At 57.4% G+C, this 41,102-nt stretch carries 45 protein-coding genes and 1 tRNA gene (1 of these 46 cut by a window edge); 20 read left to right on the top strand and 26 right to left on the bottom strand.

Annotated features, from left to right (window positions below; translation table 11 throughout):
- Window positions 1–510: 510 nt before the first annotated feature.
- The 3 genes from COL8621_RS17135 to petA are packed head-to-tail and all read right to left on the bottom strand — an operon-like array spanning window position 511 to window position 3,232.
- Window positions 511–1,293: a cytochrome c1 gene (locus tag COL8621_RS17135; RefSeq protein ID WP_093968483.1), complete on the bottom strand. Its 783-nt coding sequence runs from the start codon at window positions 1,291–1,293 to the stop codon at window positions 511–513.
- 17 nt (window positions 1,294–1,310) lie between these two features.
- Entirely contained in the window at window positions 1,311–2,657 is a 1,347-nt protein-coding gene (gene petB, locus COL8621_RS17130; RefSeq protein WP_093968482.1) for a cytochrome b, read from the bottom strand.
- An 11-nt stretch (window positions 2,658–2,668) separates the two neighbouring features.
- The gene (gene petA, locus COL8621_RS17125; RefSeq protein ID WP_093968481.1) at window positions 2,669–3,232 is read right to left on the bottom strand and encodes a ubiquinol-cytochrome c reductase iron-sulfur subunit; all 564 of its coding nucleotides are present in this window, start codon (window positions 3,230–3,232) and stop codon (window positions 2,669–2,671) included.
- Window positions 3,233–3,505: 273 nt separating this feature from the next.
- Here petA and COL8621_RS17120 point away from each other — a divergent pair, with 273 nt between their 5' ends.
- Entirely contained in the window at window positions 3,506–4,156 is a 651-nt protein-coding gene (locus COL8621_RS17120; RefSeq protein WP_093968480.1) for an outer membrane protein, read from the top strand.
- Window positions 4,157–4,159: 3 nt separating this feature from the next.
- Here the strand turns inward: COL8621_RS17120 and COL8621_RS17115 are convergent, their stop codons facing one another.
- From COL8621_RS17115 to dapF, 5 genes are read right to left on the bottom strand one after another with little or no spacing between them, the layout of a single operon-like run.
- On the bottom strand, window positions 4,160–4,765 hold the full coding sequence (locus tag COL8621_RS17115; RefSeq protein ID WP_093968479.1) for a glutathione S-transferase: 606 nt from the start codon (window positions 4,763–4,765) through the stop codon (window positions 4,160–4,162).
- A 60-nt stretch (window positions 4,766–4,825) separates the two neighbouring features.
- A complete protein-coding gene (locus COL8621_RS17110; protein ID WP_093968478.1) occupies window positions 4,826–5,437 on the bottom strand; it encodes an FMN-binding negative transcriptional regulator in 612 nt (203 codons plus the stop codon).
- An 11-nt stretch (window positions 5,438–5,448) separates the two neighbouring features.
- Window positions 5,449–6,081, bottom strand: coding sequence for a glutathione S-transferase (locus COL8621_RS17105; protein WP_093968477.1), 633 nt, complete (start codon window positions 6,079–6,081; stop codon window positions 5,449–5,451).
- Window positions 6,082–6,110: 29 nt separating this feature from the next.
- On the bottom strand, window positions 6,111–7,373 hold the full coding sequence (gene mtaB, locus COL8621_RS17100) for a tRNA (N(6)-L-threonylcarbamoyladenosine(37)-C(2))-methylthiotransferase MtaB (protein ID WP_093968476.1): 1,263 nt from the start codon (window positions 7,371–7,373) through the stop codon (window positions 6,111–6,113).
- Window positions 7,370–8,209, bottom strand: a complete 840-nt coding sequence (gene dapF, locus COL8621_RS17095) for a diaminopimelate epimerase (protein WP_093968658.1) — start codon at window positions 8,207–8,209, stop codon at window positions 7,370–7,372. The genes mtaB and dapF overlap by 4 nt, the downstream gene beginning before the upstream one ends.
- A gap of 107 nt (window positions 8,210–8,316) precedes the next feature.
- Between dapF and COL8621_RS17090 the strand changes: the two genes are divergently transcribed.
- Window positions 8,317–8,392: transfer RNA gene (locus COL8621_RS17090), tRNA-Lys, on the top strand.
- Between the two features lie 423 nt (window positions 8,393–8,815).
- Window positions 8,816–10,012, top strand: coding sequence for an SMP-30/gluconolactonase/LRE family protein (locus tag COL8621_RS17085; protein ID WP_235823919.1), 1,197 nt, complete (start codon window positions 8,816–8,818; stop codon window positions 10,010–10,012).
- 94 nt (window positions 10,013–10,106) lie between these two features.
- Here COL8621_RS17085 and gyrB read toward each other — a convergent pair whose 3' ends face one another.
- The 9 genes from gyrB to mutM form a co-directional block, all read right to left on the bottom strand.
- Window positions 10,107–12,524, bottom strand: coding sequence for a DNA topoisomerase (ATP-hydrolyzing) subunit B (gene gyrB / locus COL8621_RS17080; protein ID WP_093968474.1), 2,418 nt, complete (start codon window positions 12,522–12,524; stop codon window positions 10,107–10,109).
- 78 nt (window positions 12,525–12,602) lie between these two features.
- Window positions 12,603–13,223: a LysE family translocator gene (locus COL8621_RS17075; RefSeq protein WP_093968473.1), complete on the bottom strand. Its 621-nt coding sequence runs from the start codon at window positions 13,221–13,223 to the stop codon at window positions 12,603–12,605.
- On the bottom strand, window positions 13,220–13,651 hold the full coding sequence (locus COL8621_RS17070; RefSeq protein ID WP_093968472.1) for a VOC family protein: 432 nt from the start codon (window positions 13,649–13,651) through the stop codon (window positions 13,220–13,222). Before COL8621_RS17070 ends, COL8621_RS17075 begins: the two co-directional genes overlap by 4 nt.
- Complete coding sequence (gene recF / locus COL8621_RS17065) at window positions 13,648–14,763, bottom strand: DNA replication/repair protein RecF (protein ID WP_093968471.1); 1,116 nt, start codon at window positions 14,761–14,763, stop codon at window positions 13,648–13,650. Before recF ends, COL8621_RS17070 begins: the two co-directional genes overlap by 4 nt.
- 49 nt (window positions 14,764–14,812) lie before the next feature.
- Window positions 14,813–15,931, bottom strand: a complete 1,119-nt coding sequence (gene dnaN / locus COL8621_RS17060) for a DNA polymerase III subunit beta (RefSeq protein ID WP_093968470.1) — start codon at window positions 15,929–15,931, stop codon at window positions 14,813–14,815.
- Window positions 15,932–16,052: 121 nt separating this feature from the next.
- The gene (gene dnaA / locus COL8621_RS17055) at window positions 16,053–17,417 is read right to left on the bottom strand and encodes a chromosomal replication initiator protein DnaA (RefSeq protein ID WP_093968469.1); all 1,365 of its coding nucleotides are present in this window, start codon (window positions 17,415–17,417) and stop codon (window positions 16,053–16,055) included.
- Window positions 17,418–18,072: 655 nt separating this feature from the next.
- Entirely contained in the window at window positions 18,073–18,339 is a 267-nt protein-coding gene (gene rpsT / locus COL8621_RS17050; protein ID WP_093968468.1) for a 30S ribosomal protein S20, read from the bottom strand.
- A gap of 186 nt (window positions 18,340–18,525) precedes the next feature.
- A complete protein-coding gene (locus COL8621_RS17045) occupies window positions 18,526–19,302 on the bottom strand; it encodes an enoyl-CoA hydratase (RefSeq protein WP_093968467.1) in 777 nt (258 codons plus the stop codon).
- Between the two features lie 64 nt (window positions 19,303–19,366).
- The gene (gene mutM, locus COL8621_RS17040; RefSeq protein WP_093968466.1) at window positions 19,367–20,218 is read right to left on the bottom strand and encodes a bifunctional DNA-formamidopyrimidine glycosylase/DNA-(apurinic or apyrimidinic site) lyase; all 852 of its coding nucleotides are present in this window, start codon (window positions 20,216–20,218) and stop codon (window positions 19,367–19,369) included.
- Between the two features lie 88 nt (window positions 20,219–20,306).
- Between mutM and ubiE the strand changes: the two genes are divergently transcribed.
- Window positions 20,307–21,059 (top strand): bifunctional demethylmenaquinone methyltransferase/2-methoxy-6-polyprenyl-1,4-benzoquinol methylase UbiE, encoded by a 753-nt coding sequence (gene ubiE, locus COL8621_RS17035; protein WP_093968465.1) that lies wholly within the window; start codon window positions 20,307–20,309, stop codon window positions 21,057–21,059.
- A complete protein-coding gene (gene ubiB / locus COL8621_RS17030; protein ID WP_093968464.1) occupies window positions 21,060–22,589 on the top strand; it encodes a 2-polyprenylphenol 6-hydroxylase in 1,530 nt (509 codons plus the stop codon).
- A 3-nt stretch (window positions 22,590–22,592) separates the two neighbouring features.
- On the opposite strand, the gene COL8621_RS17025 is transcribed toward ubiB, so the two are convergent.
- Entirely contained in the window at window positions 22,593–23,243 is a 651-nt protein-coding gene (locus COL8621_RS17025) for a flagellar hook capping FlgD N-terminal domain-containing protein (protein WP_093968463.1), read from the bottom strand.
- Between the two features lie 12 nt (window positions 23,244–23,255).
- Entirely contained in the window at window positions 23,256–24,134 is an 879-nt protein-coding gene (locus COL8621_RS17020; RefSeq protein WP_176438525.1) for a flagellar hook-length control protein FliK, read from the bottom strand.
- Window positions 24,135–24,283: 149 nt separating this feature from the next.
- On the opposite strand from COL8621_RS17020, the gene COL8621_RS17015 reads away from it, so the two are divergent.
- From COL8621_RS17015 to COL8621_RS16990, 6 genes are all read left to right on the top strand, one after another.
- Window positions 24,284–24,559 (top strand): rod-binding protein, encoded by a 276-nt coding sequence (locus tag COL8621_RS17015; RefSeq protein ID WP_093968461.1) that lies wholly within the window; start codon window positions 24,284–24,286, stop codon window positions 24,557–24,559.
- Window positions 24,552–24,890, top strand: coding sequence for a hypothetical protein (locus COL8621_RS17010; protein WP_093968460.1), 339 nt, complete (start codon window positions 24,552–24,554; stop codon window positions 24,888–24,890). The genes COL8621_RS17015 and COL8621_RS17010 overlap by 8 nt, the downstream gene beginning before the upstream one ends.
- Window positions 24,891–25,094: 204 nt before the next feature.
- The gene (locus COL8621_RS19415) at window positions 25,095–26,579 is read left to right on the top strand and encodes a flagellin N-terminal helical domain-containing protein (protein WP_093968459.1); all 1,485 of its coding nucleotides are present in this window, start codon (window positions 25,095–25,097) and stop codon (window positions 26,577–26,579) included.
- Between the two features lie 77 nt (window positions 26,580–26,656).
- Window positions 26,657–27,037 (top strand): flagellar biosynthesis regulator FlaF, encoded by a 381-nt coding sequence (gene flaF, locus COL8621_RS17000; RefSeq protein ID WP_093968458.1) that lies wholly within the window; start codon window positions 26,657–26,659, stop codon window positions 27,035–27,037.
- Window positions 27,034–27,438: a flagellar biosynthesis repressor FlbT gene (gene flbT, locus COL8621_RS16995; RefSeq protein ID WP_093968457.1), complete on the top strand. Its 405-nt coding sequence runs from the start codon at window positions 27,034–27,036 to the stop codon at window positions 27,436–27,438. Before flaF ends, flbT begins: the two co-directional genes overlap by 4 nt.
- Window positions 27,435–28,235 carry a DUF1217 domain-containing protein gene (locus tag COL8621_RS16990; RefSeq protein WP_093968456.1) on the top strand — a complete coding sequence of 267 codons (801 nt, stop codon included), beginning with the start codon at window positions 27,435–27,437 and terminating at the stop codon, window positions 28,233–28,235. Before flbT ends, COL8621_RS16990 begins: the two co-directional genes overlap by 4 nt.
- Here COL8621_RS16990 and COL8621_RS16985 read toward each other — a convergent pair.
- Window positions 28,232–29,569, bottom strand: a complete 1,338-nt coding sequence (locus COL8621_RS16985; protein ID WP_093968455.1) for a FliI/YscN family ATPase — start codon at window positions 29,567–29,569, stop codon at window positions 28,232–28,234. The two genes, COL8621_RS16990 and COL8621_RS16985, sit on opposite strands and share 4 nt — an antisense overlap.
- Window positions 29,570–29,651: 82 nt before the next feature.
- Between COL8621_RS16985 and COL8621_RS16980 the strand changes: the two genes are divergently transcribed.
- The 9 genes from COL8621_RS16980 to COL8621_RS16940 are packed head-to-tail and all read left to right on the top strand — an operon-like array spanning window position 29,652 to window position 34,202.
- Window positions 29,652–30,035, top strand: coding sequence for a FlgB family protein (locus tag COL8621_RS16980; RefSeq protein WP_093968657.1), 384 nt, complete (start codon window positions 29,652–29,654; stop codon window positions 30,033–30,035).
- Window positions 30,036–30,043: 8 nt separating this feature from the next.
- Window positions 30,044–30,436, top strand: coding sequence for a flagellar basal body rod protein FlgC (gene flgC / locus COL8621_RS16975; protein WP_093968454.1), 393 nt, complete (start codon window positions 30,044–30,046; stop codon window positions 30,434–30,436).
- Window positions 30,437–30,448: 12 nt separating this feature from the next.
- Window positions 30,449–30,742, top strand: coding sequence for a flagellar hook-basal body complex protein FliE (fliE, locus tag COL8621_RS16970; protein WP_093968453.1), 294 nt, complete (start codon window positions 30,449–30,451; stop codon window positions 30,740–30,742).
- Window positions 30,743–30,745: 3 nt separating this feature from the next.
- Window positions 30,746–31,012, top strand: a complete 267-nt coding sequence (locus COL8621_RS16965; RefSeq protein ID WP_093968452.1) for a flagellar biosynthetic protein FliQ — start codon at window positions 30,746–30,748, stop codon at window positions 31,010–31,012.
- Between the two features lie 3 nt (window positions 31,013–31,015).
- Window positions 31,016–31,732, top strand: coding sequence for a flagellar hook-basal body complex protein (locus tag COL8621_RS16960; protein WP_093968451.1), 717 nt, complete (start codon window positions 31,016–31,018; stop codon window positions 31,730–31,732).
- A gap of 18 nt (window positions 31,733–31,750) precedes the next feature.
- Window positions 31,751–32,536 carry a flagellar basal-body rod protein FlgG gene (gene flgG, locus COL8621_RS16955; protein ID WP_093968450.1) on the top strand — a complete coding sequence of 262 codons (786 nt, stop codon included), beginning with the start codon at window positions 31,751–31,753 and terminating at the stop codon, window positions 32,534–32,536.
- Window positions 32,536–32,964 carry a flagellar basal body P-ring formation chaperone FlgA gene (gene flgA / locus COL8621_RS16950; protein WP_093968449.1) on the top strand — a complete coding sequence of 143 codons (429 nt, stop codon included), beginning with the start codon at window positions 32,536–32,538 and terminating at the stop codon, window positions 32,962–32,964. The genes flgG and flgA overlap by 1 nt, the downstream gene beginning before the upstream one ends.
- Window positions 32,965–32,973: 9 nt before the next feature.
- The gene (flgH, locus tag COL8621_RS16945; protein WP_093968448.1) at window positions 32,974–33,708 is read left to right on the top strand and encodes a flagellar basal body L-ring protein FlgH; all 735 of its coding nucleotides are present in this window, start codon (window positions 32,974–32,976) and stop codon (window positions 33,706–33,708) included.
- Between the two features lie 11 nt (window positions 33,709–33,719).
- Window positions 33,720–34,202 carry a flagellar basal body-associated FliL family protein gene (locus COL8621_RS16940; RefSeq protein ID WP_306345728.1) on the top strand — a complete coding sequence of 161 codons (483 nt, stop codon included), beginning with the start codon at window positions 33,720–33,722 and terminating at the stop codon, window positions 34,200–34,202.
- Here the strand turns inward: COL8621_RS16940 and COL8621_RS16935 are convergent.
- From COL8621_RS16935 to COL8621_RS16910, 6 genes are all read right to left on the bottom strand, one after another.
- Complete coding sequence (locus COL8621_RS16935) at window positions 34,199–34,462, bottom strand: hypothetical protein (RefSeq protein WP_093968446.1); 264 nt, start codon at window positions 34,460–34,462, stop codon at window positions 34,199–34,201. The genes COL8621_RS16940 and COL8621_RS16935 overlap by 4 nt on opposite strands.
- An 83-nt stretch (window positions 34,463–34,545) precedes the next feature.
- Entirely contained in the window at window positions 34,546–35,628 is a 1,083-nt protein-coding gene (gene flhB / locus COL8621_RS16930; protein ID WP_093968445.1) for a flagellar type III secretion system protein FlhB, read from the bottom strand.
- Window positions 35,625–36,395, bottom strand: coding sequence for a flagellar biosynthetic protein FliR (locus tag COL8621_RS16925; RefSeq protein ID WP_093968444.1), 771 nt, complete (start codon window positions 36,393–36,395; stop codon window positions 35,625–35,627). The genes flhB and COL8621_RS16925 overlap by 4 nt, the downstream gene beginning before the upstream one ends.
- On the bottom strand, window positions 36,392–38,482 hold the full coding sequence (gene flhA, locus COL8621_RS16920; RefSeq protein WP_093968443.1) for a flagellar biosynthesis protein FlhA: 2,091 nt from the start codon (window positions 38,480–38,482) through the stop codon (window positions 36,392–36,394). The genes COL8621_RS16925 and flhA overlap by 4 nt, the downstream gene beginning before the upstream one ends.
- Window positions 38,482–39,222 (bottom strand): transglycosylase SLT domain-containing protein, encoded by a 741-nt coding sequence (locus COL8621_RS16915; protein WP_093968442.1) that lies wholly within the window; start codon window positions 39,220–39,222, stop codon window positions 38,482–38,484. The genes flhA and COL8621_RS16915 overlap by 1 nt, the downstream gene beginning before the upstream one ends.
- Before the next feature lie 79 nt (window positions 39,223–39,301).
- Window positions 39,302–41,102, bottom strand: the 3' portion of a protein-coding gene (locus COL8621_RS16910) for a hypothetical protein (protein ID WP_141137908.1). It continues 338 nt past the right edge of the window; only the last 1,801 of its 2,139 coding nucleotides appear in the window; the start codon falls outside the window, past its right edge — the gene reads right to left on this strand; its stop codon occupies window positions 39,302–39,304.

Below are 41,102 nucleotides of genomic sequence, written 5' to 3'. Positions count from 1 at the left end.
TCCATACGTTACTACTTTGAGCAAATTCCCAAAACACTTTGACTGAAGTAAGGCGTCGACGGGACTTTTTGAGGTTAAAACATAGATATCTTCCCGATGAGCGGAAAATTCGCCCCGGACAAAGACTTTTTGGCGAATAGACGCCCTATTTCAACTTTTTCAGCGCAAAACACGCGCCCGTCCACAATCATATCGAAGCATTACCGCAAAAATAGCACCCAATATCAATCGAGTAAACCCAGAGTTGTGGCTGGCGCGTAAAAAAGCAACCACAACCAACGCCTTAACCCCAACAGCCCAAACAGCGCACCAAAAACGCTAACCCACTGTTCCAGAGTCGCTTTTAAAAAACCCGCGCACTCCACGCCCACAGCAAAAAACGCAAAACCCTAAGAATCACGACTCACCAAAACCCAAAAACAACCAACAAACAAAATCACCCAATGGTTGAAAGAAAAAAGGCGGGCCAGAGGCCCGCCTTTTACGTTCAGAGTGATTCTGAAATCAGTCTTATTTCTTGCCTTTTACCGGCGCCCAGATGCGTTTGTTCGTCCAGTAGAGCAAGACGGACAGAAGCACCAAGAACAGCACGCCAGTGAAACCAGCCTGCTTGCGCGCCATCATCTTAGGCTCTGCAGCCCACATCAGGAACGCGGCAACATCTTCGGCTTCGTGGTGCAGGTCGTTCGAGTGGCCATCGGCGAACTCTACGTCCTCACCATAGAGGGGCGGCGCCATTGCGATCCAACCACCCGGGAAGGCGGTGTTTTCGTAATAGGTTGTGCCCGCTTCTGTCTTTTCCTCGCCGGTGTAACCAGCAAGAACCGAAACGATGTACTCTGGGCCACCGATGCCTTTGAACAACTGTGCCAAGCCAGTACCGGCCGGGCCGTGGAAACCGGCGCGCGACTTGGCCATCAGGCTAAGGTCAGGCGCTGTTTCCAAGCCGGATTCGGCAAAGTGATCTGTCGGCGTGCGTGGGCGATAGTCGTCCAGCTCTGCGTCGAAGATTTCGGTCTGTGCCGCATAAGCACGAACCTGATCTTCGGGCAGCGCAGGGCCGCCTTCGTCATGCAGCGTGCGCAGTGGCACAAACTTCAGACCGTGACAGGCCGCGCAGACTTCGGTGTAGACCTGAAGGCCGCGCTGAAGCTGGTTCTGGTCGAATTTGCCGAATGGCCCTTCGAACGAGAAGTCAACGTCATGTGTGTGGCCTTCGCTGCCCGCCGCAAATGCTGCGCCTGCGGTTAGGGCCAGGGCGGAGATCGCCGAAAGGGTGAGCTTCTTGATCATGTTTTTGATCCTCTCTCTCACTCGGCCGGGTTCGATTGCGCAGCTGCGCCATCGGTCCCGCCCTTGCCGTAGTGGGCGTTGAAGTCATCTTCGATTGTCGCAGGCTGGGCCGCAGGTTTCTCGATCACGCCAAGCAGCGGCAGGATGACCAGGAAGTATGCGAACCAATAGGTCGCGCCAATCAACGAAATCCAGTCGTGTGGGAAGTTCGTGTCACGTGCGCCAACCCACATCAGAACGATGAAGTCGACAGCCAGCAGTGCGAACCACCATTTGAACATTGGGCGGTAACGACCCGAACGTACCGACGATGTGTCCAGCCAAGGTGCCAGTGCCATCACGATGATCGCACCGAACATGGCAGCCACACCAAAGAACTTCGCATCAACGATGCCGAAGGTAACGAACTGAACAAGCTGCACAGCCCATACTTCGGACGTAAACGCACGCAGGATCGCGTAGAACGGCAAGAAGTACCATTCTGGAACGATGTGCGCAGGTGTCGCCAGTGCGTTCGCCTCGATGTAGTTATCGGGGTGACCAAGGTAGTTTGGCATGAAGCCGACGATCGCAAAGAACACAACCAAGATCACGGCCAGCGCGAACAGGTCTTTCATCACGAAGTAGGGCCAGAACGGCAGTGTGTCTTTCTGTGCTTCGGCTTTCGACGTGCGGCGAACATCAACACCCGTTGGGTTGTTGTTACCTGTCGAGTGGAACGCCCAGATGTGAACGATCACAAGACCCGCGATAACGAACGGCAACAGATAGTGCAGCGAGAAGAACCGGTTCAGCGTGGCGTTATCAACAGCAGGGCCGCCCAGCAGCCAAGTCTGAAGGCTTTCGCCGATGAACGGGATCGCGCCGAACAGGCCGGTAATAACCGTAGCGCCCCAGAACGACATCTGACCCCATGGCAGAACGTAACCCATGAACGCGGTGCCCATCATCATCAGATAGATCAGCATACCGATGATCCACGTGATCTCACGCGGGGCTTTGTAGGAACCGTAGTACAGGCCGCGGAAGATGTGCATGTAAACCGCAACGAAGAACAGCGATGCGCCGTTCGCGTGCAGATACCGCAGCATATAGCCGCCGTTTACGTCACGCATGATGTGTTCAACCGACGCGAAGGCCAGATCGACATGCGGGGTATAGTGCATGGCCAGCACGATGCCGGTCACGATTTGCAGGGCCAGACAGAAGGTCAGGATAATGCCCCAGATCCACATCCAGTTCAGGTTCTTGGGTGTGGGGATCATCAGGGTATCGTAAAGCAGGCCAACAACCGGCAGGCGGCTGTGGATCCATTTTTCGACACCGGTTTTGGGTTCGTAGTGGTCGTGTGGAATTCCAGACATCGGTCTCTCCCTTAACCCAGCTTGATCGTCGTATCGTCGACGAATTCGGCTACGGGGATATGCAGGTTCTCAGGCGCGGGGCCTTTGCGGATACGGCCGGCCGAGTCGTAGTGCGAACCGTGGCACGGGCAGAACCAGCCACCGAATTCACCAGCGCCGTCACCGATTGGCACACAGCCAAGGTGCGTACAAACGCCGATCATCACCAACCATTCGCCAGCTTCGTCCAACGAACGGTTCGCGTCCGTTGCGGAGGCGTCGCTTGGAAGATTCGGGTTTTCGGCGATCGGGTCGATCAGTTCCGAAAGTTCCACGGCGCGCGCCGCGTCAATCTCATCTTGGGTACGGCGGCGGATAAAAACCGGCTTGCCCAAATATTTCACAGTCAGCTGAGTGCCGACCTCTACGCCCGAAACATCCACACGGATGGAGCTGAGTGCCTGGACGTCTGCCGACGGATTCATCTGATTTACCAGCGGCCAAACGGCAGCCCCGGCAGTTACGGCGCCGGCAGCGCCGGTCGCGTAGTACAGAAAATCGCGGCGAGTACCATCGTGGTCTTCGGCTTGGGACACGAGTCTTCTCCCTTAAGTGGCCATTCCTGCGGCCAGCGGCAAACCTTACGGTCGCCGGGGGCCCGATGCGCGGTTGTGTAGACTCGTTCCGGCAAGCCGTCCAGCATGATTGAGGCCCCCTGCGGCAATTGGCTCGACCGTGTGGTTATTCCGTATTTTGAATGTGTTACTCACACGGGCGCGATGAATTGTGATATACTACAGCCTTACGCGGCCTATTTCGTGCCGCCATATCAAATTTCAGAAATCATTGGACGGAAGTGGATATTTCCCATGAAGACCTTGATCGCATCAATTTTGTTATTCCTTTTCGCCACAACCCCGCTTAGGGCCGAAACAGAGATCAGCCTCTATGGTGGCGTTCAATCCGCGCCCAGCAGCCGGGTAAGCGGGCACGACCCCGGCGGCGTTGGCAGCTTCAACTTCACCGCAAAATGGGAAGGCGAGTCGTTCGATGTGCCCCCCTATTACGGCGCGCGCGTCACGTGGTGGCGTAATGATCGGGTCGGGTATGGCGTTGAACTAAACCACGCCAAGGTTATCGCAACTGACGCATCGCGCGCGGCCAATGGGTTTTCCACACTGGAATTCAGCGATGGGATTAACATTGTCACGGCGAACGTCTTTTACCGCTGGCCGGATAATGCCCGCCGATGGACCCCATATGCGGGCGTCGGGTTTGGCATCGCAATTCCCCACGTCGAAGTGGCAACAGCGGGCGGCGAAACCAAAGAATACCAATTGGCTGGCCCTGCCGTGCAAGCCGTTGCAGGTGTCAGCTATGCCCTGAACGACCGCTGGTCGGTGTTCGGCGAATACAAAGCAACCTATTCCGAAAACAGGGTAGAGCTGGATAACAGCGGGTCACTGGAGACCAATATCATGACCAACGCCGTTAACCTTGGGGTCGCTGTGCGGTTCTAACGGTTAACCCGTGGGGACAGTTGACTGCATCGACGGGCGTTGCGCGAACGTGGTGTACCATTCCGCCAGTGCCGGGAAGGTCGTGGCCCAGTTTCGCGCACTGTGCCGAAAATCCAGATAGCCCAGCGCGCAGCCGACGGCGATCTGCCCCATATCAAGCGGGCCGGACAGATGGCTCATCCAACGGGTTTCAATTGCGGCCAAGGCACGCTCTACCTTGTCCCACTGCGCATCGACCCACTCTGCAGATCGCATATCCTCTGGTCGGCAGCGAGCTTCATAGATCATCAGCAGCGCCGCCTCCATGATACCATCGGCAGTGGCTTCAAGCGTCAGCGTTTCCCAGATGCGCGCTTCGGGATACAGATTCGCCTCTACCCGGTCATTCAGAAACCGGCAGATGACCCGGCTGTCGTAAATCGCAGGCCCATCATCGCGTAACAGCGATGGAATCTTTCCAAGCGGGTTATGGGCCGTCGGCATTTCAGCCTGTGCCGTTGGGTGACCAACCGCAAACAGGATTTCAACATCGTCGATCTGGCCCGTCTCATGCAGCAACACCTTCACCTTTCTGCAAAAGGGCGAGGCGGGGTTATCAAAAAGTTGCATTGCATCCTCCCGTGTTGGCCGGAGGTTAGGCGCCGCTTTGCTGCCTGTCTATGACTGCGTTCAGGTCGCGCCGCGCATAAGGTCCGCCAACCAATCCAGCTCCAACCCGATACCGTTTTGCGCCACCTCTTGTGCCGCTGACGTGCGAACGACGTCTGCCTTGTTCTGGTTCAGCTTCCACGTTCCCTGAATGGAATCGACCTGCAACCGAAACGGCACAATCGCGCGCATCATCTTAACCATCAGGTCATCCGGCATTTTATCCGAGGTCCACGGGGGCTTGGGCAAAAGCTGTGCTTCGAATAACGCCGACTGGCGGTCCAGCAGATCGTGCAGCATTTCTTGGGGGCGCAACTCTAACCGGCCGCGCAGATGTACGGCGATGTAGTTCCACGTCGGCACCTGATCGTCGATGCCGTACCAATCGGGCGAGATGTAAGAATAAGGCCCCGTCACCGCCATCACACCATCACGCGGCAGCGCGCGCGCCAATGGGTTTGAACGCACAAGATGCCCCTCTAACACAGTGCCATCATCGGACAATAGAAACGGCACATGCGCCAACAGCGGGCCAAGGTCACCGTTCGCCGCCAACGTCCCGAAGGCGCGCTTCTGCGCAAAGGCGATATTCCCCGCGTCAGTCGTTTTTCTGAAAACTGGATTGGGGTGCATTGGGCGACCTTTTAGGGCGTGGGAAAGAATATCGGCGCGTGTTCGGGCTCCCATTTGGGATATTTCGCCATGATGCCTACGAACCGATCAGACTCAACAAAATCCGTCAGCCAGCGTGACAGGTTGGGCCAAGCCTGCGCGTCGAACCATGCTTTATCGACATTCGCGAACTGGCGAACAAAGGTTACGGTCGCCATATCGGCAAGCGTTGGCGTGTCGCCGAACAGCCATGGGCCGTTCAGCATCCCATCCATCTTGCGCAAGGTAAGAGAGGCCTTTTCACGCTCCGCAGTCGTATCAACCCCGTCATAGCGCGTTTCGTATTTGTAACGGTCCAGCGCCGTCTTAAACGGCCCTTCAACCTCTGCGATCAGATCGAACCCCTGCTCTGGCATGGTCAGCCAGCCTTCGGGGTCGTTCTGGCGCAAAGCCCACAGCATGATGTCAAAGCTTTCCTCGATCACTTCGTCATCGGCAATCAACACAGGCACCGTACCCTTGGGCGAGGCCGCCAAAAGCGCGGCCGCTTTGTCGCGCAACAGAATTTCGCGCAGTTCACAGGTGATCCCGGCACTGACCAACGCAAGGCGCGTGCGCATTGCATAGGGGCAGCGGCGGAAGGAATAGAGGATGGGTTGCGACATAAGAAACCATGCCCTTTGCGCGGTAGTGGTTAGGCCGTCAGCTGTTGGCCGGAATGACCGCTGATCGTGGCCTGAACGATTTGCCCTTCGGCCTGATCAACACTGAACGACACCTCGGTAAACTGTTCCGTCCGGCCCATGCGCGGGTTTTCCATCAGGACGGCGTGAGTGCGGCCCATCTGGGCCGACAGGTGCCGCGCGACTTGCGCATCACCGGCGGCACGCAGGCGCGCGGCACGGTCTTTGATGGCCTTCCCATTCACGGCAGGCATCCGCGCGGCAGGGGTGCCTTCGCGGGCGGAATAGGGGAAGACGTGCAGCCACGTCAGGTCACACTGTTCCACCAGTTTCAGCGAGTTTTCGAACATCGCTTCAGTCTCGGTCGGGAAACCGGCGATGATGTCGGCGCCATAGGTCATATCGGGGCGCAGTTTGCGCGCGTCTTCGCAGAAACGGATGGCATCGTCGCGCAGGTGGCGGCGCTTCATCCGTTTCAGGATCATATCATCCCCGGCCTGAAGGCTAAGGTGCAGATGGGGCATCAGGCGCGGTTCGGTCGCGATGGCCTGCATCAGGTTTTCATCCACCTCAATCGAATCGATAGAGCTGATCCGAAGGCGCGGCAGATCGGGCACCAGTTTCAGGATGCGCATCACCAGATCGCCAAGTTTCGGCGTTGCAGGCAGGTCAGCACCCCACGAGGTCAGATCGACCCCGGTCAGCACAACCTCGTTATACCCGCGATCCACCAGCCGCTTGATCTGATCCACCACAACGCCCGCAGGCACACTGCGCGAATTACCGCGGCCATAGGGGATGATGCAGAACGTGCAGCGGTGGTCACACCCGTTCTGAACCTGCACATAAGCGCGAGAGCGGGTGCCAAACCCATCAATCAGGTGCCCTGCGGTTTCGGTGACAGACATGATGTCATCAACCTGCACCTTTTCCGTCTGCCCGATGAAATCAGGCCCCTTGGCCATATTTGCCCAAGTGTCGGCCTGCATCTTTTCGGTATTGCCGATCACCAGATCGACTTCGTCCATCGCCGAAAACGTCTGCGGTTCCGTCTGCGCAGCACATCCAGTGACGATCAGCGTCGCCTCTGGGTTGTCGCGGCGTAGCTTGCGGATTTCCTGACGGGCCTTGCGCACAGCTTCGGCCGTCACCGCGCAGGTATTCACAACCACGGCGTTTTCCACACCGGCGGCTACCGAAAGCTCTTTCATCGCTTCGGTTTCATACGCGTTCAGGCGGCAACCCAGCGTCGTGAACTTGGGCGCGGCTGTCATTTGACCGAATCCAAGAAGGATTGGGTAAATTCGCCGGTAAACACATGCGCTGTGGGGCCAGTCATCCAGACGCCATCGTCGCGCCAGTCAATCTCCAGCGTTCCACCATCCACGCGCACCGTTACCTTGCGCCCGGTCAGCCCACGCCGCGCAGCCGCCACCGCCGCCGCACAAGAACAAGAGCCAGAGGCAGAGGTGATTCCCGTACCACGCTCCCAGATCCGCAGGCGAATCTCGGAATCGGAAAGAATCTGCACCACCTCTACATTCGTGCGTTCGGGATACAGTGGGTGGTGTTCGTAACGCTGGCCGAACTGTTCCAAAGGAATCGCCTCGGCGTCATCCACGAAGAAGGTGCAGTGCGGGTTGCCCATCCCGGTGGCCACTGGCGCACCTTCGATCGGCAGCTCCAGCGTGTCCATCGCTTCGGCCAGCGGCACCTCTTGCCAATCCAGAAGCGGCGCCCCCATGTTAACCCGCGTCAGGCCATTCCCGGCATCCTCTGCCAACAGAAGCCCACGCTCTGTCACTAGTTTCAGCGCGTTTTGCCCGGTTTCATCCATAATAAACCGCGCAATACAGCGTGTGGCATTGCCACAAGCAGCGGAAAGCGAACCGTCAGAGTTATAGAACGTCAGCCGCGCATCGGCACCATCCTCAGCCTCGATCACGGCAAGCTGGTCGAATCCCACGCCCCAGTGGCGATCAGCAATGGCCGAAACAAGCGCCGCCGACAGCGGGGCAGAGCCTTTCCGCTGGTCGATGACCACGAAGTCATTGCCAAGCCCGTGCATTTTCATGAAGGGCAGGCCGCTGGTGTTTTCCGTCTTGCGCATAGGGCGCATATAACGCGCAGTTTGAGGTTAATCCAGATACCTACGAAAAAAGCGCATTTTATGCCTTGACCACCCCGGCTGCATTTTCTAGGTAGCGGGCCTCGAGTGGGCCGTTAGCTCAGTTGGTAGAGCAACTGACTTTTAATCAGTGGGTCGCAGGTTCGAATCCTGCACGGCTCACCACTGACACCAATACTAGGCGACATTTGCCTTGTCGGGTTCGACAGGGGTTGTCGACTGTAGCGGTGTTATCTTCCAAACAATCACGTACCTGTCTGCCTGGCGCTTTTGATCAGCAGAAGCCCAATCCGCTTGCAAATCAAGATGATCGATTCTGAATCGGAAAAACGTCTGTTTAGGCTGAGTTAGGGTCGATTCTGCGCAAAAAACGAATCGCAACGCCGCACGCACAGCGCTGATCTGCCAGCCTCTGAAACCGCGTTCAGGGCGCGACTCGGGCCCCGTTTTTGGCGGTGGATTTCATCAATTCCAAGGCTCCTTGATCAAGCGAATATCCGCCAACTCCGTATTCGCAACAAGAGTTTCCGCTGGCTGGGGTGGGTTCTCGCATAACGTGTGCGTACGGATTTTGAGGAGGATATGAAATTGAAACATCAAGATTTATCACGACGGCAGGCACTTGTTGCCATGGGTGCGGCGACGGCCACACTGGCCGCTGGCACAGCAAACGCACAAAGCAGCGCCGTAGAGCCACCCAGCACGATCACAACGCCGCGCCGCAACTTCGGACCCAAGGCGGACCCTAATGTTTATTTCTGGGATCCTGACGTAATCGCCGCCGATGATCGGTTTTGGGGCCTAATGCAGCCCAATGCGCCGATTCAGCGCCTTTGGACTGGGGCGCTTTGGGCAGAGGGGCCCGCATGGAATGCACAGGGTCGGTATTTGGTCTGGTCGGACATCCCCAACAATCGGCAACTGCGTTGGCTAGAGGAGGACGGCCACGTTTCCGAGTTCCGCGAACCAAGTAACAACTCTAACGGGAACAGCTTCGACTTTCAGGGGCGCCAGTTGACGGCCGAACATTTGACCCGTCGGGTCGTTCGGTATGAAAACGACGGCTCCACAACGATCTTGGCCGACCGGTTTGAGGGCAAGCGTTTCAACTCCCCCAATGACATCGTCGCGCATCCGGATGGCAGTTATTGGTTCACTGACCCGCCCTACGGTGGCCAGCTTTACGAAGGCGCGCCAGATGCGGCGGGTGGTCCGTCAAATCCGGACGGGCTTTTCAACAACCGACTGGGTCAACCGCCAGAAATTGGTGACGCCGTGCGCGAGATGGAGACCGCCTGCTATCGGGTAGACGCCGATGGCAACGTCACCCGTGTCGCCACAGAAGCCGATGCACCTGATCCCAACGGGCTTTGCTTTTCACCGGACTACAAGACGCTCTACGTGGCATCGACAGGCAAAGGGCCGGGGGATACCGGACCCGGCGGCGAAGGCATCATCATTGCCTTTGACGTCAATGACGACAACACGCTTAGCAACCGGCGGGTCTTTTCCGACTGTTTGGTGGATGACGTAAAATGCGGGCCCGATGGCGTGCGTTGCGACGTGGCGGGCAATGTGTGGGCGTCATCTAACGCCGGGCGCAATGTTGGGTATTCAGGCGTGACCGTCTGGACGCCTGACGGCACACTCCTTGGCCGCATTCGCATCCCTGAAATCTGTGGGAACATCTGCTTTGGCGGACCGAAACGTAACCGGCTGTTCATGGCGGCAAGCCAATCCATCTATTCGGTTTACGTCGGCACACAGGGCGCAGGGCCCGCATAAAAGACACCCGGCGCGCCAGTAAGGCGCGCCGGGCTAAAAGAATGGGGTGGCAGGCATCGATCACTGCAACAATCGATGCGCCACCTTCAGAGCCTTAGAAATCCAAGTTTGCCACGCTAAGAGCGTTCGTTTGAATGAACTCGCGGCGCGGTTCTACGACGTCGCCCATCAGCTTGGTAAAGATGTCGTCAGCCTCGGCCACGTCTTCGATCTTCACCTGCAACAATGTACGCGCTTCGGGGTCCAGCGTGGTTTCCCACAGCTGATCTGGGTTCATCTCTCCCAGACCCTTATAGCGTTGCAGCGACAGACCTTTTTCACCTTCGGTCAGAATCGATTCCAACAGCTCACTAGGGGCGTTGATCGGGATAACCTTGTCTTTGCGGATCAGCGTTGCGGGCTTGCTGTACACTTCTTGCAGCTTCTCGGTGAACCCACCAAGGCGGCGTGCCTCGCCGGACCGAAGGACTTGGCCGTCAAGCGTGCGCACCTCTTCGACGCCGCGCAACAGGCGGGCGAAACGAAGGCCGTGATCTTGGGTCAGGCGCCCTTCCCAACCGCGTTCGTATTCAAGCGCGACAAGGTCAAGGCGTTCGGCCACGCGGTCGGCTGTGCCTTGCAGGTCATCGTCAAGCTGGCCTGGAACGAACGCACCGGCAATGGCGGCCTGTTCAAGGATGTGTGCCGGGTAATGCGTTGGGAAAGCTTGCAAAATGCGGCGCATCTGGCGGGCTTCGTCAACGACGCGGCTTAGATCCTGACCGGTGATTTCTTCGCCCGAGCCAAGCCGAAGGACCGCACCGTCGATCCCCATTTGGATCAGGTAATCTTCCAACGCAGCTTGGTCTTTCAGGTACACTTCGGACTTGCCGCGCGCGACCTTATAAAGCGGTGGCTGCGCGATATAGAGGTATCCACCTTCGATGATTTCAGGCATCTGGCGGAAGAAGAACGTCAGCAACAAGGTTCGGATGTGCGCGCCATCCACATCAGCATCGGTCATGATGACGATCTTGTGGTAGCGCAGTTTCTTGATGTCGAACTCGTCCCGCCCAATGCCGGTGCCAAGCGCGGTGATCAGCGTGCCAATCTCTTGGCTGCCCAGCATCCGGTCAAAACGCGCGCGCTCAACGTTCAGAATTTTACCACGCAGCGGCAGAACCGCCTGATTTTTACGTGAACGGCCCTGTTTTGCAGAACCACCGGCCGAGTCGCCCTCCACCATGAAGATTTCGGACAGGGCAGGGTCTTTTTCCTGACAATCCGCCAACTTTCCGGGAAGCGAAGCAACATCCATCGCCGTTTTGCGCCGCGTCAATTCACGCGCCTTACGGGCGGCTTCGCGGGCCAAGGCGGCCTCGATGATCTTACCAACGATCTGGCGCGCCTGACCGGGGTTTTCTTCGAACCATTCGGCCAGCTTTTCGTTCACAAGGCTTTCCACTGCGGGGCGGACCTCGGAACTAACCAGCTTATCTTTGGTTTGCGAGCTGAACTTGGGGTCAGGTACTTTTACCGACAGCACGCAAGTCAGACCTTCGCGGGCGTCATCGCCGGTGAAGCTTACCTTTTCCTTCTTCGCGATACCGCTGGATTGGGCGTAGTTGTTGATCGTCCGGGTCAGCGCGCCCCGCAGGCCCGCCATATGCGTACCGCCATCGCGCTGAGGGATGTTGTTGGTAAAGGGCAGCACCGTTTCATGGTAGCTGTCGTTCCACCACATCGCGACCTCAACCCCGATGCCGTCTTTTTCGCCGGTCATAAAGATCGGGTCTTCCATCACGGCTGTCTTGTGCCGATCAAGGTAACGCACGAATTCTTTCACACCGCCGTCGTAATACAGCTCTGCCCGCAGAGGCTCTGCTGGGCGTTCATCTTCCAGAATGATACGCACGCCCGAGTTCAGGAATGCCAGTTCCCGCAGGCGGTTTTCCAGCGTCTTGAAGCTGTATTCAAGGTTCGAGAACGTGTCGGTCGATGCAAGGAAGCGCACCTCGGTCCCTTTGCGGCCATTCGCGTCGCCCACCACCTCTAGGTGCTTGGCAGTTTCACCGCGTTCAAACCGGGCGATATGCTCTTTGCCGTTGCGCCAGATGCGCAATTCAAGCCAGTCGGAAAGCGCGTTCACAACCGAAACGCCCACGCCGTGAAGACCGCCGGAAACCTTGTACGAATTGCTGTCGAACTTACCGCCCGCGTGCAGCTGGGTCATGATAACCTCGGCCGCGGAAACGCCTTCTTCGGCATGAATATCAACCGGAATGCCCCGGCCGTTATCGCCCACGGAAACGCTGTTATCGGCGTGAATTTTTACGGTCACATGGTCGGCGTGGCCAGCAAGTGCCTCGTCGATACCGTTATCCACGACCTCATACACCATATGGTGCAGACCCGAGCCATCGTCCGTATCGCCGATATACATACCGGGGCGTTTTCGGACAGCCTCCAACCCTTTGAGAACCTTGATAGAATCCGCGCCGTATTCTTCAGGGGTTTGCTCGTTCTCGGCCATACGCTTCTTCCTTCGTATTTTTGTGATTTTATACGAAGTTTTGGGGGGGTTGTCACGTGTCTGGCACAAGATTTGGTGTCACGCGAAGGGGATCACAAGCCCAACCAAGATCAGCAAACACCCCGCCACCAAATTCATCCGCCGGATCGCTTGCGCAGATGCCAAAAGCCGACGCGCACGATCAATCGAAAGCGCAAGAACAAGATTGCCAAGCAGCGGCACAGCGAATGACAAAGCAACGATTGCAGCGATGTCCGGGCCGGTCACCGCGGTCAGGTCAAAGAACCCAGGCAGCACGCCCATATAGAACAGGATGGCCTTGGGGTTTCCCAATATAACCGCGACGCCCGCCATAAACCCCGCCCACATGCCCGGCCTTGTCAGCCGTTTGTTCGACGTGATCGATTTGTCGGCGTTCTTGATCAGCAGGTACCCCATCAAAAGGAATATCGCGCACGCCAACAACCTTAGCAGCGCCATGAAACCATCGAAGACCGAAACGACCCAAGTGACTCCCAGAATGGCCAGCAGCGGCCATAACATGTCGCCCACCACAACACCAAGGGCCAACGGCCAAGCGGCGTGAAAGCCACCCGCCATCGCCCGCGCCAGAAGGGCAACCCAAACCGGCCCCGGTGTCAAAAACAGGACAAGCAGCGCACCTGCATAAAGCGCCAAGTCGCCAACGCTGACGGTCATTCAGGTGTCGGCAGGGTTAGGCTGCCATCGTCGTTCAGCGGCCAAAACGGGTTAAACGCAACTTCCCAGACATGCCCGTCTGGGTCGGAATAATAGCCCGAATAGCCGCCCCAAAACACCTCCTCGGGTGCCTTTAGCGGCGTTGCCCCGCACTTAACGGCCAGCGCGAAAGCGGCGTCCACTTCGTCTTTCGAGGCAAAGTTCTGGGCAAGTGACATGGCCCCTGTCCCAAGATTGGCGCCGGGCCGTCCTTGATCTTCGGCCAATGCGGATCGCCCGAACAGACCCAAAACCATGCCGTTGATCTGGTAAAAAACCACGCCTTCGGTTTGCTCGGTCGGAACCCAGCCAAGCGCCGCATAAAACGTTTTTGCGCGTTCAAGATCGTCCACACCTAGGGTGATCAACGTCACACGTTGAGGAGTCATTCCGTTGGCCTTTCAATAATCTGGCTAATACCGCCGTCTTCGACGACTTCAAAATACTGCGCCCGTTCGCCCAGCGAATCGAACAATTCGGCCCCCGTCCCTGTCATCCATGCCTGCGCCCCCAGAGCGCAGATTTCATCGTATAACGCCGCGCGGCGTCCGGCATCCAGATGGGCGGCGACCTCGTCCAGTAACAGCAAGGGTGGCGCGCCGAAATCTTCGGCCAGCGCACGGGCGTTGGCAAGGATCAACGAGATCAAAAGCGCCTTTTGCTCTCCGGTAGAACATTGCTTTGCGGGAACACCTTTGGCCGCGTAAACGGCCTCTAGGTCGGCGCGATGCGGCCCGACCAATGTCCGCCCAGCGTAAAGGTCTTGCCCGCGCCCCGCCGCGAAAGCGGATAACAATTCGCTCTCTTCGCTTGGAATTTCCGTACTGTCCGGCCCAAGCAACGCCAATGTCGCGGTGGGAAACGCCGTTTCGGCACCGTCTTGTGCGGCTGCGATACGATTTAGGGCGGCAATGCGGTTTTGCTGAATAACCGCGCCCGCCTTGGCCATCTGCGCCTCTAGCGCGCCATACCAAACCGCGTCACGTTGTTGATCCTTCAACAGGCGGTTCCGCTCTCGCATCGCTTTTTCATAGGTCAGGCTGGCCTCGGCATGGCCCGGCTCAAAGCTCAGCGTCAGGCGATCCAGAAACCGGCGGCGCCCTTCGGCCCCTTCGATCCATAGCCGGTCCATCGACGGCACCAACCACAGAACCCGCGCAATCCGGCCAAGGGCAACCTGCGCCGCGGCTTTTTCATCAATCCGCACGGTGCGCGAGGACCCACTTTCGGCCCAAGTCTCAACCTCGTGCATTTGGCGTAAACTCTGCAAAACACCAGAGACTTTCCAACCCAACGCCTCTGGCTTGCGCGCAATTTCGTCCGCTGCCGCGCGGCGCAATCCGCGCCCCGGGGACAGCAATGAAATCGCCTCCAGAATATTGGTCTTGCCCGCGCCGTTCGGCCCGTAAATCGCAACGGGCCGCCCATCTAACACCATCCGCGCCGATTTATGCGACCGGAAATGCGAAAGAGTCAGCTCTGTAAGGGCAAGCCGGGGCATAGCCTGCCCTTTCTGCTTCGTGAAAATATCCTTGCCGAGGGCAAGAAAGTTAGACGCGCATTGGCATCACGACATAGACCGCCGAAGTGTCATTTCCTTCGCGCATCAATGTCGGATCACCGGCCGAATTGAACAGGAACACGGCGTTTTCACGGTCCACCTGGCTGGCAATTTCCAGCAGGTATTTCGCGTTGAAACCGATCTCCAGCCGCTCGTCACCATATGCGACGGCCAGTTCTTCCTCAGCCGCACCAGCATCGGGCGCGTTGACGGACAGAACCAAGCGGTCTTCATCCAGTGCCAGTTTCACGGCACGCGAACGTTCGGACGAAACAGTCGCCACACGATCGACAGCCTTGGCAAACTCGGCCGCGTCCACTTCCAGCTTGCGGGTGTTCCCTTGTGGGATAACGCGCGTGTAGTCGGGGAATGTGCCGTCGATAACCTTAGAGGTCAGCGTGATTTCCGGCGTCGCAAACCGCACCTTGGTTTCGCTGACGGATACGGCGATGGATACATCGTCATCATCCAACAGCTTGCGCATCTCGCCCACAGTCTTACGTGGTACGATGACACCAGGCATGGTTTCCGCTCCTTCGGGAAGCGGTGCGTCGATCCGGGCCAGACGGTGACCATCGGTCGCAACGCAACGAAGGGCCTTACCTTCTTCGCCGTCAGCAACATGCATGTAGACGCCGTTCAGGTAATACCGGGTCTCTTCGGTCGAGATTGCGAATTTCGACTTGTCGAACAACCGCCGCAGCATCGCAGCAGGTGCCGCGAAGTTGGACGTATATTCAGACGAGGCCATGACTGGGAAATCTTCTTTCGGCAAAGTCGCCAGAGAGAAGTTGGAGCGACCAGCCTCAACCGTCAGGCGGCCCGATGCGCCGTCGTCGGTCAGATCGACCAACGCGCCATCTGGCAGCTTGCGCACGATTTCGTGCAGCGTAACGGCTGAAACTGTTGTCGCGCCTGCGCGTTCAACCTGTGCAACTGTTTTATCAACGACCTCGATGTCCAGATCGGTTGCGCGGAAACTGACAGTGTCACCTTCGGCTTCGATCAGAACGTTTGCGAGTATCGGAATTGTGTTGCGCCGCTCAACAACCGATTGGGCCTGCCCGACCGCTTTCAAAAGCGTGCCGCGTTCGATGCTGAATTTCATTCCCTCGCTCCTCATGCAACCGGGAGGGAGAAACTACTCGTTTCCCCCTCTGGCTCAAGACTTTTTTGGACTTTCCGATGGTTTAACGGGGGCGTCAAGGCCAGACGCCCACCGAAGCGCCTTACGCTTCAAGCATGCGGCGCAGAAGTTCCAGATCTTCGGCGATCTGATTGTCTAGGCCGCGCAACTCATCAATTCGCTTTACAGCGTGCATAACGGTGGTGTGGTCACGGCCCCCAAAACGACGCCCGATTTCCGGCAACGACCGCGAAGTCATCTGCTTGGCCAGATACATCGCAATCTGACGAGGCCGCGCGATGGTGCGCGTGCGTTTGGGCCCGATCAGGTCAGACAGGCGCACATTGAAGTGTTCACCAACACGGCGTTGGATTTCTTCAACCGTGACCTTGCGGTCAGAGGCACGAAGAATGTCAGCCAGACAATCCTGTGCCAGATCTAGGTTGATCTCTTTGCCGACAAGCGACGCAAACGCGAACAGACGGGTCAGCGCCCCTTCCAAAACACGCACGTTGGTCGAAATACGATGCGCAAGGAATTCAAGAACGCCGCTGCAAATCACCAGCTCTGGGTATTGCTTGCGGTACTGCTCAACCTTTTGCTGAAGCACGCCAAGGCGCAGCTCATAGTCGGTTGGGTGCAGATCGACGACCAGACCACATTGCAGACGCGACTTAATCCGGTCTTCCAGATCCTTAATCTCTCCGGGTGCACGATCGGCAGAGATGATGATCTGTTTGTTCTGATCCACCAACGCGTTGAAGGTGTGAAAGAACTCTTCCTGGGTGCTGTCTTTGCCGGCGATAAACTGAACGTCATCCACCATCAGAACATCAACTGATCGGAACAATTCCTTAAAGCCCATCGTGTCCCGTTCGCGCAGGGCCTGAACGAAGCGATACATGAATTGTTCGGCCGACAGATAAACGACCCGCTTTTCCGGAGAGCGCGCACGAAGTTCCGACGCAATCGCGTGCATCAGGTGCGTTTTACCAAGACCAACGCCACCGTACAAAAACAGCGGGTTGAACGTGACAGGGCCACCTTCGGCGACGCGGCGGGCTGCTGCGTGGGCCAGTTCGTTGGGCTTACCCACAACGAAGCTATCAAAGGTAAACCGGTTATCAATCGGGGCACCCAGGCCTTCGCCAGCGCGGGCAGGCGCGGCGGGTTTCTTGGCGGCAGGTGCGCTTGTCTTTTTTTCCACTGGCTGTGGGGCCGGTGCGGTTGCATCGATGCTGAACTCCAACCGGTCAACATCGGCACCGCTGCGTGCCAGCTGATGCAGAATCTCATCGCCGAAATTGCGCGAGACCCAGTCTGCAACGAAACTTGTGGGCGCACTGATATGTGCGACGCCTTCACGAAGCCCATTATACGTCATGGGCTTGATCCAAGTTACGAAGTTATTTTCGCCAATCGAGTTTTGAATATCTCTGCATACCGATCCCCATTCGTCGTTCGTCATTTTTTTGCCCGCTCCAACATTCACCCTCAATAGCCGTCGCCGTTGCACGACCCGGAGGATGCTCGGGCACGCACGCTTATTATTTGACTCAGGTGTCGAGAGTGAAAGGAAGCACGCACCTTGAACGCCATTCAGACGAACAAAGCCATACTTACCGCGCACAAAACGCGGCACGCGAAAAGCAAAACGAAGATACACGACAGAAACACCTATTTGGTGCGTCTATCCGAATCTTCCGCTTTTCGCGGTCCTATGGACATGTTGGATGCTGAAATGGGTCGCCGGAACGCTGCCCTATTCTTATCCGCTAGCTCGTCAAGATATACAAAGCCCCACTTTGCATATCGTGCCGCGCCAATGAGCCAAACCGCATGTAACAAAAGACCGGCAGTGACGACCGGCTAATTATTTACAGACGAGGTGAAGCTCACGCCATGTCCCCCCAAGACGATGTGAATCGCAGGGTCGAAACTAGCAAGGCTGATGAAGCTATCGCAACAGAACTTCGCGCTTGACTGACGGTTTGTCAGAACGAATCCGAAATGGTGAATTTAGTCCGCAGGGATTGTGGGAAAAAATCCACAATCCGTCGCAAAAATGAAAAAGGGCGCATCTATTAAGATGCGCCCCTTTCCAAATTCTATTTCGCAGCGACTCAGGCGCCGAGTGCTTTTACACGTGCGGACAGACGAGAGATTTTGCGCGAAACGGTGTTCTTGTGAAGAATACCCTTGGTAACACCGCGCATCAGCTCTGGCTGAGCCTGACGCAGAGCAGCAGTCGCAGCTTCTTTATCACCAGATGCGATTGCTTCTTCTACTTTGCGAAGGAAAGTACGGATGCGCGAACGGCGCGCTTTGTTTACGTCGAAACGCTTTTCGTTCTGACGAGCGCGTTTTTTAGCTTGGGGCGAATTTGCCATGATCTTTTTCCCACTTCCGGGTTAGTTGAAACTGTTAGCGCAACGAAGCCCGGACCGGGTTTTGGAACCGGTTGATTCTTGCCAGAGCGGGCATCACACGCATATTGCGGCGGCTTTTAAGGGAAAACGCGCCAGAAGGAAACCCAAAAAGCCGCGCGCCAAGGGGTTACCCCGGCGCGCGATCAATCACTTGTCGCGGAACTGCGGTTCGCGCTTTTCAAGAAAGGCCGACATGCCCTCTTTTTGGTCTTCGGTTGCGAACAGCGAATGGAACACACGGCGTTCAAACAACAGCCCTTCGCGAAGGGTCGTTTCATAGCTGCGGTTGACCGATTCTTTGACGACCATCGTCGTCAGCGCGGATTTCTCTGCGATCTTTTGTGCGGCCGCCATGGTTTCTTCCATCAGCTTCTTGGCAGGCACAACGCGCGAAACCAGGCCGGAACGCTCTGCTTCTTCGGCGTCCATGAAACGGCCCGTCAGGTGCATATCCATCGCTTTGGACTTTCCAACGAACCGCGTCAGACGCTGGGTGCCACCGATACCGGCAACAACGCCAAGGTTGATTTCAGGCTGGCCAAACTTGGCCGTATCCGCAGCAATGATGAAGTCGCACATCATCGCCAATTCACAACCCCCGCCCAGCGCATAGCCGGCAACGGCTGCGATGATCGGCTTGCGACAACGCAACAGCGTCTCTGTCTCTTCGGTGAAAAGATCGCCCGCAAATGCGTCGACGAACGACTTCTCGCTCATTTCTTTGATGTCAGCGCCAGCGGCGAATGCTTTGTCCGACCCGGTCAAAACAATGCAGCGGACTTTGTCGTTTTTGCCGGCTTGCGAAACGGCATCCGCCAGTTCCGTCAACAGTTCGCTGTTCAATGCATTCAACGCGTCAGGGCGGTGAAGTTTGATCAGGGCTACGTGCTCTTCGATTTCGACGATAAGCGTCTTATAGGCCATGGCGAAAGTCGCCTCCGTTGATGTTCGAAGCCGATTCCTTACCAGCCTTGCCCCTGCAATCAAGTTATCTTTGGCATTGCGTACAATAGAAAGTTGAACGTCCAGACTGGACGATTCGCCCTATTTCGCCGGTGCAACCCGGGGTCAGGCAGGGTTCGCCCTCGCGGCCATAAGCCTTAAAATTATGCTGAAAATAGCCCAATTCGCCATCCGTTTGCCGATGATCCTTAAGAGAGGAGCCACCAGCCGAAATCGCGTCCTCCAAGACGTTACGTATCACCGGTACAAGACTGGCCGCGCGGGCCGAGGAAAGCTGCCCAGCCTTCCGTTTCGGAGAGATTCCCGCCCGATTCAGCACCTCGCAAACGTAAATATTACCCAACCCCGCAACGATGCGCTGATCCAAAAGCGCAGTTTTGATCGGGCTCATCCGGCCCTTTAACCGCTCTGCCAAATAGTCACCGTTAAATGTGTTGCCCAAGGGTTCGGGGCCAATATCTTTCAGCAGCCAATGTTCATCCAGCGTGTCGGTTGCGGCCATATCCATCGCGCCAAATCGGCGCGCATCGTTGAAGGTAACGCGCGCGCCGTTTTCCATGTCGAACACAACGTGGTCATGCTTTTCCGGTGCGGGGTGTTCGTGGTGAAACTGGCCCAGCGGATCGCCCGACACCTGCATCCGGCCCGACATCCCAAGATGAATGATCAGGGTTTCGCCGCTGTCCAGGTCCACAAGGATGTATTTTGAACGGCGGCGCAAACGTTCCACCCGTTTGCCGGTCAGCCGTTCGGCCATGCGTTCGGGGAACGGCCAGCGCAGATCGGGGCGATTGACGGCAGCTTTGGTGATGATCTGCCCCTCCATCGCGGGGGTCAGGCCGCGGCGGACTGTCTCGACTTCGGGCAATTCGGGCATCTTGCTGTTCCTCTGGCAGTGGGGCGCATTGTAACACCCGGCAGGCGCTCTATAAGGAGGGGTAGTTTTGACAGACGGCAAGGCCCCGATGACCAACGACAACCAGAAAACCACGCATTTCGGATTTCAGGATGTACCCGAAGGCGACAAAGCCGGGATGGTACATGGCGTCTTTACCCGCGTTGCATCGCGCTATGACGTGATGAACGACCTGATGTCGATGGGCATCCACCGCATCTGGAAAGACGCGATGATGGATTGGCTTGCCCCCCGCCCGCATCAGCGGCTGCTGGATGTGGCTGGCGGTACCGGCGACGTTTCCTTCCGCTTTTTGAAACGCGCACCGGGCGCGGCCTCTGTTGTGTTGGACATGACCGAATCCATGCTGGTCGAAGGGCGCCAACGCGCCGAGGCTGAGCAGATGGCCGATAACCTTGACTGGGTCGTCGGCGATGCGATGTCCCTGCCGTTCGAGGATAACAGCTTTGACGTCTACACCATCTCGTTCGGCATTCGGAACGTCACCCGCGTTCAGGATGCCTTGAACGAGGCTTACCGCGTGCTTCGCCCCGGTGGCCGCCTAATGGTGCTGGAATTTAGCCAGCTTCCGAACCCCGCGATGCAGTGGGCCTATGATCGGTATTCGTTCAACGTAATCCCGGTGATGGGTCAGATCGTGGCGAATGATCGTGACAGCTATCAGTATCTGGTGGAGTCGATCCGCCAGTTCCCCGATCAGGAAACCTTTGCACAGATGATCCGCACAGCCGGGTTTGAAAACGTGAAATACCGCAACATGACCATGGGTGTTGCGGCCCTTCATTCGGGGTGGAAGATTTAAGTGCGCGGCCCTCATAATATCTGGCGATTGATCGTAACCGGCGCCACCTTGGAACGCACCGGTGCCATGGGTGTGGTGCTTGAGGCGATGAACGCCCCCCGGCATCTTCGCATCTTGGCCCGTGTCGGCGCGTGGCCATTCAAATGGCTGGGTGAAAAGGGCGACCCGACGTTGCCCCCCGCCACACGGGCGCTAACAGCGCTTGGCCCGGCCTATATCAAATTCGGCCAAATCCTTTCGACCCGCCCGGATGTAGTCGGCGAAGAGCTGGCCGTGCAGCTGCGCAAACTGCAGGACGACTTGCCGCCCTTTTCCACCGATGTTGCCAAAAAGCTGATCGAGGAAGAACTGGAACTGCCCGTCGATCAGCTGTTCAGCGAGTTCAGCGAACCTGTCGCCGCGGCCTCGATCGCGCAGGTGCACCGCGCGCGTTTGGCCGATACCGGCGAAGAGGTTGCTGTAAAAGTACTGCGCCCCGGCATTGAACGAGCGTTCCAGAAAGACATCGACGCGTTCTATTTCGCGGCCTCCATCATCGAACGCCTTTCCCCTGCCTCGCGCCGGTTGCGGCCCACGGATGTGGTCGAACATTTCGAAGGCGTGGTTTCGGGCGAACTAGACCTGCGGCTGGAATCCTCGGCCGCGTCGGAATTTGCTGCAAACACGAAAGAGGATGCAGGCTTTTCCGTTCCGGCCACGTTTTGGGCGCTGTCAAACCGCCGGGTGATGACGCTGGGCTGGGCCGAAGGCGCGCCGCTGGGCAACAACGCGGCGATTGACGCCGCCGGGCATGACCGCCGGGTGCTGGGCGAACGGGTGCTACAGCTGTTCCTGCAACACGCGCTACGCGATGGGTTTTTCCACGCCGATATGCATCAGGGCAACCTGAAGGTCGGCGCGAATGGCGATATCCTTTGCTACGACTTCGGCATCATGGGCCGGATCGATGAATACACCCGCCGCGTCTATGCCGAGATTCTGTTCGGGTTTATCCGCCAAGATTACCGCCGTGTCGCCGAGGTCCATTTCGAAGCTGGCTATGTGCCTGCCGACCGCGACATCGACGAATTCGCCCGCGCCCTGCGTGCAGTGGGCGACCCGATCTTTGGCATGGATGCGTCGCATATTTCGATGGCACGTTTGCTGAGCTATCTGTTTGAAGTGACCGAACGCTTCGGCATGCAAACCCGGACCGAACTTATCCTGCTGCAACGCACGATGGTTGTGGTCGAAGGCGTGGCGCGTTCTTTGGATGATCACATCAACATCTGGGAAGTCGCCCAGCCCATCGTCGAAGATTACATCAAGGAAAACATCGGCCCCAAAGCGTTCCTGCGTGACCTTGGCAAAACCGCCCGCGTTTTGGCCCGCTTTGGCCCCAAGCTTCCGCAAATGGCCGAAGCCGCCTTGCTAAGCCAGAATGCGCAGACAGAGCCTGCCAAGCGAGGCTTTTCCCTGCGTCCGATCCTGTGGATGGGGTTGGGGGCCGCGCTTACGGGGGCAGCTGTGTTCGCGGCATCCGCGTTTTAGGCATTAGTTGCGCAATGCCGTCACTGCGGTTGTTGAAACCTCGGTGCCACCATCTAGAACCAGCGTGGTCGCGCCATCGCTGATCCGGGCTTCTGTTACGGTTGCATAAACTTCGGCCGGGGTGGTGCCAAGCAACGCGCCGTTGGAATAGCTTTCGACCGAAAAACTATAGAGCCCGTCCTTAAGCGGAATGCCCGCATCGTTCAGGCCAGACCATGTATAAGGGTCGCCGTTAACTGAAAGCTCTAGCCGCTGAACCGTTGCGCCGCTGGCGTCTTTCACCACAAGTGTCGCGCGATCTGCCAAGGCTTGGGGCTCAGGAATAACGGTGACGGGTTGCCCGTTATAAGATGCGGGCGCGGCAACGCGCGCCTCCATTCCGACCCAGCCAGCGAATTGGGCCATGCTGCTGGTCCCCATTTGCGTGCTAAGCTGTGACAACAGGTTGTTCGTCTGCACTTGCTGTTCGACCCCTGAAAACGTCGCCAGTTGCACCGCGAAATCTGAAGATTCGACCGGGTTCAGCGGGTCTTGGTTTTCCATCTGCGTCGTCAGCATTTTCAAGAACGTTTCGAAGTCTGACGAAATGACTGGGGACGCCTTGGTGTTCGTCGTCGGCGTCGTCGTTGTGCTGGTGGTCGCGGAAACGTCCATTGCGGGGTCCTTTCAGATACGAATGTCCAACCCATCGCTTAGGGTCACAATTGTTTTGGTAAGTTCGCTTTCAGCCGGGTCAGCGGCCCCCTGCGGCGCGTCAGGATTGTCGCCGTGCTGTCCCTGCTGCCCGGCGTCGCCAGCGAAATCAAAGCTCAGATCGGAGTAGCCCAATGCACGAAGCTCTTTCCCAAGAGCGTCGATATTATTCCGCAACAGCTCTGTCGTTTCGGGCCTTTCCGCCAGAATAGAGACTGATATGGAACCTTCCGAGGTTGATAAATTCATCCGCACCTTGCCCAACTCTTCGGGGTTTAGTGCAACCTCGACCGTTCCCTGCTGCGTGGCATGAGCGATTTCGACGACTTGCCGGATAACGGGCGCTTGCGAGGCCTGCACCGATACCGTTTGCGCGATCCGGGTTGGCTCTGCGCTGCTTCGGGGTTCAAGGATTGGCAAAGGATCGGGCAAATCGAGACTCTGATCAGCGGCACCAACGTCAGGGATCATATTGGCCACTGCTGGGGCCAGCTTGTCCGCGGCGCTTCCTGGCATCCCACTGGCCAGCGGCGGTTCTGTTGGGGGGCCTGCATCGTTTTGCACGTCACCAAGCGATCGTGACGTGACAGCGACGAGCATGTCCGGTTCTGCATCAGGCAAGAACTGCTGCCCCCCTTTGGGAACAGGCAGGGGCAATTCCTTGGGCGCGGCCGTGCCCGGCACAGTTTCGAATTCGGGCGGGTCCTCAACCTCCAGATCCTCAACAACGGTATCGACTGGCGTAACCTCTTCGGCTGTAACCGCCCCCTTGCCCATCAAAATGGCCGTGAACTCCGCCGCCACGGCTGGGCCATCGGGCAAGGGAACCGCCACCTGCGGGGAGGGCATCATTCCGGCTGTCTGGATAGGCGTCACAATGGGCATTCGCTGCACTGACCTTCAAATGATCGTTGCGAAAGTCATGCGGCATCGAAGTTACCACTTCTTTACCGGAACCAGCCCAATGTCAGCCAAACAAATCGAAATTGAAGGAATGCCCCATGATTGATGCACTAAATTCCGCCGCGCCACCCGCACACACCGCGCACGATGCAAAACTTCGCCGCGCAGCCGACCAGCTGGAAGCGAATTTTTTGGCAGAGATGCTGAAATCGACGGGATTCGGTGCTGCTCAAGAATCCTTCGGCGGAGGCGCGGGCGAGGAGCAGTTCGGCTCTTTCTTACGCACAGCGCAGGCCGAAGAAATGGTGAAAAGCGGCAGAATCGGTTTGGCCGAGCATCTGTTCGAAGCCCTGAAGGAGCGTGCAAATGGATAACGCTAAGCTCTTAAACACCCTTCATGATCTGCTGGAACGCGAACGGGCCGTTCTGCTGTCTGGCCAATTCGCGGACCTTGAAAAGATCACTGCGGAAAAGGCGCGCATCCAAGGACAGCTTGCGCCAGAAACGCCTGCCGATCTTTCCGCCCTAAGGGTGGCGGCCCAACGCAACGCGAGGCTGCTTTCGGCGGCACAGCGCGGGCTTGATGGTGCAAGGGAACGACTGAAGGCCATCCAAAATCGCGGGGCCGACCTGAACACTTACGACCGGTTCGGCCAACGTCTGTGCACGACGCAAAGCGGCATCAAACTTCTGCGCAGAGCATGACGCAAGTTAAGTCAAATCCTATCGATCTGGAAAACACCCTTTAGCGAGTTCTTAGCACTTGGCGCTCAGGTTCGTCTTTGCATTCCACACGGGGTGGCGCGGCTGTGCACAGCATAGGTCCGCACGGGTGAAATACCGTTCCAGCCGCAAACCTGCGGCGTACTGATCAGGCGCAAAAGCGCCCTATGCTTAAAGGAACTTACTATGTCCAGTATTCTGACAAATAACAGCGCAATGGTTGCTCTTCAGACTTTGAAGGGCATCAACGCGAACCTCACCAAAACCCAGGATGAAATCGCAACAGGTAAATCCGTGGCCACCGCAAAAGACAACTCGGCCGTGTGGGCGATTTCAAAAGTGATGGAAGCCGACGTAAACGGGTTTAAGGCAATTTCGGAAAGCTTGGCGCTGGGTGAATCAACCGTTTCTGTTGCGCGTCAGGCGTCGGAAACTGTCTCTGACCTGCTGACCGATATCAAAGGCAAGGTCGTTGCAGCACAGGAAAGCAACGTAGATCGCGAAAAAATCCAGACAGACATCAACTCGTTGCGTGATCAGATCACTGCGGTTGTTGGCGCGGCTCAGTTCAATGGCCTGAACCTTGTCGAAGGCACCGATAGCGTTGATATCCTGTCGTCCCTCGACCGATCTAACGACGGCACGGTCAAGGCCTCCAGCATCTCGGTTGATCGCCAAGACCTTTCCTCCACGGCTGGTGTTTTGGGCTCTGGCACCGACCTTTCTGCGAACGCCACGCTTTCCGATACGTCGGCCTCGAATGCAGGTAATACCGCGACCATCACACTGGCCGCTGATGCTGACGTGTCTGGCGATGCGTTCGAAATCAACGTCGGCGGTGCCACCGTTAGCTTTGCGGCTGGTGAAATCTCGGGCGATGAAAGTGCCGCGGCGGATTCCATCTCTGGTGCGATCAACGCTTTGGGTCTGGTTGGTATCACTGCAAGCGCGGCAAGCGGGGTCGTGACGCTGACGTCGACCCGCGCCTTCGAAGATGTGGCTGTGTCCGGAACCAAAAATGGTGGTGCAACCGACATTACCCTGTCTGGCACAGAGATTTCCGAACGCGCGGAAACGATGACCTTCTCATCCGCTGCGAACGTCGCCGAAGGGGATGGCTATCAGATCAGCGTGGGCGGCACCGCCTTCACATATGTGGCTGGGAAAGGCGAAACTTTCGAAGATGTCGCACGTGGTTTGAAAGCCGCTGTTGATGGTGGCGGAAACGAAGATATCTCGACCGAGGTTTCGCAAAATGATGCGGGCCAGTGGACCCTTAAGGTTGATAACGATGGCGCAACCCCCGCTGCGCTTTCTCGCGCGGGTGCGGCTGATGGCACGGCTTCGGGCGGGCTCTTTGGGCTTGGTGGTATCGACGTTACCACCGATGCAGGCGCAAAGGCTGCATTGGGCAATGTTGAAACACTGATCAACAATTCCATTGATGCCGCCGCATCCTTCGGTTCCGTCGAAGGGCGTATCGAAACGCAAAGCGATTTCATCGGCAAACTGACGGACGCCCTGAAATCGGGCATCGGTTCGCTTGTTGATGCGGATATGGAGGCAACATCGGCCCGGCTTCAGGCGCTTCAGGTACAGCAGCAACTTGGCACACAGGCGCTTTCGATCGCGAACCAAGCACCGCAGAACATCTTGTCACTGTTCCGCTAATGGCTTGGCCGGGGCGGCATTCGCCCCGGCCCACTTTTCCCGCGACCTGACCCCAATCCAATTCGGAAGGAAAGCGCATGACCGCGCATCTGCGGGCCAAAACGGCCTATTCCGCGCCCTTGCAGGCGGCGATACGAACACCAAGAAGCATTGAATATGACATCTTCGCGCAGGTGACCGCGCGGCTAAAACAAGCTGGCGCAGACCCGAAAACGGGCTTTCCCGTCTTAGCGGCCGCCCTGCACGACAACCGTAAACTGTGGACAGCCCTTGCCGCCGATGTCGCCGAGGCGGGCAATTCCCTGCCCGAAGCATTGCGCGCGCAGCTGTTCTATCTGGCCGAATTCACCAACGCCCATACGCGCAAGATTTTGTCTGGCACGGAAACCCCCGAAATTCTGGTCGAGATTAACACCTCTGTCATGCGCGGCCTAAGCAACGCGGGGCTGACGACATGAGCGGGCTCGTCTTAAAACTCGCCCCAAAAGAGCGGGTATTGGTCAACGGCGCGGTCATCGAAAACGGCGACAGGCGTTCGCGGCTTAGCATTGTAACACCGGACGCAAACATCCTGCGCCTGCGCGACGCCATTCACCCAGAAGAGGTCAACACCCCCGTACGTCGGGTGTGTTATATCGCGCAGCTTGTCCTTGCAGGGGATGCCGAGCCCGACGACGCAAAGATGCAGCTTCTGCGCGGAATCGAACAGCTTAGTCAGGTGCTGACCGACCATGACAGCCGTCTTCAGCTGAACACCGCAAGTGATGCGGTGCTGGGTGGGCAGTTCTATCAGGCCCTAAAGGCGATGCGCGGCCTTCTTCCCCGCGAAGAGCGGCTGCTTGCCGCGACGCAGGCATGACGTTTCAACCTGTCATTCCGTTCGGCGGCTTCGTCGGCTGGCGGTTTCTGGAGCGTACAATGGACGCCCAGAAAACCGCCTATGACGCATCGCCAGCGATCAAACGGGATCAGGCGTATTTTCGTGAAAACATCGGCAAGGTCACCAGCGCTGAAGCCTTGGTTGCCGATCGGCGCCTGCTATCCGTCGCTCTAGGCGCGTTCGGTTTGGATGACGACATCAACAACCGATTTTTCATTCAAAAAGTTCTGGCAGACGGGGTCGAAAGCGACGATGCCCTTGCCAACAAACTGGCCGATAAAAGCTATCTGAAATTCGCCGAGGCGTTTGGCTTTGGCGGCGAAGATGCCCCAAACTCGCAGAAGCCTGACTTCGCTGATGGAATTCTAGATGCCTACAAAACGCGGCAATTCGAAATCGCCGTCGGTAATCAGAACGACGATATGCGCCTTGTGATGAACCTAACGCGCGAGTTGGGCGAACTGGCCGGATCTGACAGCAGCAACAACGCAAAGTGGTACGGCGTCATGGGGTCCGAACCTTTGCGAACGGTGTTTGAAACCACCTTTGGCTTGCCCAGTTCGTTTGCTGCGCTGGATATCGACAAACAGCTTGAGGTGTTTCGCGACCGTGCCGAAAGCGTCTTTGGGAGTGGTGAAGTCGATCAATTCGCAATCCCCGAAAAGATGGAGGAACTGACGCGCCTTTTCCTTATAAGATCCCAGCTTGCAAACTCTTCGGCGGCATACAGCCCCGCGTCAACGGCGCTGACATTGCTTCAAAATGCGGTGTATTAGAGCCTGTTCTTAGGCTCTGCCGCCGCCAAGCATTGCGCAAGATTGGCGAAACTGGCGGCGGTATCCTCTGCCTCTTCCTGCGCAAGAAATGCATCCAACAAAGGCCAGACCTTGATCGCCGCATCAATTTCTGGGTCTGAACCAGCTGTGTAAAGGCCCGCCTGAATCATCACCTCTACGCGCTCATATGCGCCCAGAAGGCGGCGCGCTCCGGTTATCAGCGCGTTTTCGTCGCCACTCGCCGCATCCGGCAAGCTGCGGGAAACCGACCGCAACAAATCAATCGCGGGAAACCGACCGCGTTCTGCGATCTGCCGGTCCAACACGACGTGCCCATCCAGAACGCCGCGCAGAATATCGGCCACCGGTTCATCCATGTCAGACCCAGCAACAAGCACACTGAAAATCGCGGTAATATCGCCCATCGTACCGGAACCAGGCCCGGCGCGTTCAGCCAATGACATGATCATTTGCGATGTCGATGGCGGAAAGCCGCGAAGCGAAGGCTCTTCCCCCCCGGCCAAAGCGATTTCGCGGTGCGCCTCTGCAAAGCGGGTAACGGAATCCGTCAGAAACAGAACCTGCTTTCCCTGATCGCGAAAATACTCGGCCACGGCCATTGCCGACCAAGCTGCGCGTCGGCGCACGATTGCGGATTGGTCTGATGTGGCGGCAATCACCACCGAACGCGCCATGCCTTCTGGCCCCAAAGTACGGTCAACAAACTCCCGCACCTCGCGCCCGCGCTCCCCCACCAGCGCGATAACGGCGACATCCGCCTGAAGGCCCCGCGCTAGATTGGCCAACAGCGTCGATTTCCCAACACCCGACCCAGCGAACAGCCCCACACGCTGGCCCCGGACGATCGGCAGCATAGTGTTGAAAACCGTCAGCCCCGTTTCGACGCGCGACCCCAGACCACGCCGCCGCGTTGCCGCCGGCGGTGCCGCTCGCAACGCCCGGTTAGAGGGGCCGCGAAACAATGGCCGCCCGTCAAGAGCCGCCCCAAATGGGTCAATGACGCGCCCCAACCAACTGTCGTCGGGCGCAATCGTTGGTGCGCCCTTAAGAACGGCGCGGTCACCGATTGATAAGCCTTCTGGCATCCCGTCCGGCAGGACGGTGATTTCCTCATGTGTCAGGCGCAAAACCTCTGCCCGAATGGGGCTGCCGTTCGACGGGGTCAGTTCAATCATATCGCCAAGGCCAGCCGCATGAGAAAGGCCAATAATAGTGACTAAATCACCTTGAATCGACTTCACACGCCCCACGACGTGCGATCGGCTAAGCGCGGATATTTCCGCCATCAAAGAGGTAATCGCTGGGCTGGGCATCGGGATTCTCCGCTGTTGCTCTGACAACGGTTTCTAAAGGAATCAGGGTTAAACCTTGGTTGAAACCGAGGGAGAAGCCCGGATGTTTAACAAATTAGAGATACTGAAAATGGCGCACGGCATGGCAACCCATGCCGCCGCACGTCAGTCCGTCGTGGCGCGCAATATCGCCAACGCCGACACGCCTGGGTTTCAGGCACAGGATATTACTTCGTTCAAGAAAACCTATGATGACGACGCAGGGTTTGCGACGCGTTCGACGCGGTCAGGCCATATCGCAGGCTCCGCCCAACCTTCGGACATTGCGGCGTTTTCCGACACCACGGCAGATGCATCGCCCAACGGCAACTCTGTCTCGCTTGAAGTCGAAATGGTGAAATCCGTCCAATCCAAATCCCAGCACGATATGGCGCTGACGGTTTACCACAGCGCGATGGGCATCTTGCGCACCAGCCTAGGCCGATAGGTGCGGACATGAGTGAACTTTTCAAATCACTTGCGGCATCTGCCAGCGGCATGAAGGCGCAAAGCGCGCGGCTGCGGCATGTCTCTGAAAACATCTCGAACGCGGACACACCCGGTTACCGGCGCAAGCTCGTTAGTTTTGCCGAAACCGTATCGGGTGGGCGCCACACTGGGCAGGTCACATCTGGCCCTGTGTCACTGGACCAACGGGAATTGGCGCGGGTGTTCGACCCGTCCCACCCGATGGCGGATGAAACTGGCCATTACGACGGCTCTAACGTCGATCTGGTGGTCGAAATCGCAGACGCGCGCGAAGCGCAGCGCAGCTATGAGGCGAACCTCAAAATGTTCGATCAGGCCCGGCAAATGTCGTCGAGCTTGCTTGATCTGCTGCGTCGATAAGGAAAATCTAGAATGGACATTACATCCTCAACCGCGGCCCTAAGGGCCTATGCAACGGCACGGCACGCAACCCAGCCAAGCGCGACGGATCCGGCGGAAAAATCCGGCTTTGCGCAACTGGCCCAGTCGTTCAATGAAACACTGATAAACGCCGAAGAAACCGCCAAGGCCGCGATGGTTGGCAAGGCGGATCCGCATGCGTTGGTCGAAGCATTGGCGCAAACCGAACTGGCCATCGAAACCGCCGTGACGGTGCGCGACAAGGTCGTCGAAGCGTATCAGGAAATCCTTCGGATGCCGGTGTAAGCGATGGATGAGGTCATCTTCTTTGACACGCTAAGGCAGGGTCTTTGGATTTCGGTCAAAATCTCCATGCCCATTTTGGCGGTCGCGCTGGTGGTGGGTTTGGCGATTGGCCTGTTTCAGGCGCTGACCTCGGTCCAGGAAATGACCCTGACGTTCGTGCCAAAGCTTGCCGCCATTCTGGGGGTGTTCTGGGCCACGATGGGGTTCATGACGCAAACCCTGACCAGCTTTTTCACGGATCAACTCGTCCCCCTGATGATCGGAGGCTGACCAATGGATAACGCAGGCTACACAACCCTTACCCGCCAAGCCGGTTTGTTGAGAGAGATGCAGAGCGTCGCCAACAATATCGCCAACCTTTCCACGACGGGCTACCGCGGCGAAGGGATGATCTTTGCCGAACATGTACGCGCCGTGGAAGGGCCCAGCGGGTCGCTTTCCATGGCTTCGGCCAACGTTCGCAACGTCGATCTGCAGCAGGGGCCGCTTACCGAAACCGGCGGGACGTTTGATTTTGCGATCGAAGGGCCGGGGTTTTTCTTGATTGAAACCCCAAACGGGGAGCGGCTGACACGGGCCGGTGCCTTCACCCCCAATGAGGCGGGCGAACTTGCCACCCCTGACGGGTATCGCCTGCTTGATCTTGGCGGCGCGCCAATCTTTATCCCGCCCGATGCCGCGTCTGTGCAGGTTTCGCCGGATGGCACGCTAAGCGCGGACGGTCGCGCGCTAAGTCAGGTGGGCGTTTATAGCCCGGCAAGTGCAGCAGACCTATCCCGCGACAACAATACAAGTTTCGCATTTCAAGGCGAGTTAGAGCCTATCTCTGACAGCTCTGTTCTTCAGGGGTTCGTCGAAAACTCTAACGTTGATCCGATTACGGAAGTCGCCCGAATGATCGAAGTTCAACACGCCTATCAGCTTGGTCAAAGCTTTCTGGAACGCGAAGACGAACGCATTCGTGGCGTTCTGCGTACCCTTGGTCAGTAATTGTGAAGGAGGTGCCAGATGCGCGCCCTAAAAATCGCCGCCACGGGCATGACTGCCCAGCAAATGCGGGTCGAGGTGATTTCAAACAACCTCGCCAACATGAACACCACCGGCTACAACGCCCGCCGCGCTGAATTTGCCGATCTGCACTATCAGCAGGTCACGCGCGCCGGTTCGATCAATGCGGCCGACGGTACTGTATTGCCGACCGGCGTTCAGCTTGGACTTGGCGTGCGACCGTCTTCGGTAAGCGTTACGCTATCGCAAGGGTCACTGTCTCAAACGGGCGGCGACCTTGATCTGGCAATCGAAGGTCAGGGGTATCTTGAGGTCACGTTACCATCCGGCCTGTCCGGTTTTACGCGCGATGGCGCGTTGAAGCGCACGGGCGATGGGTTGATTGTTACCTCAGATGGCTTCCCGGTCGCGCCGGATATCACCATCCCCGACGATGCCCGCAGCATTTCCATAAACGCAGAAGGCGAAGTTTACGCCTATTTCTCGGACCGGGTTCAGCCCGAACTGTTGGGCCAGTTCACCCTTGCCGGATTTTCCAACGAAAAGGGGCTGGAATCGATGGGGTCCAACCTATTCCTTGAAACCGCTGCATCTGGCCCCGCGATCAACGGCACACCGGGCGAAGACGGACTTGGCACGTTGCGGCAGGGCTACCTTGAAGACAGCTCTGTGGATGCCGTGCGCGAGGTCACTGAACTGATCGAGGCACAGCGTGGGTACGAACTGAACGCGAAGGTTATAACAGCTGCGGATCAGATGCTCAGCGCGACGACACAGGTGCGCTGATGCGGCTCTATTACGCCTTAATCCTGCTAGCTTGCGGCCCCGCATGTGCCGACACCCTTGTCGCCGCGCGCACCATCCGCGCCAACCAGGTGATCACCGCCCAAGACCTCGCAATTTCCGACATGAACCCAACCGGCGCGCTGACCCAGCCCGAACAGGCGATCGGCCAGGAAACCCGCGTGATCCTTTATGCAGGGCGGCCTATTCGCCCCGGTGACATCCGCCCCCCCGCAGTGATTGAACGCAACCAGCTTGTGACCCTCCACTATCGGCAGGGGGGGCTTGTCATCGCGGCAGACGCCCGCTCCTTGGCGCGCGCGGCTGTCGGCGACACCTTGCGCGTCATGAATCTGGCCTCTCGCACGACGGTCACCGGCACTGTCACCCAAAACGGCGCGGTCATCGTCGACCCGCATTCCTTTCCCTAAGGAGCATCCATGACTTTCGTTCCACGCCTTTCGATCTGCGCTCTTCTGCTACTCCCGGCCGCATGCGCGCGCGTCGAGCAAATTGGCAAAGCGCCCGATTTCACCCCGACAGAGGGCACCAACGCCTATATGGCGATGTCATCGCTGCCTTTTCCAGAAGAGACTCAGCGCGAAATGGCCTCGGATCAGGCGTCACTTTGGAGCGGGGGGCGAAGCTCCCTTTTGGGGGACCGTCGGGCAGAGCGGCGCGGTGATATTCTGACCGTCGTGATCGAAATCGACGACAAAGCAGAGATTTCCAATTCGACCGATCGCTCGCGAAGCGGTACCGAAAGCATGAAAATCCCCAGCCTGCTTGGCATCCCGCAGCGCCTGAACCCCGAGCTTCCTGCTGGGGCGAGTTTGAACGAGGCCGTATCGACCGCCTCGTCAAGCGGGTCCAGCGGTGACGGGTCCGTGCGACGAAACGAAAAGCTAACCCTGCGCGTCGCGGCCACAATCACCGATGTGCTTGCCAACGGCGTGGTGCGAATTGAGGGCACACAAGAGGTGCGCGTGAATTTCGAAATGAGAGAGTTGCTGGTCAACGGATACGTCCGCCCAGAAGACATCTCGCGTCAGAACGAAATCACCTATGACAAAGTTGCGTCCGCACGCATTTCTTACGGCGGAAGGGGGCAAATCACCGATATGCAGCAGCCCCGCTATGGCCAACAGATCGCAGATATTATTCTTCCATTCTAACGGGGCGCATCATGGCCAACTTAGTTCCAGTTTTGCTCGGCGTTGTCGGACTTGCCCTTGGTGCGGGCGCCGGGCACATGATGAAACCTACGGTCGTCGACGAGGCCAAAGAAGAAGCGACAGACACAACTCAAGAAAAGAAACCGGCAAAGAAAGATGACGAAAACGAAGCGGCCGAGTTCGTTAAGCTGAACAACCAGTTCATCGTACCCGTTGTAGAAAATGGCCGAGTCGCCGCCTTGGTCGTCATTTCCCTGAGCCTTGAGGTGACATATGGCGCCCGCGCGGCCGTCTATGAGCGTGAACCCAAAATTCGTGACGCATTCCTTCGAGTGCTGTTTGACCATGCGAATGCCGGCGGTTTCATGGGGACGTTCACCAACACAACGACCATGGACTCACTTCGTATCGCACTGCGCGAAACGGCGCAGAAAGTCCTTGGCCCAGACGTGACCGATGTTCTGATTATCGACCTCGTTCGCCAAGATACTTAGCGCCGGTGCACGGACTGCCCCAAAATCTTTGAAAGCGCCTGATTTCGCCCGAATGCACGTTTTGCTTTCGCACGGGCGTGCTCCTCTTCGACCAATGCGCGGGCGAGGTCCTTGTTAAGGGCCGAACGCCGTTTTTCCGCCCACTGAAACCACAAGATATCAACACCCGCGCTCAACGCGATGTTCCCCACATCACACGTGGCTTTTCGCCGCTGGGCGTCCAGCTCTGCCAGATCGGCACGATATCTGTCACACCTCATCGAGCAGTTTTTAAGGTGGGATAGTGCCGTATCAAGCACGGATTGCGTTACCGCAGTTAACTGATTTGTGGAACTGTTCGCCATTATCGCGCCCGCGCTTTTGCGCGCATCGCCTCGGAAAACCGAATGGCGGCCGCGACGGGGGCGTAGTGCTCTTTCGAAATCTCCTGGCCAATATCGACAGTCGCATGCAAGGCGCGCGCGGTCGGCGGATCACTGTGAATTGGGACGCCGGCTTCGGCGGCGGATTCTCTGATCCGGGCGGCAATCTCATCCACGCCTTTTGCGACACACAGCGGCGCGCCCGGCGTTGAACGATCCCACTTCAGCGCGACTGCGAAGTGGGTTGGGTTTACGATAATCACGTCAGCGGACGGCACATCCGCCAGCATCTGGTTCATCGCAATCGCCATACCCTTCTGGCGACGCTGTTGTTTTACGTGCGGATCACCCTCGGACTGTTTGACCTCATCTTTCAGCTCTTGGTGCGACATCCGGTTTTTGCGCAGATGTTCGCCACGCTGCCACAAGAAGTCTCCGGCCCCCATAATTACCGCGATGACCACCACGAACAGCAGGAATTCAACCGACATGTTCATCATCTGAGCCATCGCCATAGCGGGTGCCAGATGCATGGTCGCCAACATGTCTGGTAGGTTACGAAATAGATAGATCGTCAACAGCAGACTAAAAATCACAAGCTTCGCCGCGCTTTTTGCGAATTCAAAAAGCCCCGACCGCCCGAATTTGTTCTTTGCGTTTGAAAGTGGGGAAATGCGTGACAACTTCGGCTGGATCTTGGACGGAGCGACGACGAAGCTGCGCTGAACAACCACAGAGCAAAGCGACAGAAGCGCCGGCCCCGCAAAGAATGGCGCGACAGCAAATGCGGATGCCAACAACAACCCGCCAAATTGGGTCACCGCCCCGCTATGAAACAGATCGGCAGAAAGACTGTCAGCGTGATGCAAAAGCCTAAACCCCACATCCCCAAGTTGGCTGAGAGAGGCTGCGCCAACGCTGACCGCCACAAGGGCAAGACCGGCATAGGACGCGGCTGTATTAAGGTCCGCAGAACGCGCGATTTCGCCCTTTTTGCGCGCATCCTCTAGCTTCTTGGCGGTCGCGTCGTGTTGTTTGTCTTCGTCTTCGGACTGGCCGCTCATCGCGCCACCGAAAACGGGTCTGACAGCACAGCCACCAGCCAGCTTTGCCAAATTTCCAACATTACGGGAACCGCCAACACCATTAGGATAAGCCCCCCTGCGGTGATCGCGGGCGCGCCGACAAAAGCGACCATCAGCTGTGGCATCGCTTTGTTAATCACGCCCAAGGCCAAGTTGTAGATCAACGAAGCGATCACGAATGGCATCGCCAACAGGACCGCCAGACCAAAGCCAAGGGCAATATTCGCAACTCCCCAATCTGCCAGAAGCGCGGCGTCTGGCATACGGCCTGGTGGCAACATGTCGTAGGATAAAATCATCGCTTCTGCGGCACGAACATGCAGACCAGTCATTGCCGCAAGTGCCAGCCCCGCGATGGTAAGCAAATGGGAAAGCGCAGGCTGGGGATCACCGCCCGCGCCCCCGAATATTTGCGAAAGCGAAGTGGCTTGCGCAGCCACCTGCCCTGCAATCTGAAGGGTCTGCACCAGCAGCCTTAAAATTGCGCCTAGGGCCAGACCGGTGATGACCTCTCCCAGCCAAAACAGGCTCGGCTGTGCGGTTAAGGGCTGCGCATCAGTGGCGACAGCCGGCGCCACGATCAGCGTGAATGACAACGCGACCACCAGCTTTACCCGCTGTGGTATAAACTGCTCTCCGAAGCCCGGAACCATGACGACAACAGCGCCGACACGAAGGAAGACGATGAACGCTGACAGTAACTGTTCCTGCGCCACGGGTAGAATCTCGGCGATCAGAGGGATCATGGCTGAACCAGCCCGACAAGAGCAGGGCGCGCTTCGGTCCCAATCTCTTCGAACGACAGAACCGGCGCGCTGAGCCCTTTCGCGGCCAAGACTGTACGCAAAAACCGGCGGCGGCGTGAGGACGTGACAACAGCGGGAAACGTACCCGTTTCGCCGACGGCGGCAAGCTTTTCGGCCACCGCATTCGCAAGTCGGTTAAAGTCATCCGGTGGCAACGCGATGTTCTGGCCGCCGTTCTCTCCGGCAAGCTGATAGGTATTGAACTTTTCTTCCCATTCAGGGGCAAGTTGCAGCAGCGGTATCGTACCGTCATCCCGTCGATGTTCCTCGACCAGTTGGAACCCCAAACGCTGACGGACGTGTTCGGCGATCGACTCTGCGTTGGGGTGAGAGTGGCGCGCTTCGGCTGTCGCTTCTAGGATCAGCGGCAAGTTTCTGATCGAAACGCGTTCTTCCAACAGTAACCGAAGGACGGCCAGCAATAGATCGACAGGCACCTTGTCTGGAATCAGATCGTCAATCATTTTGCGGTTCGCTTCCGCCCGTGCCGGGTCAGAAAGATTACACAACTCATCCAGCAAACGCCGCAGCGCTTTGAACGTCATAAGCCGGGCGAAATTCTCTCGGATGACTTCCAAAAGATGCGTCGCCAACACCTCGGAAGGGTTCACAAGCGTCAAACCGGACAAAGCCAGTTCTTCGCGGTTTGGGCTGGTGATCCAACGGGCTGGCGCACCATAGACTGGCTCCGCAACATCCTCTCCGGGCGGTAATTGGGTCGCGGCATCCGACAGAAGTACAAGCACCTGATCAGGTCGCAACACATCCTGTGCCTGCTTAACCCCCTGAACACGTACGACATAGGTGCCCGGCCCCAACGCACCATTATCTGTCAGCCGAATTTCCGGCAAAATCAGCCCGTAAACCTCGGCCACGTGTTTGCGCATGTTCCCGATGCGGGCATCCAACCCCGTGGCGGGATCAAGCACCATACCAATCAGGTTCGGCGCAAATTCGACGTGTATGTCGTCAAGATCTAACAGATCGCCCATGGAACTACTTTGCGGCGGGGTAACGTTTTCAGCCTCAATATCGGGGGATTTCGCCGCCTGCTGACCATTGCTGCGATGCGCAAACCATGCAGCGCTTGCAAGCGCCCCCGCCCCAGCGATGAAAGGTATGAACGGAAGTCCCGGCACCAGCGCAAAAAGCCCCATTAGCAAGGCAACCGTTGCAAGCGCGGCAGGGTAGCGACCCAACTGAACGACCAGCGCAAGATCAGCAGCGCCTTTGACGCCACCGCGCGCCAGAAGCAACGCCGACGCGATCGAGATGATGACGGCCGGAATTTGACTGACCAGCCCATCACCAACCGTCAATATCGCATAGGTTTCAAACGCACGCGAAATTGGCATGTCATGCAATGCGACGCCGATAATCAGACCCATCACCAAATTTAGAAGCGTGATCAAAAGCCCTGCAACCGCATCGCCCTTAACGAATTTCGAGGCACCGTCCAAAGAGCCGAAAAAGGTTGTTTCGGCTTGCTCAAGTTCACGGCGCGCTTTTGCCTCGGCATGGTCAATCGCGCCCGCAGACATATCGCTGTCGATGGCAAGCTGTTTGCCCGGCATCCCGTCCAGTGCGAAACGAGCCCCAACTTCTGCCATCCGGGCCGCGCCTTTGGTGATGACCATAAAATTGACGATCATCAGAACCCCGAACACCACGAGGCCGATCAGGACACTGCCCCCCATGACGAAGTTCGCAAATCCTTCGATCACGTTCCCCGCGGCATGCGTTCCGGTGTGCCCCTGACCGATAATCAACTTGGTGGACGATACGTTCAACGACAGGCGCAACATTAAGGTCGCCAACAGCACCGTTGGAAACGCCGAAAAATCGAGCGGTCGTTCGATAAAAAGTGTGACCGTGAAGATCAATATCGCAAGGGCAAACGATGCCGCCAACCCAATGTCGAGCACCCACGCAGGCACCGGAAGCACCATCATGACGATCACCGCCATCAGGGCCAAAGCCAACAAGATTGTCGGGCGGAACAACTGGTTCAGTGCGATTTGAGGCATCAACCACCAGCCTGCGGTCTAATGAACAATCCTGCACTCGGCGTTGTCGTAATTGGCACAAGCGAACCCAAACCACGCGCACCCTGCCCTGTCTTCAGCAATGGGAATTTGTTAATTCTGGTCGCAACTTGCACTGGCGCAGGGGCAGACGTGGGCGCGGAAGGTGGCGCCGCCGGAACGGGCGCGGGCGTAGTTCCGTCTTGATGGATAAATGCTGCGCGAAACACATCAAATCGCTTGCGGTATCGCGTGGCGTATTTCTTCGTGCGAGAATGATAAGCACCGGCTGCGGCGCTCCAGTTTCCCATTTCTTTGTAAAGGTCCGACAGAAACTGAGCCGCATAAAGCGCGTTTGGCTCTGGCTGGAACATCTCATCGATAGACGAGAAATTTTGCCCGTGCCAACGATAGTTCAACTGAAAGCACCCAACATCGAAGCTGCGCGCGCCTGTCTTATAATGCTTATAAACGTATGCTTTCGCACTGTCCGGGTCGTCGAACCAAACCCCCTTACCCTCCATGTTAACGGTCCATGGCCAAGGCCGCATTTCGCCCCCGCGTTTGCGTCCGGTTTCGGTCAGCGAAATCGCTTTTAACACCGAAATAGGGACACCCATCGCTTCCGAGGCCTTCTGCGCAGCATGGTCACACAACACCGATGGGTCAGCCAAACTTTGGGTCGCGCCAATGGTCGCGATCCAAATGACAATTCCTTTTAATTGGCTAGAAAATCGCGCCATTCTGGCTGCTCCTTACGATGGTGTCAGCAGCAACGCTAAACCGACGTGGTTGATAAAGAGTAACCCGGTATTCGCCTTGTTATGGAAAGTTGGCTGGCTTCGATGGGCTCTGAACAAGTGCTTCCAACACTTCCCGTGTTTTCACACTTTTTTCCAAGATTTCGGTCGCACCTGCGAGCGTAGGCGAGGTGTCATTTTGCTGACCCTTCGGTGCTAAACGCAGCGCCGCGAAGTCTTGTTGCTCGGGCGATCCAAACTTAACGACCGCTGGCCAATCCGCAGTTTGCCACGCGACCGATTGCAACAGTTCTTCGTCACGCAATTGCCGCTGAGCCGATGCGTAATCCCCCAACGCAAGATGGGCACGCGCCCTGAGTTGTCGCGCCGCCGCGGACTCTTGACCGTTCGTCATCGACAAAGCTGCATCTGGGTCCCCATCAGCCAACGCTATTTCAGCGTGCAGACGTCGTTCATCGGGTGAATGAAGCCCGTGCTGGGCATCCAGAAACTGCTTGGCCTGAGCAACAAAACCCAGCTCAACAAACCGCCCTCCGACCGCGACGCGGGCATTGGGCGACAAAGCTTCGGTTTGTTGTTCGAAAAGCAGGCGGAACGCGTGACGCAGAAACGCCGCGTCGTCGGCGTTTGCAGTCAAAACAATCGCTAGATCAGAGACTAATTCACCTGAATCGTGATCAAAGGCTGCGAACTTTTCAAATGCCGCGTTGAAATCCCCAGCACCAGCGCTGGCACGCACCGACAGCCCCGCCAAACGCGCGCCCAACGGCGTACCACTGTGTTCAAACGCCAACGCTTCAACATGGGTTATGTCCTCTGGACTTGGAGGAACGGAGTCTTCAAGCTTCGTTTCAACCAAGCTTATGAAAGCATCAATCGCGTACAAATCGCCGCGCTGTGAGATCTTATCGAGAGTATCTTCGGCAAGATCTTCGCCCCCGGACTTCATTTCCAGACGTGCATTGACCAGATCGTATCCAGGCCCGTGAGCCCCATTCACTCGGCCAATTGCGTTTTGAATACGCGCTGCCGTTTCATCGTCGCCTATGTCGAGGAAACGCTGCGCGACCTTTGGCCCAAGTTCGCGGCGCAAATGAAGTGGAAGCGCAGAAATCGCTGCTTGGATCGCGCCCCGTTCGATCAGTTCGTCGCGAGGCAACTGTTCAACCGCAAGCGATGCCCACATCGCAACCGGCGCAGCGCAGCCAAGTTGGCCGGACAACACACCGGCATCCACCGGCACATCGCCGTCGGCTATTGCCGCCAACAGGCGCAACAGTGAATGATCAGGAACCTGCGCCGGAAATGCGTCCAACAGAACTTTCGCTTCGGCACCAAAACCCAAATATAGATGGGCCTTTATCAAGGCGTGTATCGCGCCTTCATCAACGTCATCAAACTCGCTCATTAGCGAGAGGCGCGCCGCCGATAGACGCTGGGTAGCCGGTTCTGAAACCGGTTCCTCAAAGAACGCGAACAGATCAGGCGCCAAGCACTTTGGCTGATGATCGATCATGTCTTCGGGTTTTTCGACAACGTCGTCGCGGTCGATACTTGTTTCTACGTGCCTGCCAAGTTTGTTAAGAAGCTGATCGCTCAACGCAGGTTTCGCCGAGTTTTCAGATACCCGTTTCACGTCAGGCACAGCGATCAAACCCTGCGCAACTGCACGGGAAAGATCCAAAAGCAATTCTTCGCGCAACGGCTCTATGTCGGTCGTCGCGCGTTTTTGGGGCGGAACAGGCTCTTTTTTTATTAAATCGGCGGACAGAGAAAGCGGTGGTCGGCTTAGCAGTTTCATGCCCGCATTTGGAAGCTCAACGAAGGCTTTCTTCGCTGGAACCGCGCCAGCCCCGTCTTTG

Origin of the sequence: Actibacterium lipolyticum, from assembly GCF_900184935.1 — a bacterium.
In the GTDB taxonomy this organism is placed as follows: domain Bacteria; phylum Pseudomonadota; class Alphaproteobacteria; order Rhodobacterales; family Rhodobacteraceae; genus Actibacterium_A; species Actibacterium_A lipolyticum.
Note: the sequence above shows the minus strand (reverse complement) of the source record. Positions and strands in the feature narration are given on the sequence as shown.

Excerpts from the sequence above, each read along its gene's own strand:
- COL8621_RS17135 (WP_093968483.1), bottom strand. The coding sequence starts at position 1,293 with ATGATCAAGAAGCTCACCCTTTCGGCGATCTCCGCCCTGGCCCTAACC.
- petB (WP_093968482.1), bottom strand. The coding sequence starts at position 2,657 with ATGTCTGGAATTCCACACGACCACTACGAACCCAAAACCGGTGTCGAA.
- COL8621_RS17120 (WP_093968480.1), top strand. The coding sequence starts at position 3,506 with ATGAAGACCTTGATCGCATCAATTTTGTTATTCCTTTTCGCCACAACC.
- COL8621_RS17115 (WP_093968479.1), bottom strand. The coding sequence starts at position 4,765 with ATGCAACTTTTTGATAACCCCGCCTCGCCCTTTTGCAGAAAGGTGAAG.
- COL8621_RS17110 (WP_093968478.1), bottom strand. The coding sequence starts at position 5,437 with ATGCACCCCAATCCAGTTTTCAGAAAAACGACTGACGCGGGGAATATC.
- COL8621_RS17105 (WP_093968477.1), bottom strand. The coding sequence starts at position 6,081 with ATGTCGCAACCCATCCTCTATTCCTTCCGCCGCTGCCCCTATGCAATG.
- mtaB (WP_093968476.1), bottom strand. The coding sequence starts at position 7,373 with ATGACAGCCGCGCCCAAGTTCACGACGCTGGGTTGCCGCCTGAACGCG.
- dapF (WP_093968658.1), bottom strand. The coding sequence starts at position 8,209 with ATGCGCAAGACGGAAAACACCAGCGGCCTGCCCTTCATGAAAATGCAC.
- gyrB (WP_093968474.1), bottom strand. The coding sequence starts at position 12,524 with ATGGCCGAGAACGAGCAAACCCCTGAAGAATACGGCGCGGATTCTATC.
- COL8621_RS17075 (WP_093968473.1), bottom strand. The coding sequence starts at position 13,223 with ATGACCGTCAGCGTTGGCGACTTGGCGCTTTATGCAGGTGCGCTGCTT.
- COL8621_RS17070 (WP_093968472.1), bottom strand. The coding sequence starts at position 13,651 with ATGACTCCTCAACGTGTGACGTTGATCACCCTAGGTGTGGACGATCTT.
- recF (WP_093968471.1), bottom strand. The coding sequence starts at position 14,763 with ATGCCCCGGCTTGCCCTTACAGAGCTGACTCTTTCGCATTTCCGGTCG.
- dnaN (WP_093968470.1), bottom strand. The coding sequence starts at position 15,931 with ATGAAATTCAGCATCGAACGCGGCACGCTTTTGAAAGCGGTCGGGCAG.
- dnaA (WP_093968469.1), bottom strand. The coding sequence starts at position 17,417 with ATGACGAACGACGAATGGGGATCGGTATGCAGAGATATTCAAAACTCG.
- rpsT (WP_093968468.1), bottom strand. The coding sequence starts at position 18,339 with ATGGCAAATTCGCCCCAAGCTAAAAAACGCGCTCGTCAGAACGAAAAG.
- COL8621_RS17045 (WP_093968467.1), bottom strand. The coding sequence starts at position 19,302 with ATGGCCTATAAGACGCTTATCGTCGAAATCGAAGAGCACGTAGCCCTG.
- mutM (WP_093968466.1), bottom strand. The coding sequence starts at position 20,218 with ATGCCCGAATTGCCCGAAGTCGAGACAGTCCGCCGCGGCCTGACCCCC.
- ubiE (WP_093968465.1), top strand. The coding sequence starts at position 20,307 with ATGACCAACGACAACCAGAAAACCACGCATTTCGGATTTCAGGATGTA.
- COL8621_RS17025 (WP_093968463.1), bottom strand. The coding sequence starts at position 23,243 with ATGGACGTTTCCGCGACCACCAGCACAACGACGACGCCGACGACGAAC.
- COL8621_RS17020 (WP_176438525.1), bottom strand. The coding sequence starts at position 24,134 with ATGATGCCCTCCCCGCAGGTGGCGGTTCCCTTGCCCGATGGCCCAGCC.
- COL8621_RS17015 (WP_093968461.1), top strand. The coding sequence starts at position 24,284 with ATGATTGATGCACTAAATTCCGCCGCGCCACCCGCACACACCGCGCAC.
- COL8621_RS17010 (WP_093968460.1), top strand. The coding sequence starts at position 24,552 with ATGGATAACGCTAAGCTCTTAAACACCCTTCATGATCTGCTGGAACGC.
- COL8621_RS19415 (WP_093968459.1), top strand. The coding sequence starts at position 25,095 with ATGTCCAGTATTCTGACAAATAACAGCGCAATGGTTGCTCTTCAGACT.
- flaF (WP_093968458.1), top strand. The coding sequence starts at position 26,657 with ATGACCGCGCATCTGCGGGCCAAAACGGCCTATTCCGCGCCCTTGCAG.
- flbT (WP_093968457.1), top strand. The coding sequence starts at position 27,034 with ATGAGCGGGCTCGTCTTAAAACTCGCCCCAAAAGAGCGGGTATTGGTC.
- COL8621_RS16990 (WP_093968456.1), top strand. The coding sequence starts at position 27,435 with ATGACGTTTCAACCTGTCATTCCGTTCGGCGGCTTCGTCGGCTGGCGG.
- COL8621_RS16985 (WP_093968455.1), bottom strand. The coding sequence starts at position 29,569 with ATGCCCAGCCCAGCGATTACCTCTTTGATGGCGGAAATATCCGCGCTT.
- COL8621_RS16980 (WP_093968657.1), top strand. The coding sequence starts at position 29,652 with ATGTTTAACAAATTAGAGATACTGAAAATGGCGCACGGCATGGCAACC.
- flgC (WP_093968454.1), top strand. The coding sequence starts at position 30,044 with ATGAGTGAACTTTTCAAATCACTTGCGGCATCTGCCAGCGGCATGAAG.
- fliE (WP_093968453.1), top strand. The coding sequence starts at position 30,449 with ATGGACATTACATCCTCAACCGCGGCCCTAAGGGCCTATGCAACGGCA.
- COL8621_RS16965 (WP_093968452.1), top strand. The coding sequence starts at position 30,746 with ATGGATGAGGTCATCTTCTTTGACACGCTAAGGCAGGGTCTTTGGATT.
- COL8621_RS16960 (WP_093968451.1), top strand. The coding sequence starts at position 31,016 with ATGGATAACGCAGGCTACACAACCCTTACCCGCCAAGCCGGTTTGTTG.
- flgG (WP_093968450.1), top strand. The coding sequence starts at position 31,751 with ATGCGCGCCCTAAAAATCGCCGCCACGGGCATGACTGCCCAGCAAATG.
- flgA (WP_093968449.1), top strand. The coding sequence starts at position 32,536 with ATGCGGCTCTATTACGCCTTAATCCTGCTAGCTTGCGGCCCCGCATGT.
- flgH (WP_093968448.1), top strand. The coding sequence starts at position 32,974 with ATGACTTTCGTTCCACGCCTTTCGATCTGCGCTCTTCTGCTACTCCCG.
- COL8621_RS16940 (WP_306345728.1), top strand. The coding sequence starts at position 33,720 with ATGGCCAACTTAGTTCCAGTTTTGCTCGGCGTTGTCGGACTTGCCCTT.
- COL8621_RS16935 (WP_093968446.1), bottom strand. The coding sequence starts at position 34,462 with ATGAGGTGTGACAGATATCGTGCCGATCTGGCAGAGCTGGACGCCCAG.
- flhB (WP_093968445.1), bottom strand. The coding sequence starts at position 35,628 with ATGAGCGGCCAGTCCGAAGACGAAGACAAACAACACGACGCGACCGCC.
- COL8621_RS16925 (WP_093968444.1), bottom strand. The coding sequence starts at position 36,395 with ATGATCCCTCTGATCGCCGAGATTCTACCCGTGGCGCAGGAACAGTTA.
- flhA (WP_093968443.1), bottom strand. The coding sequence starts at position 38,482 with ATGCCTCAAATCGCACTGAACCAGTTGTTCCGCCCGACAATCTTGTTG.
- COL8621_RS16915 (WP_093968442.1), bottom strand. The coding sequence starts at position 39,222 with ATGGCGCGATTTTCTAGCCAATTAAAAGGAATTGTCATTTGGATCGCG.